The following is a 44,321-nucleotide window of genomic DNA, read 5'->3' on the forward strand; positions in this document are numbered from 1 at the left end:
GTGGCGGAATTGGCAGACGCACCAGACTTAGGATCTGGCGCCTTCGGGCGTGGGGGTTCGACTCCCTTCACCCGCATTAGTTTTATTCAGGAGACTTGCCCTGTCAACTAGCGGAAGTAGTTCAGTGGTAGAACACCACCTTGCCAAGGTGGGGGTCGCGGGTTCGAATCCCGTCTTCCGCTCCAAATATGTAAGGGGCCTTAGCTCAGCTGGGAGAGCGCCTGCCTTGCACGCAGGAGGTCAGCGGTTCGATCCCGCTAGGCTCCACCAATCATGATTTGTTGTCTTTCACAATGGGAAAGGCTTTTTTTGTGTCTTTTTTTACGTATGGCCTCCATAGCTTCTGCTGTTGTTATTCCCGGAATGTTCTGTATTTTTATTCACCATTTTGTCGAGTTGAGTCATACCGCCTCTTGTATGTAAAATAAGAGCAGACAGAGAAGAGGAGGAGTACATATGGCAGCAGATAAAATATCAATCATTGGTGTCCCGATGGATCTTGGGCAGACAAGAAGGGGCGTCGATATGGGGCCGAGTGCCATCCGTTACGCTGGAATTGTGGAACGGCTCGAGCTTCTTGATTATACGATTGAAGACAGTGGGGATATCGAGATTGGCAAACGGGAGAAAGAGCTGGAAGAACCTTTATATAATTTGAAAAATTTGAAAGCGGTATCAGAGGCGAGTGAACTGCTCGCGTCCAAAGTACATGATGTGATAAATACAGGTGCGTTCCCGCTCGTTTTAGGAGGGGATCACAGTATTGCCATCGGTACGCTTGCAGGTCTTGCAAAAAAGTATAAGAACCTGGGGGTCATCTGGTACGACGCTCACGGTGATTTGAACACAGCAGACACATCCCCTTCCGGCAACATTCATGGGATGCCGCTGGCGGCAAGCCTTGGGATCGGAGACCCGGCCCTGACCGGTATCGCCGGTATTACGCCTAAGATTAAGCCGGAGAATGTCGTCATTATTGGAGCCCGTTCTTTAGATGAGGGAGAGAGGAAGCTTATCAAGGAAAAGGGGATCCGCGTATACACGATGCATGAAGTGGATCGTATGGGAATGACGCGTATTATGGAAGAAACGATCGAGTACTTAAAGGACCGGACAGACGGGGTCCATTTATCCCTGGATCTGGACGGTCTCGATCCGCATGATGCTCCGGGTGTTGGAACACCGGTAATTGGGGGCATCAGTTACCGGGAGAGCCACCTCGCTATGGAGATGCTGGCCGAATCCGGGATGATTACATCTGCAGAGTTTGTTGAGGTGAACCCGATTCTGGATGAACGGAATAAGACCGCCTCTGTTGCAGTAGCTCTGATGGGTTCGCTGTTTGGAGAGAAGCTTTTATAAGTTGGAGGGCCGGTTCAGCCGGCCCTTTTCCGTGTCGGTTTTTCGAAAGGTGAGCATCAGTGCCTGATTTTTTCCTTCTTCCGTCAGAGCTGCATCCGCATCCTGGCCGCCAGACTCGCAATGCCGGATTACATATATTTTTTTCTCCATCTTCCGCCTCCCTTTGACTCGTACCATAATTTACTGAGCAAACGTCACATAACCTTTAAACTTCCCGTCTACAAGTTGCCATTTATTTGTTAAACTGTTTTTATGAAAAAAAAGTGAAACTTTTTGGTCTTTAGAACGTATTCCTACAGACCCGCGAGAGAGATGAGGGTAGAATAGATGGAAACTCTGGTTAAGAATAGAATAAGAGAGGTAATCAAGGGAGATCAGAATGCCTTTGCTGAGATTGTGGATCTTTATAAAGATAAGATTTATCATCTTTGCTACAGGATGCTCGGCAATGCGCATGAAGCGGAGGACATTGCCCAGGAAGCATTTATCCGGGCTTATGTGAATATTCACCGCTATGATCTTAATAAAAAGTTTTCTACCTGGCTGTACCGCATTGCGACGAATTTATCGATTGACCGGATCCGGAAGAAGAAGCCTGATTATTATCTTGACGCTGAGATTGCAGGGACAGAAGGACTTACGATGTATTCACAGGTTGCAGCGGATATTGCCCTTCCGGAAGAAGAAGTGGAGACGCTGGAACTGCAGGAAACGATTCAAAAAGAAATTTTGAAGCTTCCGGAAAAATACCGCAGTGTTATCGTATTGAAATACATTGATGAGCTGTCGATTCTGGAAATCAGCGAAATTCTTGAAATCCCTGAAGGAACGGTAAAGACAAGAATACATCGCGGCAGGGAAGCTTTGAGGAAACAGCTGAGGCATTTATAAAGAGAGGTGTACGAAAATGGCATGTTCTGAAGAAACGGTGTCATTGATGCATAAATATCTCGATTACGAGATGGAGCAGCAGGAAGAGCAAAAGTTAAGAGAGCATTTAAAAGAGTGTGGAGACTGCCATGCTCATTTTCAGGAATTGAAAAAGTCCATTGCCCTTGTTCAAAGCACGTCGCACGTTCAGGTGCCGGCTGATTTTACGGCAAAGGTCATGGCAAGGCTGCCTAAAGAAAAGAAAAGGGTTGGGGCCGGAAGATGGTTTAAGGCACATCCATTGCTGATTGCAGCTTCACTGTTTTTGATCCTGATGAGCAGCAGTCTGGTTTCGGCATGGTCAACCGACCATCAGTTCAGTGTAACGAAAAACCCGAAGCTGATTGTTCAAAATGACAAGGTAATCGTGCCGGAAGGAGAAGTGATCACAGAAGATATCACGGTCCGGAATGGCACACTCTCCATTGAAGGAAAAGTAGAAGGCGATGTCACTGTCATTAATGGGGAAGAATATACGGCTGCGGCGGGGGAAGTAACTGGGGATATTCAGGAAATTAATGAGCTGTTTGACTGGCTGTGGTATAAGATGAAATCCTTTGGTTCAGACGTTGTCGGAGTTTTTCAATAGCTAATAGAACGGAATTGAATCAGGTATACTAATTCAAAGGTCATCTTTTAGGATGGCCTTTTGGTTTCGTTATTTATGAAAAATATTTTGTGCTATAATGGGGTAGTTAGCGGCAGGTATGTGCAAAGCAATATACATACGCAAAGCGCGATAGCTTTTTTGATTGAAAATTTACTTTTTAAATGAACTGGTGGAGGAAACAGGTATGGCATTTGAAGACATAGATGTTCTTAAATACTTAGGCACTGCCATTGATATTCTCCTGGTTTGGTTCGTTATATATAAACTGATTATGGTAATTAGGGGCACAAAAGCCGTTCAGCTGCTAAAAGGAATCATTGTGATCCTTTTAGTGAAAACAATCAGCGGATTTTTAGGGCTTAATACAATCTTCTGGTTAATGGACCAAGCCATCTCCTGGGGGTTTATCGCGATTATCGTTATTTTCCAGCCTGAATTGAGAAGAGCGCTTGAGCAGCTTGGAAGGGGAAGGCTGTTCTCTAAGAGTGCCTTTCCTGAAGAGGATGAACGCGTCAAGCTGACCGATGACGTCGTAAAGGCAACCTCCTATATGGCGAAACGGCGGATCGGTGCCCTGATGACCATCGAGCGGGAAACGGGGATGGGCGATTATATCGAAACCGGCATTCCGATGAATGCAAATGTTTCGTCAGAGCTGCTTATCAATGTATTTATCCCGAACACCCCGCTTCATGACGGGGCGGTCATCATCCGCGGCAGCCAGATTGCCGCTGCCGCATGCTATCTCCCCTTATCCGAGAGTCCGCTCATCTCAAAGGAACTGGGGACCCGGCACAGGGCGGCCGTTGGCATCAGTGAAGTAACAGACAGCATCACCATTATCGTATCCGAGGAAACCGGCAGCATTTCCGTAGCACGGAATGGCGAGCTTCACCGGAACCTGGATGATGAAGGATTAAAAAACCTTCTGAGCTACAACTCCAGCCGGACCCGGTCCGACTCCTCGAACCGCTGGCAATGGAGGGGGAAAAAGAATGGATAAGCTGATGAGCAATACATGGTTTATGAGAATTATTGCTCTTCTTCTGGCACTGATGATTTATCTCTCGGTAAACACGGATACGACTCGCGATACTAATAATGAGACCGCGAGCAATGATGACCCTCCACAGAATGAAATCATTCCGAAGCCTCCTGGAACGGACAGTGGTGACTCAGCTCCGAATGAAACGTCAGCTGTCATTGAAGATGTTGAGCTTCGGGCGGAGACGGGCAATGAGAATTATGTTGTCTCTAATCTTCCTGAAACCGTGTCGGTTACAATTGCAGGGCCTCCAAGCCAGGTAACAACCGCTAAACAAAGGAAGAATGTGGAGGTATATGCGGATTTGACCGGTCTCGAACCGGGCAGGCATACCGTTGATCTGCAATACCAGAATCTTGACCGGTCCTTGAAGGTATCAATTGAACCGGCCAAGGTGGACATTGTAATCGATGAGAAGACGACTGAGGATTTTCCAGTCAAAGCATCTTTTATTAATGAAGAACAGATAGCAGAAGGATATACGGCGGGGGAGCCGGTCCTGAGCCCTAAAACAGTAAAGGTCACCGGCTCGAAAGCGGTCATCGACCAGATTTCCTATGTCAGAGCCAGAGTGAATCTGCAGGATGCCGATCAGGACATCAAGCAGGCAGCCCAGGTGATTGTCTATGATAAGGCAGGAAATATTCTTCCGGTAGAAACTTCACCGCGCAGCATTGAAGTGACCGTACCGATCAGCAGTCCAAGGAAGACGGTTCCTGTGAAGGTGAATGAAACAGGCAAACCGCCAGAGGGTGTCACCATCCGCTCGATCAGCGTGTCACCGGGCGAGGTTACCGCATACGGACCGCAGAACATTCTGGATAATTTGTCAGAGATCAGCGGACCCGATTTGGACTTGAGTCAGATTGAAGAAGACAGTGTGCTTGAATTGGGCCTTCCGCTTCCGGAAGGAGTAAGAGAGCTTTCCGAGCAGAAGGTCCAAGTAAAAATAGATATAGATAAAGAAGGGGAGAAAGTGCTGAAAGGCATTCCTATTCAAACGACTGGCCTTGAAGAAGGAAAAACGATTGAATACCTTGATCCTGAAAAGCAAGCCTTTGATATCAATGTAATGGGCCTGGAGGATGAGCTGACTAACGTTTCACCGGAAGATTTTGAGCTTCTGGTAGATGCCTCCCGACTTGAAGACGGTGAACAGAAGGTAAAGGTTGAGGTAAAGGGACCGGATGATGTGAAGTGGTCACTGCCCCAGGAAGAAGCAACAATTCGAATTTCGGCACTTCAATCTTGAGGAACAGAAAAAGGAGCGATTCTAACATGGGCAAGTATTTTGGAACAGATGGTGTAAGAGGTGTGGCAAACAGTGAACTGACGCCTGAGCTGGCATTTAAAATCGGACGGTTTGGCGGTTATGTGCTGACAAAGGATCAAGAGCGTCCAAAAGTATTGATCGGCCGTGATACACGTGTATCAGGACACATGCTTGAAGGAGCCCTTGTAGCCGGACTTCTTTCCATCGGCGCTGAAGTCATGCGCTTGGGAGTAATTTCAACACCGGGTGTTTCTTATCTGACAAAAGTACTGGGAGCACAGGCGGGTGTCATGATTTCTGCATCTCACAACCCTGTTCAGGATAATGGAATCAAATTTTTCGGTCCGGACGGGTTTAAGCTTGTAGATGAACAGGAGCTTGAAATTGAAACGCTGATGGATCAGGAAGTGGATACCCTTCCGAGGCCGGTTGGAGCAGACCTTGGACAGGTAAATGACTATTTTGAAGGCGGACAGAAATACCTTCAATTCCTGAAACAGACAGTGGACGAAGAATTTGCAGGCTTGCATGTTGCGCTTGATTGTGCACATGGCGCGACATCCTCTCTGGCCACTCACTTGTTTGCAGATCTTGAGGCGGATGTATCCACAATGGGAACATCTCCAAACGGCTTGAATATCAATGAAGGCGTCGGTTCCACACATCCTGAAGCCATGGCTGCGTTTGTTCTTGAAAAGGGAGCCGATATCGGACTTGCCTTTGACGGAGACGGTGACCGCCTGATTGCTGTTGATGAAAAAGGAAACATCGTAGATGGTGACCAGATCATGTTCATCTGTGCCAAATACTTATTTGAGCAAAATCAGCTGAACCAGAACACCGTTGTATCAACGGTCATGAGCAACCTCGGATTTTATAAAGGGATTGAGGCTGCCGGCCTGAAAAGCGTTCAGACAGCTGTAGGCGACCGCTATGTGGTGGAGGAAATGAAAAAGAACCACTATAATCTTGGCGGCGAGCAATCCGGCCATATCATTTTCCTTGATTACAATACAACTGGCGACGGGCTTCTTACAGCAATCCAGCTTGTGAATATATTGAAAGTTACAGGCAAAACCCTTTCTGAACTGGCTGGGGAGATGACAAAATTCCCGCAGCTGCTTGTCAATGTAAGGGTATCTGATAAATACCACGTTACCGATAACGCAAAAGTAAAAGCTGTCATTGAAGATGTTGAAAAAGAAATGGCAGGCAACGGAAGAATTCTCGTCCGTCCATCCGGTACTGAGCCTCTCGTGCGTGTTATGGCCGAAGCTCCAACTGAAGAGCTTTGCAGACAGTACGTGGACCGTATTGCAGCGGTGGTTAAGGAAGAAATGGGCATCGAATAATACATACGATTCCAGGGAAACAGGGAGACGCTCATTAAGCGTCTCCCTGTTTTTTTGTGGGCGGCTTTGCGGTGCCTGTCCCGCTGTGCTTTAAAGCAGCGGGGGACAGAGGCATGAAGCCTGAAACCATTGAGGGGCAATGGTTTAAAGGGAAAGGTGCCAGAGCTTTAGTACGGCAGAGAAAGTGGGGACAGGCACCGTGCCTGTCCCCACATCCTTTAAAGTACCAGGGGACAGAGACAGGATGCCGGGATCCCTTGGCGCCCAACGGCTGCCAGAGGCAGTGCCGGAGCTTTAGTGCTTTAGCAGAGTGAGGGTCAGAGACCAGTCACAGACCGGGTCACAGACCAATCCCTCACCAAATTTTTCATGTGAGTTAATGAGCATTTTACGCTGTGCTGTTGTGCCCTTGTAAAGGATAAAAGAAGTATAATACATCTATCTTTTAATCGGGAAAAGGTTAGAAAACCTGCCAAAAAGGGAAAAAGTCATCTTGCAATTACCTAAACCGTTTTGCTTCTGGCAGCATATACTAAAGGGATTCGGAGGGTAATGCGAAGCCATCAGGGAATATTAGGATTGACGGTTTTCTCCGATGTATTGTATTATAAACCTTGTGTTTCGATATCCTTAACCCGGGAAGCAAGGATAGCGGAATGCAGAGCAAGACAAAGCGCCTGAACTAAGCAGCGGACGGCCCATCGCTTAGTTGACGAGGAGGAGGTTTATCGATGAATCGGCGGATACCTCCCGGCTGTACGATAGCAGCCGCAAGTCTCTCTTTAAAACAGGAAGGCAACTTTTTGGACAAAGAGAGGGACACTAATCGTATCCTATAACAAATTATCTAACATGTGTGAGGGGACAGTCGAAGGTCCCCGTATTTTAAGGCTTTCCTGTCCCCTTCGCAGAAGCGGGAGGAAAACGATTATGTGTGGAATTGTAGGTTACATTGGACAGATTGATTCAAAGGAAATTTTGCTGAAAGGCCTTGAGAAGCTTGAGTACCGCGGATATGACTCCGCAGGGATCGCGCTTTCAGGCGCAGAAGGCGTTACGGTCTTTAAAGAAAAGGGCCGCATTGCGGATCTTCGTTCAATTGTGGATTCAAGTGTGACGGCACCGGTTGGAATCGGTCACACACGCTGGGCAACACATGGTGAGCCAAGCCGCGTAAACGCGCATCCTCACCAAAGTGCTTCTTCACGCCTTACATTGGTTCATAACGGCGTAATTGAGAACTATGTCCAGCTGAAAAAGGAATTCCTTGCAGACGTAGAGCTGCAAAGTGAAACGGATACAGAAGTTGTGGTCCAGGTGATCGAAAAAATGATGGATCAAGGTTCAACTGTGGAAGAAGCTTTCCGTCAGACCCTTTCCATCCTTAAAGGATCTTATGCGATTGGCCTTCTGGACAATCAGGATCCGGATACAATCTATGTAGCGAAAAACAAAAGCCCGCTGCTGGTCGGTCTTGGAGAAGGCTTTAACGTAATTGCGTCTGACGCAATGGCCATGCTTCAAGTTACAAACCAGTACGTAGAGCTGATGGATAAAGAAATGGTCATTGTTACCCGCGAGCAGGCGGTTATCAAAACGCTTACTGGAGAAGTGGTTGAACGTGCTCCATACACAGCAGAAATCGATGCAAGCGATATAGAAAAAGGAACATACCCTCACTACATGTTGAAAGAAACAGACGAGCAGCCGCTTGTTCTGCGCAAGATTATTCAGAAGTACCAAAACGAAGACGGCAAGCTTGTGATCGATCAGGACATCACAGATGCGATCGATCAGTCTGACCGTATTTACATCGTGGCATGCGGAACAAGCTACCATGCTGGACTTGTTGGCAAACAGTTCATCGAGCAATGGGCAAAAACACCGGTAGAGGTTCACGTAGCGAGCGAGTTCTCCTATAACATGCCTTTGCTGTCTGAAAAGCCGCTGTTCATCTTCATCTCTCAAAGCGGAGAGACTGCAGACAGCCGTGCCGTTCTTGTTCAGATTAAAGAGCTGGGCCACAAAGCCCTTACTATCACAAACGTTCCGGGATCCACGCTGTCACGTGAAGCGGATTACACGCTTCTGCTGCATGCCGGTCCTGAGATTGCAGTAGCTTCTACAAAAGCCTATACAGCACAGCTTGCTGTCCTTGCCATCACCGCAGCCGTAACAGCGGAAGTAAAAGGCCATGAGCTTGACCTTGATCTTGTAAAAGAGCTTGGAATCGCTGCAAACGCAATGGAAGCCCTTTGCGACCAGAAAGAAGAGATGGAGTACATCGCACGCGAGTACCTGTCTACAACTCGCAACGCTTTCTTCATCGGCCGTGCGGTTGACTACTATGTAGGTCTTGAAGGCGCACTGAAGCTGAAAGAAATCTCCTACATCCAGGCAGAAGGCTTTGCCGGAGGAGAGCTGAAACACGGTACGATCGCACTGATCGAGCAAGGCACACCGGTTATCGCGCTTGCTACACAGGAGCACGTAAACCTGAGCATTCGCGGTAACGTAAAGGAAGTCGCTGCCCGTGGAGCGAACCCTTGCATCATCTCTGCAAAAGGCCTGGACCAGGAAGACGACCGTTTCGTCCTTCCGGAAGTACACGAAGCCCTATCACCGCTAGCATCTGTTATCCCGCTTCAGCTGATCGCCTACTATGCAGCACTGCACAGAGGCTGTGACGTAGATAAGCCGCGTAACCTTGCTAAGAGTGTGACGGTGGAGTAAGAGAGTATTGCAGCCGAAAACATATGTTAAATGACAACAAAGTTGGTAACTTGACAACAAAGTCGGTAACTTGACAACAAAGTTGGTAACTTAACAACAAAGTTGGTAACTGCAAGGGTTAGTATAAGATGAAAAAATTTAAAAGCGGCAGTTTATGCCGCTTTTTTTTATAATGGCAAAGGGAGCAAAGGAAGTGTACATTTTGTATGTTTCTAATGTTAGAAAGTCTTTGAAAGAGTTATCTGAAAAAGATTATAACGATGCTATTTCCGCCCATAACGCCATCAGTCTCGGGGAGGCATATGCCCCGTTTATTGTTTGCTGAAACATTGACATGTGTTGAAAAACCGGTAGGGTGCTGTATATAGCTGGCTTCACAATGTAAAAAGCTACGGAAACCGTAGCTTTTATTTATATTCTAATTCGTCTTTAAATTTATATACTTGCCATTTGTAATTCATGGTAGAAATATAGTCCCGAATCACTACAAAGTCACCTGTTTTAGTTTTAATAAAGTATGTATTTTCTCCTTTATAATCTATTGAAGTAATATTATAGTCTTTAAATTCTTTTGATAAATTTGGATCTGTTATAATATTATCAGCAAATATACTACTCGTTATCTTATATGGACCGAATAATAATATCCCCATTATTAGTATTACAAAAAATGCAACTATTATTTTCATTGGTGTGATTTTCATTTTTAATCTCTCCTCTCAATGTAATCAAACAGTATAATTTATTTCCAGAATTGTCAATATCTGTTGTAGATTTGAATTGAAGTTTGATTAGAAATAGCAAGGGATTACAAGGCTATCACAAGAGATGGTGGGGAAGCTCGTGATATGTGGGAAAATAACTGGATGATTTCAGAAGATATTTATATTGAAGAACTTAGCCCTCTAGAAAGAGCTGACCTAGTAGTTAATAGAACTACATAAGACAATAATTCTAAATATAACTCCGTTCGAATGGAAGTTATATTTTTTTCTGAAAATCAACATTTAACGTTAACAAAGCCTTAAACAAAGAAAAGTATTGTTTAGTTGTCATTCTTATTAATAAGACCTTATATGCTGAAGCATTATCAGTTGTTTACTCAATTTCACGTGGTCTAAGGCTTTGAGCCATAAATTATTACAACTAGTCATGAAAGTATGATTAGGACTGATAAAGTTTAACTTATCGTAAAAAGGCTTAGAGATATGTTTTTCTCTAAGCCTTTTCTGTATACTGAATTAGCAATAGGGATTTGTTGTAAAATACTATCGATTAAAATTCAATGCTCTATAGCGAAGGGGATTAGTGGCTTTTAATAAATGTACTTAATTAAAAAATTTGGATCAGACTGATAGAAAAAAGTTACTACTGTCATACCATTAGAAAAGGTTTGAGATTGATCATCGATAATGTTCCCTACAAGGTCTTTACCTTCGGTAGCTTCAGAATGTAATCTCACCCCTGCTGGCAATACAGTTGTAAACCTAACAGTTCCCGCAGGCATATCAAAGCCTCTAAATGGAAGGGTTTGATATATGCTGAAATGATCGTCTACAGGGTCTCTATAAATAGAATACTCATAACTTAGGTGATATACATTGGGGCCAATAGGCTTTAATTTAATTGGCTGCATGTATAAACTTGCTAAGCCCAAAGCCATATCAGTTCGTATCCCTTCAGCTGATCCGTTTGCTACTTGCAGTGCATAGTCTTGCACTTCTCTTACTATGGTGGATTTTGGTATTGGCCCAAACTCAAACTTACCTTCTTTAAATATTCGTAAGTCTTCATCGGGAATTTTTTCCATACTCGGGACTAAAAATTCTTCATTCTCAGGAAATGTAGACTCTAGCTGAAAATAAGTTTCTACTCTAGCGGTATCATACACCTGGCCGTATCTAGATGTTGGCGTTACAGTTATGACTGTATCCTGCATCAAGCACTTCCAATTATCCATTAGATCTCCTCCTACCCCTCTAATACATAATACAACATATATGTAAAAATTATCTACTTTTAGTATCAATCATTTTAACTTTTAACAAAAATCACCTATACCTACGAGGTGTACATACTAGAAAGAAAAGCTTCAAAATATTTTTCGCCGTTAATTGTATTAGGTTGTTTTGATCTATTTTTTACATAATAATCCTTAGGGAGAATATTCACTAAACTATCCAAAACTTTTAAGGGCATTCATCTATCCTAGTTACCAACTTTGTTGTCACGCTCAAAAAACGTTGGTTACCGACTTAGTTTTCTGTTCAAGGAATCACACAGCGAAGCAATGCGGGTTTAAAGATAAAATAGTGACCGACTTAGTTGTCATTTAACACCTTGGTTGATTTATATATCCGGACCTAGGAAAACTCCTGGGGACAACAAAGCCACTGACACTTACGTCAGTGGCTTTCTTTTGTTATTTTGGTTTGCACCACATCTGTCCGGTTCATGTCCGGTATACAAAATAAGCTTTGAATCCTGCTGCCATGCTCTTGAGAGCAGGAGAGACAGTGGCAATGGAGAGAGTTGCAATTATTGTCAGACAAAGTGATTTGAATTTTATCCGATTACTTCTTTTCCTTTTGATTGGATAAGACGAGAGCAACGCCCGAAAGCAGAACCAGTACGACAAGAAGGGATTATGTCGGAAAACGGATCCAATAGCAGAAAACCAGAAAACACGATAAAGATAAACGCCAGGGTCCTGTTCATCTCTGGGGAATGGTCAAACTCCTATTATGAAAACAATTCGTTAAATTCATTCCATTTCCCTCTGCCGCAATACGAAATATAACTTAATTGTTAATGAGGCCTTGCGAGATAAACAGCAAAAAGAATGAGGAAGACTCCAAACACTATGAGAAACTTATATAAAAAGGTGCGTTTCCTGCGAGAAACACCAAGTACGGTAAAGAATAGGCCGAGTATGAATGACATGATCATGATATAAAATCCCATTTTATTCTTTCCTTTCTAAAATAATCATTCGTTCATGACGATTGGCTAGTCACTGGAACAACAGCAGCAGTAAATTCTTTATTCCTATCAAAAACCGATATTGCTTTATTTTCTAAGGCTCAAGGCGCGGTTGGTTCATCTGATTACATTCTCCAAGCCATTCCCCTTCATTAATGTTCAATCTTCACTTCTATATTCAAGAATATCACCAGGTTGACATTCTAAAGCCTTGCATATTGCTTCTAAAGTAGAAAACCTAATGGCTTTTGCCTTTCCGTTTTTCAGTATAGAAAGGTTAGACATTGTGATTCCAACTTTCTCCGTTAGTTCTGATACACTCATTTTTCTTTTAGCAAGCATTACATCAATGTTAATGATTATCGCCATATGACCACCTCATACCGTTAACTCATTTTCCGATTTTAGTTCAATTGCGCGTCTTAAAAGTTCTTGGAGAATGGCAGAAAAAACGGCAATCACAAGTGAAGCAAAAATGATGACCAACCCCATAAGGGCAATTCCAGGGTGCAAAGCATTAAGAACTGTCAAAATGATCATCCCTATTACATATAAAACGATAATGGCTATTGCACAATTCCTTATAGATCCGAGAGATTGTACAGATAAATCGGTAAAGGCATCCTTTCCTTTTATATAATTCAAAATTTTTAAGGCTTGGTATAAAGCCAGGAAAAATGGAATGGCTGTTAAATATAACCCCATAAGAACTGGCATTTTCAAATAAGCATATTCAGGGTACGTCACTGCAGTCTCTCTCGCCAAGTTTGGTAAGTAAAATACACATAATGAAAGGATGGTAAGACCGATGATAAAGATGGTTCCTTTCAAAAAAGTAGTTTTACGTGGTTTCACAAGTAATCCCTCCGCCATTTTTTGTTAATTATAATGTATTATTTGTTGTTTATCAATAAATATTTATTGTTTATTTTTGGTGCTAATGCAAATTCCTTTTTGGGAATTTTTTTATAACTGCGTTATCCTCTAATTCATAAAAACAACAGTTCAGGAAAATCTAACAGAAACAGGCAGAAAGAAAGGATGGGAACATGTGAAAGATACGCTTGATGCCCTTGAACAGTTTTTTCGTGAACATTTGGCGCCGCCTCATAAGATTCCTTCTGTTGAGCCTGAGGAGGAGGGGTTCCGGGCTTTGGTGGAAATCATTGAAGAGAAGGACTACATGCGGAAGTTTGCGCGGGATGAGATGGTGGGCGTGTACGATGTGAGGTTAAACAGCGAGAACGAGGTCATCTCGTACTCGAGACGGTATTTGAAGCACAGGGGAGATACGGGACAGTGGATATGAACACTGACAAAGGGCTGTACGTTTTTTGCATCACATCAGGACCGGACTTTTCCGGCAGAAGCATTTACTTCGACGGAATGGATCGCGAGCTGCTGGTTATCCCGTATAACGATTTGTTTTTGGCGGCTGCCGAGGTTCCGCTCCTGCTTCGGCCATCCAAAGAGAATCTTCTTTTGCATCAAAAGGTCATTACCTTTCTTATGGAGGAAAGAGAGGCAGTCTTTCCGTTCAGCTTCGGCCACATCGTCCAGTCTGTAAAACAGGCGGAGAGCCTCCTCAAGCGGCTTTACCCGGAGCTTCAGCACATGCTACCGTCTCTGAGAGGGAGGATCGAAGTAGGATTGAAGGTGATCGGAAAGAAGGAATGGCTCCTTCAGAAGCTGGAACAAGCAGTGCTGCCTATCCAGAGCCCTTCTTACAAGGAGCGGATTAAGCAGGGGGAGCTGGCGGAACGCTTTTTCCTATCGCTACGGAATCAATTTGCGGAAAGCATCCACCAAAAACTACATCAGGCTGCAGAAGATTCCAAACAGAATGGTATGTTAACAGAGACGATGCTGCTGAACGGCTCCTATCTTATCAAAAGAGAGCAGGAAGGCTCCTTTGATGAGCTTGTTGCAGAGCTGTACGAACGTTTCAAAGATCAGGCTGACTTTATCTACACAGGTCCGTGGCCGCCCTATAACTTCGTTCAGCTTCACCTGAAGGCAGAAAAAAGCTCATGATGTTTTTGCCGCTGAAGCTGCTGCTGCTCGCCGCTGAAAATGTGAAGGAAGAAGCAGACAAGGAGCTGTACGATATCGGGGTCATTCAAAAAAACCTGCTGCTGCTAGAGCTTAAATTTGAAAGAAATGAACTTTCTGAAGAGGAATACAGGTCGCAGTATGAGGAGTGGCTCAGAAGATATGAGTGTGTCAAAGAGATGGAAAGACGAGAGTGGGACAGGCTGCTGGATGATGGACCTGTTTAAAGTCCAGGTGCAGGATAGAATCAATATACATAGAGGGGACTGTATGCAAGATGGAGGATGAACGGGAATTCAGCAGGCGGGATTCTATACTTGAGACACTCGTCATTACAGCCAACCGGCATGACTTTAAGCTGGATTTGATCCTGACGGTCGATGGGAAGACGGTGAACGGGTGCCTGATCTCAGCTTCTGATTACCTGAAGGGATTAGGAGAACTGTTTGAACACAGAGAGGGCGAACATTCCGCCAAATTAAGCGCGCGTTTCCGTGAAGCGGGAAAAGGAGCACGCGACCACGAAACGGCTTCCTTCATTCATTTAACGAATGTCACGATCGATGGAGAAACAGCAGCCGCTTCCGCATATTGGAGAGGAAGGCTCGACCGAGTGAGCGGATTCGTCATCGGGAAGCCTGTGAAAAGAATTCAGTAGAAAGGAGGAACAGGGATGATGCTTGAAAAATGCAGGGATGGATCGAGCCTGGTAGAAGTGGTCGACCGCATATTAGATAAAGGAATCGTCATCGATGTATTTGCCCGCGTGTCCGTGCTGGGTGTAGAGTTACTTACAGTAGAGGCAAGGATTATCGTCTCGAGTATTGAGACCTGGCTGCGCTATGCAGATGCGGTCGATTTGCTGAGACACAAAGAACACGTTCACGATCCCACTCACAGAGAAGAGACCCGTGACCCCGAAGAACTTTTGGATAAGCTGGTTTTTCCGATATAAATCGCCACAGAAGGCTCTTGGAAAAAAAGGTGCCAGTCCTGGACACTTTTACCCTGTGTGTCCAGGACTGGCACGGAATTATTCATTTTGATCCGACCATGCATGCTGCTTATAGCTCTAGGCCTAGCATCTTTATTCAGCCTCCGTCAGCTTCTTCGCCGTTTCATAAAATATTTCAACTGCTTTCGCAATGTCCTTTGAATCCGACCATTCCTCGGGACAATGGCTCAGTCCATTCCTGCTCGGAATGAACAGCATGCCCACGTCAGTAAAATCGGAAAGGACCATTGCATCATGCCCTGCCCCGCTGTTTATCAGGCAGTACGGGATATCCAGTCTGCCGCTTTTTTCTTTTAAAAGAGACAGGATTTCTTTGTTCATTGCTTTTGGTTTCATGTAAAGCGGCTGTTCAACAGAAGTCTTGATTCCGCCTCCATCATAAGAGCGGATCCGCTTTTTTACTTTATTCACCACATTCAGCACATGCTCTTCTTTGCCTGAACGGATATCGACCGAGAATATCACGTTATCCGGGATCACATTGGCTCCATTCGGAAAAACATTCAGGCGCCCGACTGTAAGGACAGTGCCTTCCCCTTCAGCCAGAGCAAGCTCAGGAAGGCCTGCAAGGATGGCAGCAGCTGCCGCTAATGCATCTGAACGGCGGTCCATCGGGGTTGTCCCCGCATGGCCTGCCTGCCCATTGATCGTCACATTCAGCTGGGTCAGGCCGACAATGGCCTCTACCATACCTATTGAAATGCCTTTTTCTTCAAGGATTGGGCCTTGTTCAATATGGAGCTCCAGGAAGCTCTTAATCGTTTTTGGGTCTCTCTGCTTTGGAAGAGAAGGATCAAGGCCAATTTTCTTCATGGCGTCCTTCGCCAACACTCCATCCCGGTCTGCCAGCTGGAAGAATTCCTCCTCAGACATCAGGCCGGTGATGCCTCTTGAACCCATGAGCCCTCCGCCAAAGCGGGAGCCCTCCTCTTCCACCATTGCGATGATCTCCAGCGGGTATTTCGGTTTTATCTTATTCTCTGCAAACAGTGCAGCCACTTCGAGACCTGCCACAACGCCTGCTGGTCCGTCATAAGACCCGCCATTAGGGACAGAATCAAAATGGGAGCCGATCAGCACGCTTGGTGCATCCTTCAATGACCCCTCCAGCTTTCCAAAAATATTGCCAAAACCGTCCTCTGTGACTGTAAGTCCAACCTCTCTCATTTTTTCTTTTATATAATTGCGGGCCTGCAGGTCTTCCTGGCTATAGGTCAGCCGGGTCGTTCCCTGTTCGGGCGTAGCGGTGAACTTACTTAATGCATTTATATGGGTTTCAATCCTGGCAGCAAGCTGCTCTTTTACTATACTCATCCTATCCTTCCTTTCTTTATAAGAGACTGACAAAGAACCCTGCGAGGACGACAGAAACGATGGTGACAGTGATGAAGCCGCCGACGAGCATTGGCGGAAGCATATGGCTTGTCAGCATCTCCCTTTCCTCCTCATCTTCGGTCAGTGATTTGATGACTTCATTCGTGATGATATAATCTGCCGGGAAACCGTACAAAGCTGTCAATGATACGGCAAAGGCCATGTGTTTGCTGACACCGAGCATCTTTCCTGCAATAAAGGAGAAGATGTACATGCCGATGACGCCAATCACAATGGTGCCAACCAGCGGCCAGATGATTTGCAGCATCATCGATGGTGTTGCCTGCTTCAAACCGTCAAAGATGAACAGCATCAGGGCCATGATCGCAAATCCGAATGCGTTGGCTTTTTGCAGGACCTGCTTTTCCAGGAAGCCTGCACTTTTGGCGATAACACCAAACAGCAGGCAGATGACAAACGGGCTCACGCTGACAACAGGCGCCAGCCAGGCGGAAACCTGGTAAGCCAGAAAAGCAACGATCGCAAGGCGCAGCAGCTTGAAGAAATCAGTATTATATTTTTCCGGCATTCGCTTGAATAGCTTGAGCTCCGGCGCAGCCGTGCCAGCTTCAGAAGCGGCTGCCATTTCCGCCTTGGCCAGCTGCTGTTGCTTAAGCGCAGATCCTCCGCTTTTTCGGTAAGATTCAAGCAGCTTTTTCCCTTCCTTTTTCAGGACGATGGATGTGATCGGGTAGCCGGCAAAGCCCTGCATTACGTAAATGACAATCGCAAACACAGACAGAGAAGCAAGCCCTGCTTCCTTCGCTCCCTCAGACATGATCAAGGCAGAAACCACGCCTCCGACCAGTGGGGGAATCGCCACCACAATCGTCTGATAGCCAAAGATGAATGTTCCGACGGCGAACAGGACGGCAATGATGCCAAGGATGCCTGAGATTGCGATCACAATCGTTTTCCATTGGTTTTTCAGTTCCTGGACCGAAAGGAGCGTTCCCATATTCGTAATCAACAAATACATCATCAGTGTCGCAACAACCGGCGGCACTCCTGCCAGGGCGACGATATCCTGAGGGAAAAAAGTCCAGTAGCCTGCAAGAAACAAGACCGCACACACAAAGATGGAAGGTACCCATGCCTTCGTACGGACTGCAATAAAATCTCCGATAAATAAAATGAGAATTAGAATAACAACTGCCAGCATCTGGGACATAGGAAGCTCCCTCCTTCTATGGTTTTTTATTTCGGAATGCGAAAAAAATTGTTTAATTAGTATCATACACTAATTAGTCGGTTAATTTAAACTATTTAAAATATTTAAGTGGCCGTTAACGGGGAGAGGGATATTTGTATGGAGGCAAATGCTGTGCCTGACACTCACAATTGACACTCAGTACTAGGCACGTAAGCCTTCGATAATTTCCGGGGAAATATGACTAATTAGCACATTAACTGACAAACAAAAAAGTGCCTGCCCCGCTGCAGCGGGTGCCTGGCACCTAATATCCTATCCATCTCCCAGCCTTGTGCCCCGTCCCGTTCTTAGTGATATCCAGCTTAATACCAAAAGAACACATTAATGTACTCATGACGTCCTCTGTAAATGGTTTGGAGTACTTGATAGGGACACTGCTGCCCCCTTGGCTGTTGCTAGTCCTGGTCAACACTCGATATATTAACTCCTATAAAGTCTCTGATCCTCCCCAATCCCCCTCCGGACCTCCTCCAAAAACCGCCCTGCTGCATGCGAGAACGCTTGATGCTTCTTCCAAATGATGGCTAATCCGGCATGTAATTTAGGGCTTAAAGGTTTAAAGCAGAGGCTGCTGTCCCCGGAAGTGTTGATGAGTTTATCAATACATAGGGCATATCCCAATTCTTTTTCCACCATCCGTGCGGCGTTGTAGAGCAGATTATACGTACCGGTCAGATGTAAATCGTTCAGATCCTGTCCAAACCATCCGGAGATCTCGTTATCGACGGTGGTTTGGCGGGAAACGATTAACGGCTTATCCAGAAGATCCTCTGGCTGTATCGAAGACTTATGTGCCAGAGGACTGTCTTTGCGCATCAGTACCCCCCAGACATCTTTGGCCGGAAGGTGCAGGTAATCATATTTTTGCTTATCTGCCGGTTCAATTACAATTCCAAAATCCAATAATCCGCTGTCTATTTTTTCGGTAATGTCATCGGCATTTCCGCTGTATAGATGGAACCGGATTGCGGGATGATCTCCGAGGAGCCTTTTTAAAGCATCGCCAATGTAGTTCATGGCCTCTGTTTCCCCGCCGCCGATGTGAATTTCTCCGCTGATCGCTTCTTCGGGCCTGTTAAAGTTTGCTTCGGTTTTATCGACGAGCCTCACGATTTCTTTTGCTTTTGTAAGCAAAAACACCCCTTCTTCTGTTAACGAAATCTTTCTGTTTCCCCTGATGAATAAAGGAGTGCCCAATTGTGCTTCCAAGTCATTGATTTGCCTGGACAATGTGGGCTGTGAGAGATGCAGGTGTTTGGCTGCTGCCGAAATGCTTTGCTGATTGGCGACAGCAATAAAATAACGGAGCACTCGGATTTCCATTTTGAAACCTCCTATGCCTCTAATGTATATCAGGCTATTTGATATAGGTATTTGATATCTGTATCGTAGCATTTTATGATTTTAGTGGAAAGAGTTCAAGGAGTTGATGAAAGGAGGAGAGCATGATAAAAAACTCGAACGGTGTACTCATCTTCATCCTGGCAGTCGGGGTCTTCGGCATTATCAATACCGAGATGGGTGTCATAGGCATCCTTCCTGAACTTGCCGGCCATTTTGATGTCAATGTCTCAACAGCGGGGTTATTGGTTAGTCTTTTTGCACTGGCTATTGCTATTGCCGGACCAACTCTGCCTTTGGTGTTTTCTGGTATGAACCGGAAGCATGTGATGCTGATGGTGCTTGCTATCTTCATTATTGGCAACATCATCTCAATCTTTACACATGATTTTACGACGGCATTACTCGCACGTGTGATCCCGGCCTTTTTCCATCCGGTTTACGTTTCGATGGCATTTTCAGTTGCTGGTGCATCGGTCAGCGAAAAAGAGGCACCAAAAGCCATCTCCAAAGTATTTATTGGCGTGTCCGCAGGAATGGTCTTAGGGGTCCCGGCGGTCAGCCTGATCGCCAACACGGTTTCTCTGGAAGCGGCGATGTCCTTTTTCGCACTCGTAAATATTCTTACATTTATCGCGACCGTGTGGTTTGTGCCTTCAATGCCTGTAGAAGAGAGACGTTCCTATGGCTCCCAGTTGAGGATCCTGACACATGGTGTGACATGGCTTTCGATATTGGCCGTACTCTTTTTAAACGCAGCGGTGTTTGGAGTGTACAGTTACCTTGCTGAATATCTGGGTGCAGTGACCAACATGTCTGCTCAATTAATCAGCATCATGCTATTCCTTTATGGTTTGGCTAACATAGCAGGAAACATGATGGCGGGCAGAATACTTACAGAAAATCCAATCCGGACGGTAACGATTTTCCCTCTCGCATTACTGGCCGTTTATCTCGTTTTTTACTTTGTTGCGGAGCTTGCAATGCCTACAGCATGTATCATTTTAGCCTGGGGGATTCTCGGGGGGATCGGCGCCAATATCAATCAATATTGGATGACTTCTTCTGCTCCGCAGGCGCCGGAATTTGCGAACGGATTGTTCCTGACTTCTGTGAACTTAGGCACCACGATTGGAGCGGGGATTGCAGGGATCATCATGGCACAGATCGGAACGAGGTACATTTTGTCCGTCGGCGTTCTCTCTCTGGTGATCGGGTTTGTTTTCATTCTGCTTCGAAATTCACTGTATAAGAATCTTGAATATGGAAGAGGAGACTGAAAATGAAAAGATGGTTCCGGGCTGTATTGGCAATCGTGCTTATCTCCGTCCTTGCAGCATGCGGAGATAAGAGTGAAGGCAGAAATGAAGAGATTACGAACGAGCAAGAGAATCCATCCGGGGAGACAAGGGGGAAGAATGAGATGAATCATTCAGCAGAAAAAATAGCCGTGACGCTTGAAGGCGGGGAAATCATCATCAATGTTTATAACAATCCCACGGCGAAGGAGTTTTTGGAGCAGCTTCCTTTGACCATGACCTTTGAAGAATTTGGGGGATTCGAGAAACTAAGCTATCCGCCTGAAAAACTAACGGTGGAAGGTGCACCTTCAGGGTACACGCCTCAGCGCGGGGATTTTGCTTATTATGCTCCGTGGGGCGATGTAGCGATGTTTTATAATAAGCATAGCTACTCGGCTGGACTTGTTAAAATAGGAGAGATTGAATCAGGAGTAGAATTGCTTGAAACGATGGAGAAGGATTTTACGGTTTCAATCAAGAGAGTGGATTAGAGCGGAGAATTTTCGGTTTGCAGAGAGCTTTTGATGAAGTCGTGAAGAAAGTTCAATGAAAATAAAGCAAAGGCTCACCCTTTTAGATTATAGTTATCTAAAGGGGTGTTTTTATGGCTGAGGAATTCATTGGCTGATACCTTACCTGCGGATATGACATAAGAACCAAGTACATAAATAAGTAAAGAAAGTGTGTTTATGATGACTTTTGTTTCTTTAAATCAAGTAATGAAAGAAGAAGCCCACCGGATGATCTTAAAGAATGTAGATTTAGTGATTGGTGAGTCCTCGCAAATCGGGATCAAGATGTCCAATGAAGAAAGTGTCGTGCTGTTTGATTTGATCAAGGGGAGAATTCCTCCTTCCAGCGGCCATATCCACAGAGAGACAGAATCGATTCTTTCACACATGAAAGAGGATGGCTTATATGATTCGCTGACTGTCCAAGGGTACCTGAAATTTTTTAAGCAGCTTGCAGATTTTCCGGACCCTTTAGAGGATTCCATAGCAGCCTTTTCTCTGCTGGATGTGTGGGATACGAAAATAAAAAAATTAACAGATGATCAGAAAAGCAGGGTCAGCTTATTTCGAATGTCTATGTTTTCTCCGGATGTGCTGTTAATTGAAAATCCGTTAACTAATTTATCAGGAGAAGGAATTGATCTTTATTTAAAAGCCGTTGAACATGTCCGTTCCGGTAACACCGCCACTGTCATCACCTCCAATTCGATTGAAGATCTATTGCTGTTAAGCAGTGAGATCTACCGCTATAACCAGACAACGGGACTGGAAAAAACGGATCTTTTCGCCGAGGACCCGGATCAGATTTTTATGCAAAAGAAAGAGAGCGAACCCCTCAAGCCAAACCGTGTTTTCAAAGTAACATGCAAATTAGCAGATAAAACCATCTTTTTCAGTCCTGATGAAATCGATTATATTGAAAGCATCAACAGTGTGAGCCATATACGCGTTAATGAAGAGTACTTCCCGACAGACTTGACTATGAATGACCTCGAAGGGAAATTAATCACATTTGGTTTCTTTAGATGCCACCGCTCCTATTTAGTGAACCTGCAGCGGGTCTCAGAATTGATCAGTTATTCAAAGAACAGCTACACGCTGATTTTAAAAGGCCATCCGAATGTAAAGCTTCCTCTTTCCCGGACCCGTTTAGAAGAAATGAAGCAATTGCTCGATTTTTAGCGTACCAGTGAGGCAGAAATGAGTACATTTCAGCCTTTTTTTACTGCATTTGGGCTTTTTACAGTACGGTTCAGCGGGTTTTTACGACTTTCCCCTTACACTGCACTAAACTTTAAAACAGATGGGGAGCTTCATCAAACACCCAACTTTTTAAATAGGGGAGAGGAGTAAATGGAAGAACAAACAGTGATTCATGCTGAACAATTAACCAAACAGTTCAAAAATGAACCCGCCTTAAAAAAAATAAGTTTTTCAGTCCGTTCAGGTGAAATATTTGGATTTTTAGGTCCCTCTGGATCAGGGAAAACAACTACGATTAAAATCCTAACCGGGCAAATGGCACAAACGTCAGGAAAGGCAGCGGTATTAGGAAAGCCAATCGAACAAATCAATGAAAGCATTTATGAGCAAGTCGGCATTGTGACAGATAACAGCGGATTATATGAAAGAATGACCGTATACAGCAACTTGAAGCTTTTTGCAAAGATCCTGGGAATTGATAAAGAACGGATTGATGATCTTTTGAAAAGAGTAGGCCTGTTCGAGCACAAGAATAAAATTGCCGGTAAGCTCTCAAAGGGAATGGCGCAGCGGCTCGTTTTAGCCAGAGCTATCCTGCATCATCCCAAGGTGCTCTTTTTAGACGAGCCAACGAGCGGCTTAGATCCCAGCACAGCTGCAGCTGTTCACGAATTGCTGCTGGAACTTAAAGAAACGGGGACGGCTATTTTCCTTACGACCCATAATATGGACGAGGCGGCTAAACTATGTAATCATGTTGCTCTTCTTCATGAGGGGGTAATTGTAGAGCATGGGGCTCCTCAAGCGCTGTGCCTAAAGTACAACCGAAACAAACAGTATCAGATCCGATTGGAGGATGAGCGGGAATTTATACTGCCTCACTCTGAGGAAACAGGGGAAAAGATCCGGCAGTGGATCGCCAATGGTGAGCTTGTTACGATTCATTCCAATGAACCGACATTAGAAAAAGTGTTCCTGGAACTGACGGGGAGGGAATTGCGTTGAGGATTTCAGCAAGAAAAGTCAGAGCCATCACGGCTATGAAATTTCAGACGCTGCTGAATAATACGGGCGTCATGTTAGGGCCGATTCTCGCTTTGGGATTTGTGATCGGCATAAAGAATATTATGCCGGATGTAGATGTAGATAATAGTGGAGTATCCTTCTCAACGGATGCATTCGCCTTGAGCTTCGGGATTATTTTCAACATCGCGATAGCAGGAATCTCTATGAGCAGTGCGCCATTAGCAGAAGAAAAGGAAAAGAACACATTGAGGGTACTCATGACGTCCTCTGTAAACAGCCTGGAGTACTTGATAGGAACCCTGCTCCCCCCTTTGCTGCTGTTGATCCTGGTCAACCTGCTGATGATTCCTGTGAGCGGGTCTTCATTTGGGGAAATCCCATTTGGAACCTTCTTCATCATGACAACTGCAGCGAGCCTGATCAGCCTGATCATCGGGTATATAATTGGAATTCTCTCGAAAAATCAGGCACAGGCTTCCTTATTAGGCACGCCAATCACTTTGCTGCTGACTTCCGTACCGGCAGTGAAGCTTCTCCAGGAGGATCTGTCCGCCATATTGGATTATACGTACACAGGGGTGCTGACAAACTATGTGAACGGTATCGTCTCCGAAAACGGGTATATATGGAATGTCACCGACATCGGAGTACTCATAGGCTGGCTGGTTGCTTCTTTAGCAGTTTTTGCATACGCCTATAAGAAAAACGGACTGGATCGATAAGCAGTGTTTATTCTCCAATTAAAACCATTGGCTTTGTTAAAGCATGGTGTTGATCTTTTAACACCTGTTGATTGGAGTGGAAGGTGCGAGACTGGGAGCTTGAGAGCAGCGGGACAGGTGAGACCCCGCAGGCGCAAAGCGGCGAGGAGGCTCACCGCCCGCTCCGCGGAAAGCGAGCGCCTGCAACGGAAATCAACAGCCAAGTTTAACAGAGCTAAATCATTAAAGGAGTGGATGATTCATGTTTGGTAAAAAAACCGAAAAGCGTTTTGATGAAAAGCTGGTGCAAAATTCTCAGCACGGCCTGATTTATATTCTCGTTGACCGTCAAACAGGAGTAAACTATTTGCATACGTGGAACGCACAGGGCAGCGGACTTACCCCCTTGCTGGATGAGAAAGGTGCACCGATAGTGGAATGGATAGAGGATGCTGATAAATAAAATGGCAGGGACGGATCTTTAGGATCCGTTCTTTTTTAGTTTTCATATAGGTAGACTGGCATCATACTTTCCTAATTTATCCTCCGGCTAATTCACTCCTTTATCAGAATAAAGTCTATCTAGTGAAGTGCATCTATTCTTTCAAAACCAAGCTGATTGATCTCAGCCGAATAGGCGTCTGCAACGATTTGGGCCCCTGCACTGTTTAAATGAATTCCATCCAATGTAAAATGGAGGCCGCGCTTTTCTGATAAGCGGTCAATGCTTGCAGGCTTCTTATAAAAAAGCACATCCATCATGACCCTCATGACCTTCGTGCTGATGTAATCAGAGCAGCTGACATCGGATAAGTGCTCTTCGAAGACGGATTGAAGGTTTAGAAAATGGACATTTGGGTGCAAGCGGATGACCGATTGGATCAGGGCATTTAATTCTCTTAATTCACGATTAGAAGCATTAGTCAATTCTTCACCGATGAGCGCGGGTGTTACGGCTACTGTCTTTTTTGAAGATGCTAAAACGAGCTCCAGTGATTTTCGGTAAAATTCTCTGAACTCATCTTGATTCTCTGCCACAGGCTGTGCCTGAACGCCCAATAGTTTGGAATAAACATCATTTACTCCAATCCACAGAAAGGCAAGATCGAAATCAGAATCCAATTCAGTCTTTGAAAGCCGGGTGTATAAACTTTTGACGGACTCTCCAGGTTTCCCGAGGTTGTGAAATGTATGATGCGGAAATTTTTCTAACAGGATTTTTGCAAAAGAAATGCCGGGACGCCCCTCTGTTAAACTGTCTCCAATTAATCCGATTTTCATTTTTTATGTCCCCTTTGCTTTAATGGAATTTAAAAAGATGGTTATTGCCTGGTTAAAAAGAGGCTCAAGTGCAATCAGTTCCTGTGTGTTCGTCAGCTGGCACAGTCCGCCAAGCCATGTACCTAAAAGAACAGTCCGTTGATCATTGTTTCCGGCTGAGAATTCTCCCTTCTCTTCTCCTTCTTCAAGGATTGCACGGTATGCACCCATCGGAATAACCGCCAGCTCATACAATTGCTTCACGGATTCAGGACTTGAATCTTGGTTCGAAGCAAGCTCCTGACCTGCCTTTAGTAAAGGAGTTTGATAATTATAAAGGACGTGCAAGGCCATACCGTACATTTTCTCTGATGCTGTCCCATACTCCGCTTCCTTTACACTCCACTTGTCATACCAATCCTTCATCGTTTTTTGAGCCAGCAGTACAAAAAGCTTTTCTTTATTCTGAAAGTGATAATAGATGTGTCCTTTGCTGTAGCCTGATGCTTTTGAAATGTCTTGTACGGACGTTTGCGTATACCCCTTTTGAGAAAACAGGGTAAAGGATTGTTTCAGTATTTCACGTTTGGCAAGTTCACTGTTGTACCTTCTTTTATCCAATAGCTCTATGAACTCCTTTCTTAAATTGAACGGCTGTTCTATTTTATTATACATTTTTTAACATGGAAAAAATATCTTTTTATAGAAAGATGAAAAAAAAGGTTGGCTGCTTGAATAAAAGGAAGTGTACAGGCATATATAGTCATTGAATTTCCATATTTTTATCCAGGTATAAGCTTTGGAGGTTTGGATTTTCTTTGTTAAAGTGGAGAGAAGGATAAACGGCAGGGGAGATTTCATGAATACAATGAAAATGATAAAAACGATCCTGTTGGTTTCAATCGGATCGATTGCACTCGTTATCGGGATTGCAGGAACGTTCCTGCCGGTTCTGCCGGGCGGTCCGTTTTACCTGATTGCGGTCTTTTGCTTTGCGAGAAGCTCAAAGAGGGCAGACCGCTGGTTCAAGAACACCTGGGTCTATAAAAAATATGTCCTGGCATTCCTGCAGAAAAAAGGAATGAAGCGGGCCGAGAAAATCAGGATTAATCTGATAGCCGATGCGTGTATCCTGGCTTCCATCCTGTATGTGGACATCCTTTTTGTGCGGATTGTTCTCATCATCCTGGCTCTCTATAAACACTATTACTTTATATATAAGATTAAGACGATTCACCCGCACACTGCAGAAGAAAGTGTAGATTCCAAGAGCACAGGTACTTAATGTCGGCCTGCATCATTACAAGCAAACCTCTTTTTCCATCCGTGGATCAAGAGGTTTTTCCAATTTTTACAGGCGGTTGCTAAACTAGGGAATTCCCTTTATTATTTAGTTAAGTTCACTAAACAATAAAAAGGATGGTGCTAAGCTTGAGACTTATCATAAAAAAAGGGATTCCATCCCACCTCGTCTCAGATGCTGCAAAAATCTTTACGGAAGCTTTTGAGCGGAAGTTTGTCAGGATTATTGGAAATAAACAGAGAGCACATCAGTTATTTTTAAAAGGATTTAATCCTCAGAATGCACTATGCGCAATAACGGAAGAGGGAGAGCTTGTGGGGGTTGCCGGTTATCATATGAATGGGAAATCTCTCGCTGACCTGACCCTTAAGGATTTTATCGACGAATTCGGTCCATTTAAAGGAAGGCTTAAAGCATTTGCAGCTCATGTGCTTTTCAGCAGAAAGCCGTCTCATCCTGAAGAATTGTTAATGGATTCAATCTCGGTTTCTGCATCGTCCAGAGGAATGGGAGCAGGCACGAAGCTTTTTGCGGCACTTATCGAGCTCGCTGAAGAAGGAAACTATACTTCAATCAAACTCGATGTAATCGATGAGAATCCGCAGGCAAAAAAACTGTACAGCCGGCTTGGATTCAAAGTGGTGAAGCATCAGAAGGTTCCGGGATTCATTAATCGGCTCATTGGTGTCAGCGGAGTATCAACGATGGTGAAATCCATAAAACCCTGATCAGCCGAGTAAGCTCTCTGGAATAACCATTGACTCCACCATGTGAATCCATTAACATAAGAAAAACAATTCAATCAAGCACCTCGTATAATCTTGGAGATAAGGTCCATAAGTTTCTACCAAACTGCCGTAAATAGTTTGACTACGAGAAGAATAGAGCTATTTTTGCCAACTCTTCTCCTAAGTCCATGTGAGAGGAGTTTTTTTATGCCGATGAATCAGCTAAAACAGAGAATCGATGCCGCAGCAGGGAATGAAAAGGCAGATCTTCTCATTACAAATGCCTGGGTGGCAGATGTGTTTAATCATGAGATTGTAAAGATGGATCTCGCCATTAAGGACGGAGAGTTTATCAGCAGCACGAAGCGGGAAGCTAAGGAGATTCTTGATGCGGAAGGGATGTATCTGATTCCTTCCTTCATTGATTCGCATGTTCATATTGAATCTTCCATGGTGACGCCGGCTGAATTTGCGAAGGTTGTATTGCCTCATGGAGTGACGACGGTCATCGCGGATCCGCATGAGATTGCCAATGTGGCAGGGGCAGAGGGGATCCGTTTTATGCTGGAGCAGTCTGAGAAGCTGCTGCTGGATGTGCGGATGATGCTGCCCTCATGTGTTCCGGCAGCCGCCTTTGAGGAGAGCGGGGCGGTACTTCGCGCGGAGGACCTGGAGCCGTTCGCGGATCATCCAAATGTCCTCGGGCTTGCTGAAGTGATGGATTACCCGGCCCTGCTTAAAGGAGACGGGGATATGCTTCGGAAAATTAGCATGGCTAATAGCCGGTTGATGCCGATTGACGGGCATCTTGCAGGGCTTTCACCGGAAATGATTGACGTGTACCGGTCTGCCGGAATCCGGACAGATCATGAAGTCACCACAGCAGAAGAAGCACTGAACCGCGTGCGCAGGGGGATGTACGTCCAAATCAGGCAGGGTTCTGTCGCGCAGAACCTTCCTGCTGTTGTTGAGGCCGTGTCCAGCCGGAACGCGAGGAGGTTTATTCTCTGTACGGATGATAAGCATCTCGATGAGCTGAAGGAGGAAGGCAGTATTGACCACCTTGTCCGGCTTTGCATCAAAAGCGGGATCGAGCCGCTGACCGCGATTCAGATGGCCTCCCTGAACGCGGCTGAATGCTACGGGCTGAAGAAGAAAGGGGCCATCGCACCCGGGTTTGAAGCGGATTTTATCCTGACAGATGATCTGGAAGCTTTGCCGATCCGCCGTGTATTCCGCAAAGGAGCGGAAGCAGCGACCGGCGGAAGAATGATCAGCAGGAGCACCCTCGAGCCCATTCAAGCGGAGAAGAGTCTGAGTGACTCTGTGCATATCGGATCGTTTCCTGAAAACAGGCTTGTCCTGTCTGTTCCGGCTGACCAGGAAGTACCCGTTATCCAGCTGATCCCGAATGAGCTTGTTACGAAAAAACGAATGGAAAAAACGAACGCCTGTAACGGTGAGTTTGTGCCATGTACAAAACGGGATCATTTGAAGCTGGCAGCGGTTGAGAGACATCGAGCGTCAGGGAAGGCAGGCATAGGAATCGTCAAGGGCTTCAAATTCACAAGCGGGGCGATTGCCTGTACCATAGCCCATGACTCACACCATATTATGGCGGTGGGGACCCATGATGCAGCGATCCATGCTGCCATTATACGCCTTCAGGAATTAAAAGGAGGCATGGCCGTAGCCGGCGAAACAGGAAGGATTCTTGCAGAGCTGCCTCTCTCCATCGGCGGGCTTATGTCAGACAGGCCGTATGAGGAAGTCATTGAAAACATGGAAAAGGTGCATCATTCTTTAAAAGAAATCGGGTATCAGGAACCGTTTAATCCGTTCGTCATGCTTTCCTTCTTAGCGCTGCCTGTCATCCCGGAAATTAAACTGACGGTAAACGGTTTGTTTGACGTAAACGCATTTACTTATCTTTCTTTTTAAAGGAACTTGTTATAATGGGTGAAAAGCAGATCAGGAGGTCTTGCCGATGCACCAAGTATGCCTCAGAGTGGAAGAAGGCCATGGTTATGTACAGGGGGACCGCATTCCACTGCAGCGCAGCAAAATTCTAATTGGAAGAAAATCCGGCGGCAGCAAGCTGGACGTTCACTTTTCCAATCCATACATATCAAGAAAACATGCCGTTATTTTATGTGAAGATGGAATGTATACAATCACCAATTTAAAAAGCAAGCATGGCCTTGATGTAAATGGCTATCCGCTGGATCCGTTCCAGCAGACTGTGCTCTGTGACCAGGATGTCATTTCGCTGGCAAAAGGAGCAGTGAAACTCACCTTTATTAATCAGGCTGAAACGGAACATGAAAAAACGAGGGATCTGGTCTTGGAGCAGGAGCTGTTCAAGATCTGCAGAGAGAAGCGCCGGGTCTATATTCAAGGGGAGCCGCTGCAGCTGAACGGAAAGGATATGGAACTGCTCCTCTTACTTGATGACAACTGTGACCGGGTTGTTCTGTACGAGGAGATAAAAAAGCAAATATGGCCGGAGAGATTCACTGGCTGCCACAGCATGCCGGACATGGTCGATCAGGAGGAACTGACTGCACTCGTTTATCGCCTTAGGAAAAAGCTTGGGTCAGCAGGCGAAAAAATAATCACCGTCCCCCGGACAGGCTATATGCTGGAAAAATAGAAGGTACCGAACATTCAGTCATTTATCAGATTTTTATCATTTTTTTCTGATGGTTCTCCCATGTTAGGAAAAAGGTTCCGCTGTTACAATGGGACTGTAAAAACAAATGGGGAGGAAGAGGCAAATGAAAAAGGGAAAGAAGGTTGCCGTTCTGGCTGCATTAGCAGCAGCTTTCGCACTGACGGTTTGGGTGAAGCCGGAGGCAGAAGCACTCGCCGGCCAGGAGAAGATCAGGAAGCTTCAGGCAGAGGAATTTTTCACTTCTCATGATGGTACCTTTGTCCTTCATGATGTGAAAAAGGACCAGTCCTATGTTTACAACGAAGAGCGTGCAATGGAAAGAACGGCTCCGGAATCCACTTTCAAAGTGCCCAATGCTTTGATCGGCCTTCAAACAGGTGCAGTGGAGGATGAGTACGACATTAAATATTGGGACGGAACGGAAAGGGAAATACCTGTCTGGAACCAGGATCACACCCTTGGATCTGGAATGAGGTATTCTGTTGTCTGGTATTACCAGGCGATGGCCCGTGACATCGGGGAGCAGAGGATGAAAGAATGGATAACGAAAATTTCATACGGGAACAAGGATATCAGCGGCGGAATCGACCAGTTTTGGCTGAGCAGCACGCTTAAAATATCCCCTATGGAGCAGGTGGAATTTATGAAGGCCCTGCACAAGGAAAAGCTGCCTTTCGATAAAGATGTCATGAAGACGGTTAAACGGATGATGGTTCAGGAAGAAGGAGACCGCTATACGATTTATGCCAAAACGGGGCAGGGATCGGGAAAAGGCTGGTATACCGGAATCATTGAATCCGGAAAACGAACGTTCACGTTTGCTGCTCATATTGACGGGACATCTGCAGATGCAAAAGAGATCACAAGGAGCATTTTAACGAAACATAAGCTGATTACACAGTAATGTGCGGCAGTTAAACAAACGTTTGATTAGCTCATAAATTTTCATGAAAGAGACAAGCTATATAAGATATTCCTCACCGAATATCCGCAAGCTATCCTGATGACGAGGTGAAGAACGAATGAGTTACCGTGACCAATTAGATGAACATTCCGCACAATTTCACCACAATTGGACAAGGCCGAAGCGTTCCAAATCGCAAGTCAATGGGCACACCGAGATGTCGCAGACGAATATTATTCTGCGCAGCAACGCAAAAGCCCATCGCTGGTAATCAGCGGATGAGGAATATTCCAGGGTTCTTCCTGGAAAAGGAAGGTCCGGTTATCCGGGCCTTCCTTTTATGGAAAAAAAAACAGCCTGATATAATCAGGCTGCAGCCGAGAATCAGCCAGTGGCTGTATCGTCATCAGCAGTTAAGATTGTGCTTCTTTTGCGTTCCGGTTCTTCCTGCTTTGAGGATTGGTTATCGAGCTTTTGGTCTGTGCCTTTTGCTCTGGAAGAGGACTTAGAAGGAGCTCGTTTCGTTTGTCTTGATTTTGTACCTGCACTTGGTTTTGCTGTGCTTTTTCTCGCAGCGGCTGTCCGTTTAGAAGGAGCGCTCTTTTCCTGTCCTTGCTTCGAATCTGCCGTTTTCCCGCTGTTTTCTTCTTCTTCCTGCTTTGCACGAGCCTCTTCTTCTTCCTCTTCCTCTTCTTCCTCTTCATCGTCTTGCTGGCTGCCGTCCTCTTCTTCGTCTTCGGAATCAGACTCCTGTTCGTCTTCATTGTGCTCGGCACTTACAGGCTCTTCTTCTTCTTCCTCTTCCTCATCTTCTTGCTGATCGTCCTCGTACTGATCGTCCTCATCGTCTTCAAGATCATCCTCGTTTTGGTCCTCATTCTGATCTTGATCTTCTTCATCATACTCAGCAGACTCTCTGCCTGTATATTCTTCTTCTTCCTCATCTTCATCTTCAGGGAACTCCGTGGAGTACTTGCCCATTTTTTCATTGAGCTCTTTCATTTGTTCCTCAAGCTGTCGTTTCTGTTCTTGTAAGGCTTGGTAATCCTCATCATTGTTCTGTTCGTTCTTGCCTTTTTTCGATTTACGGCTGCTTTTCTCCTTTTGGCTGCTCTGAGTTTCATTTTCTGAACTCATTTCCTGCTCATCCGCACCCTCTGGAGTTTCCTGGCCGTTTTTCTTTTTCTTCATGAAATTGAGCTTTCCAAGAGCCTTCTTGGACTTTCCGCCAATGCCTTCGAGATTTTTTGTCACCTTGCTCATATCTGTATCAATTCCGGCATTCTTCAAAGCTTCATTTCCCATAAGGGTAAGGATCTTCCTGCTTCGTTCAGGTGTAGCAAAGTATCCTACGGTTGCACCAAGGATCCCGCCGGCTACTGTACGTTTCACTGTATTTCCTTTAAACATGTTTTTAGCTAGCTTAGACTTGTCCATTGTTTTCCGCCTCCTTTATTTAAAATGTAACTTCATCCGTGTTTGTGACGATTAAAAGGGTTTTTCCCTTATCCAATTCTTCTTCGAGCTGTTCCGCTTTTTTCGTATCAAAGCCGATTTTCTGCATCTTAACAACGAGTTTGTCATCTTTGCTTCTGAAAATGTTCTTAGTTGCTGTCCCGACCCCGGTTACCTTCACGCCGACTTTGTTGGCATCCGTTTCTTTCCGGGAGCGTCTGACATGATCGTTGTCATGAGAGAGAATATAAATATCCTCGTCACGAACCCCGTCATTGCGGATTTTATCAATTGCCTCTTTTAAATGCTCATCATTATGAAATAGCTTGAATTTTGGACCCATTAGAATCGCCTCCTGAAAAAGAGTTTCCCGAATAAGGTGAACATAAACCGATAAAGTTGTATTACCAGTACATTATTTAAGAAATGAGCGGAAAGTCCCCTGTCTTGATTGGAATGCATCTCCAATATATAGGAAAGAAAAGAAATGGAGGGGATAAAAGGGGATCAACCCACTGGTCATCCTTTTCATGCATAGCCAGGGAAGGGATGGGGGAGTTGCGGCTTGCTTAGAAGAGGGACTGGCAGCTGCCAGTCCTTTTTCAAAAAGGCTGTTTTCGTATAGATTGTTGCTTTCTTGACCATATTAATAGAATGTTGATATAATACGGTTTCGGGAGGCGTTCAGCTATGTGGTTAGACATCTATGAAGAGTTCAACGAACTATCAAAATCAGAACAAATGGCACTGTTTAATGCTATGAAGGAAGACTTGTTTCCAGATGAACCTGATAAAATTACAGAGTTGCTTAAAACCATTAGAGAAGCTCGTTTTGCTTCTGGTATAGGTTGTGTTCATTGCGGGAGTACATCGGTAAAGCGAAATGGTAAATACCGTACAAGACAACGCTATTTATGTAACGATTGCGGTAAAACATTCAATGATATGACGAACACACCATTTTCAGGTTCTCGTTACCCAGAAAAATGGGTGAAATATATTGAAATGATGGTAGAAGGATATACACTTCCTAAAATTGCTGAACGCCTTAAAATTCACATCTCTACTGCATTCTATTGGAGACACAAAATTTTGAACGCATTAGGTAGTCTTGGATTCGAACAGCTCAAAGGAATTGTTGAAAGTGACGAAACATTCTTTAAAGAGTCGATGAAAGGGGAGCGAAAAATTACCCATAGAGAACCTAAAGAACGTGGTGGTAAAGACCCAAAGAGAGGGATTTCAAACCTTAAAATCGCTGTGGTTGTAGCCCAAGACCGTAATGGTAATGCAGTAGCTCGAAAAGCTGGCACAGGGCGTGTTAGGGCGGAAGAAATAGACCTTGTGATTGGAAAGTATATAGAACCGTCTGCTTTGCTATGCACAGACACAGCAACGAATTACAAGAAATTTGCCAAAATAAAAGGCTTACAACACGAAGCTATAAACGAGAGACAAAAACAACGTGTAAAGAAGGGTATATTTCATATCCAGCACGTAAATAACTTTCATCATCGTTTAAAAGATTGGATGGACCGTTTTCAAGGTGTGGCAACTAAATACTTGGATAACTACCTTTACTGGTTTCGTTGGCTTCAATTAGGGAAGAATTTAGCATTTGAAAAACAAGTTGAGCAAATGTTTATTTCAGCCTGCCAAAAATCAAATAAAACAACGGTTCTATCATTGCGAGCAATATAAAAAGAACCACCCAAAGATGGTCCTAACGAAAAAAATTTAACGTGTATCAACTTTCTTTGAAATTAAAGATATTAGAGCCAATATTACGGTCGTAAAGAGAAAGAAGATTGTTCCCAAGAAACCCATAATTGCAAATGAAGTTCCTCTATCCATTTCATCTGGTGCTGCAAAATAATTACCTAATTGCCAGGATATTAAACAAATGACTAATAAAATGATTGAAACTGACAAAAGTTTGAATTTTTTAATCATATTTATTTCCCCCATTAATCTATTTAATTATCTAAATTATATCGCAAATAAAGATTTATACCATTATTTGTTATATTTTTCTTCAGTAAATAAAGACCTCAAAAAGCAACAAAGTTTACGAAAACAGCCTTCAAAAACGTTCAGCCTCATCCCGTTCGCAATCCGTGTAAGGACCGATATACGTTCCGGGCTTCACCGTCCGGGTCGCTTGCTTCCATTCATCTTGATCCATGCAGTATGTTTCCGCCATAACAGTGGCAGGGGTAAAGTGTAAAATATCAGATCCAAGCACAACTTCCGGGTTCAGGGAATTAAAAATGGCCAATAGGTGGGTTTGATCGGTCAATGCTTTTTCATAATGCCACCAGCCCTGGGGCACATTCACTGTCGCTTGAGGGCCGATCCTGTACTGAAGCAGCTGTTTCGTATTTGGATTCAAGATGGAAACTTCCGCTGCACCGGAGATGCAATAGACCAGCTCAGCGGCATTTTGATGGTAATGCGGCTCCACATAATTGCCGCGGCTCAAAAAAATATCAAGCAGGGAAGTCCTTACTGTGTTCAGCTGCCTGGCTCCCATGATGTTAATATAGTTGCGGCTGTCCTTACGGAAAAGAGTGCTGGCACGCGTATCAAAAGCGAATTGCGGAGAAGCGGTATGCTCATACATCGGCTGATCCCTCCAGGCTCATGCTATCTAAAAGCAGGATATGCGCCTATAGGCTGCAGGGTTCAGACGGCTTGCCGCCCGCATCAAAAGTTTTGACACCTTCCTCTGCGACAAAGTCACCTTTCTTATTGTTTGTATGAAAGCGTTTTATAAAATACACTTAAATCAAGACGTATTACAGAAAGGAAGAGCAGAATGGCTCAGAATAATATAAAAGTTGGGGTTCAAAAGTTTGGTAACTTCCTCAGCTCAATGGTTATGCCGAATATCGGTGCCTTCATTGCATGGGGATTCATTACCGCACTGTTTATTCCAACAGGGTGGCTGCCGAATGAAGCGTTAAATGAGCTTGTTGGACCAATGGTTACGTATCTTTTGCCGCTGCTGATCGGGTATACAGGCGGTAAACTCATTTACGACCAGCGGGGCGGCGTGGTCGGAGCCATCGCTACAATGGGTGTCATTGTAGGGACGGATATTCCGATGTTCCTTGGCGCGATGATTATGGGTCCGCTTGGCGGATTTGTTATTAAGAAATTTGATCAGCTGATTGAAGGGAAAATTAAAGCTGGTTTCGAAATGCTGGTCAACAACTTCTCAGCAGGGATTTTGGGAGGGCTGTTAGCCGTTCTGTCGTTCCTGGGTGTAGGACCGGCTGTTGAAACATTCACAGGCTGGCTCGTTGCTGGTGTAGACTGGATGGTAGGACTCGGAATTCTTCCTTTAACCAGCATCTTGATCGAACCTGCGAAAGTTCTGTTCCTGAATAATGCCATTAACCACGGAGTGCTTTCTCCAATAGCCCTTGAGCAGGCAAAACAGAATGGCGAGTCTGTCCTATTTCTTCTTGAAGCAAACCCTGGACCTGGCCTTGGAATTCTGCTTGCCTACATGTTCTTCGGCAAAGGCAATGCCAAGCAGTCAGCACCTGGTGCAGTCATCATTCAATTTGTCGGGGGAATTCATGAAATTTATTTCCCTTATATTCTAATGAAACCGAAGCTGATCTTTGCAGCAATATTGGGCGGAATGAGCGGTGTATTCACTCTTGTCCTTCTAGGCGGAGGATTGTCTGGTCCGGTTTCACCGGGAAGCATCATTGCCATTCTCCTTATTACTCCTAAAGACGGCGGGATGTACTTGGCGAACATTCTTGGAATCCTGATTGCTGCTGCTGTTTCCTTTGCCGTATCAGCCTTTATCCTGAAGACGAGCAAAGAGAAAGAAGCAGACCTGGAAGAAGCGGCAAACAGAATGCAGGAAATGAAAGGGAAAAAGAGCAGTGTAGCTGCTTCGTTTGCTTCCCAGACTCCAACTGGTGAATTCCCTGAGAACCCAAATAAAGTCATCTTCGCCTGTGACGCCGGAATGGGCTCCAGTGCGATGGGGGCTTCCATACTAAGGAAAAAGTTTAAAGAAGCAGGGTTGAACATCACTTCAGTCAATTCTTCGATCTCCAATCTTCCGAGTGACGCGGAAATCGTTATCACTCAGGAGGAACTGACGCCGCGGGCGAAAAACAAGGTTCCGAACGCGTATCATATTTCCGTGGACAGCTTCCTGCAAAGTCCGGAATATGATAAGCTCGTTGACCGTCTGCAAAATGCGTCTTCCGCTGAAGCTCCGGCTGAGGCTGAGGCAGCACCCGCTGCTGAGACAGCTTCCGATTCAGATGTGCTGATTAAGGAAAACATCTACTTGAATCAGAAATTTGCCGATAAAGACGAAGCGATCCGTTTCGCCGGCCGTGTGCTTGTGGACGGCGGTTATGTGGAAGAATCGTACATTGAAGCCATGATCGAACGGGATAACATGACATCCACTTATATGGGCAACGATGTAGCGATTCCTCACGGTACAGAGGATGCAAAAAAAGCGGTGATCAAATCGGGTGTGACCATCCTTCAAATTCCGGACGGCGTTGATTTTGGCGGACAGAAGGTACGACTTCTGTTCGGAATTGCCGGCAAGGACGGAACCCACCTTGAAATCCTTTCAGGCATCGCGGTCACTTGCTCTGAAATGGAGAACATCGAGAAGATGGCTTCTGCGCAAACAAAAGAAGAGCTGATGGATGTCATCGGCGGATTAAATAAATAACACTGGACCAGAAAGGCGGATTTCCGCCTTTCTATTCCTGTTTTTAGAGGAAAGGAGGAATGAAATGTTCGTCACCTCCAGAGAAAAAGCCATCATTGAGCTGATCATAAAAACATCGGGCAAGCATACAGCCCAGTCCGTTGCTGTCTACTTGAACGTCAGCATCCGGACGGTTCAGCGGGACTTAAAAAACATCGAGCAAATCCTAAAATCGTTTCAGCTGACTCTTGTTAAGACACACGATAAAGGCTTCTCCATCTCAGGCAAGAATGAAAACATCTTTAAGCTGATTCAGACGATGGCAAGCATTAAGCTCGTCGACTTATCAGCTGAAGAAAGAAAGCTGCTGATCCTGATCGGGCTTATGGAAGAAAAAGAAGCCATCAAGCTCGCTCCACTCGCCAATGATCTTGGCATCAGTGTAACGACGCTTGTCACGTATCTGGACGAGCTTTCCGGCTGGCTGAACAGCTTTGGGATCGAACTTTCCCGTAAAAAAGGGGTAGGGGTCGAGCTCGTCGCCCGCGAAGATGCGAAGCGGAGAGCCCTCGCAAGCTTTATCCTGATGTCTTTTAACGATGAGCTCATCGAAATCCTCTTCCGGAGCAGCAAAAATCAATCCGAAAAAGTACTGCATTACTTTAAAACGGAGTATTTAAAAGAGGCTGACCGGCTGCTCAGCAAGAAAAACAAAGGCTCCATCAAGCTTGCAGACAGTGCGTACATGGCCCTCGCTGTCCATTTATGCATTACGATGCAGCGCCATGAGGACGGTTTTGCCATGACAGAAACCGGACTGGATCCGCAAATAAAGGGCTACGAAGAATACGAGAACATGAAAGAGCTGAGCAAACAGCTTGAGGAGCGGCTCTCACTGACGCTGACTGAGGCGGAAATCCGCTTTCTCGCCGTCATATGGAGAGGATCAAACGTTCAGGCGGCAGGAGAAGTGTATTATGACAGTGTCGTCATCGGCCGTTCGATCAAACGGCTCATTCAAAGGGTATCCCAAAAGCTCAACATCGACCTGAATGCCGACTTTTCCCTGTTTCAGGGGCTGTTCGCCCATATGGAGCCTTCACTCTTCAGGATCAGGGAAGGACTGGCTTCCTTTAATCCGCTGACAGATGATATTAAAAAGAAGTATCCGGTTTTGTTCATGGCGGTAACGGCGAGCCTCGAAAAGGAGTTCAGCGATATCCGCTTTCCGGAGGATGAGGCTGCTTATATCGTCCTTCATTTTGGATCAGCCCTTGAGCTGCGCAAAGAGGAGATTGCTATCCGTGCACTGGTCATTTGCCCGACCGGTATTGGCACCTCCAAAATGCTCGCAAGCCGGATGAAGAAGGAAATGCCGGAAATTTCGTCGATTGAAATTACGTCATTAAAGGAAATACAGGAAGTGAATACGGCTGATTTTGATCTAATCGTCTCTACAGTAAGGCTTCCATTTTTCCAGCAGCAGTACGTGCTCGTCAATCCGCTGCTCAGTGAAGCAGATATTGAATCGATCCGGCATTTCCTCGGTGAGCAGATTGAAAGCTTTATGAAAAAGCAGCACTACGCAGAGCCGGCTCCGGGACCTGTCAGGCAGGAAACATCCATTCCGCAGAAACCGCTGGAAGATTTGCTTCAGGATATGGAAGATACACATCAAACCATTACGATGTTCCTGAAAAATCTTTCCGTAACCGACCGGAAAAATGAAGGCGGTCATAATCACCTGCTCTTGCAGATGGCAGCCGAATGTGAACAGGATGGGCTGCTTGAGCACGCGGGGGAAGCCGCAGAAAAACTGACCGAACGGGAAAGTCAGGCGGGACTTGGCATCCCGGGAACGAGCATGGCCCTTTTCCATGCCAGGCACAGCGGGGTTAAAGAATTTATCTTTCGGGTTGCACATGTCGACAGGCCTTATACGCTGAAAGGAATGGACAGGGAGGACATGCAGGTAAGGAACATCCTGCTGCTCCTCGCTCCGGAAGATGTGCGCCCAAGACAGCTTGAAATAATCAGCCTGATCAGCACAGCCATCGTAGAAAACAATGAAAACATGCTCATTTTTTCCTCATCAAACGAACAGATGATCCGCAGAAAACTCGAAGAAACATTCTACGCCTATTTGCAAAATAAACTCGTAAAGGAATGATGAAGATGAAAAGCAACGTTCATTTTGGAGCCGGAAACATCGGAAGAGGATTTATCGGAGCCTTGTTCTCCCAGTCAGGCTACCATGTCACCTTCGTAGACATTGCCGATGAGATCATTGATTTATTGAACAGCCAGAAAAGCTATAAAGTGAACACTGCTGCTGATCCTCAGGAAACAGCTGAAATCACCAGCGTGTCAGGCTTGAACAATTTGAAGCAGGAGCAGGAAGTCATTCAAGCAATCGGTGAGGCGGAATATGTGACCACAGCAATCGGCCCGGCGATCCTTCCGAGAATCGCTCCGCTTATCGCGAAGGGAATCTCCAAAAGAGTCCGTGAAAACGAAGCACCGCTATATGTGATCGCCTGTGAAAACCAGATCGGGGCGACCGATATCCTGAAAAAACATATTCTCGATCAGCTGGACGATGAGACAAAACCAATGCTCGAAGGAAAGGTGTTCTTCTTTAACTCAGCTGTCGACCGGATTGTACCGATTCAAAACAACAAGGGCTCCCTCGACGTACTCGTTGAAACGTACTATGAGTGGGTAGTGGAAACCGATCAGGAGATTCCGCATGTAGAAGGGATGACCACCGTTCCCGACCTGGCACCATTCATCGAACGGAAGCTCTTTACGGTGAACACAGGACATGCCGTCACAGCGTACTTCGGCTGGCTTGCCGGCAAGGAAACGATTGACGAAGCACTAAACGATCCGGCCATCTATGAGCAAGTGAAAAACACCTTGAAGGAAACAGGCGCCTATCTCACCCAAACATACGGACTGAATGAAGACGAGCACAATGCGTACATCGAGAAAATCATCAGCCGCTTCCAAAACCCATACCTGCATGACGGCGTGACACGGGTAGGCCGCTCCCCGATCCGCAAGCTTGGACCGGAAGACCGCCTCGTTAAACCGGCCAGAGAAGCAAGCCGTCTCGGGCTGCCGGTCGAAAACCTGGCAAAAGCCATCGCCGCTGCGCTGCTGTTCAATGTAAAGGAAGATCCGGAATCAGAAGAACTGCAGGGGATGATCCAAGAGCAAGGCTTAAGCCGCGTGCTTTCCGAAGTCAGCAAACTCGACCAGGGAAGTGAACTAACAGCGGAAATCACCGCTCAGTATGAGCAGATGAAGAAATAACAAGTAAAAAAGTGAGAAACACCCCGGGAACACCATGTTCCCGGGGTGTTTTGCATGTTTTTTGATCAATTTTTTCCGTATAGGCTGATCAGGCATGTGTTTTCAGGCAATTTTGGCGACTGATTTGGGGGAGCGGAGATTTTATTTGCGAAAAACCAGAAGATATTTGCGGAAAAATTTTTTTGTTTGCGAAAATCAGCCGGATATTTGCGAAAAAAATTTAATTTGCGAAACCCCTTAATGACAGTATTCAAATCTTCAGAAACTAACTAAAATGACAACAATCATTTACATTTTGCCAATAATCGTTTACAATCAAAAGGAATAAAAAGGGAGAAAATAACATGTTAAAAAATTCTGTAAGAGAGCTGCGTGCCCGGTGCAGGCTGACCCAGCAAGAGCTTGCCGAAAGAGCCGGAGTTTCCAGGCAGACAGTCGGGCTGATTGAAAAAGGAGACTATGCACCATCGGTTGCCCTTGCATTAAAGTTAGCCGGAATATTCAAAGTGCCTGTAGAAGAAATCTTTTTCCTGGAAGGAGGAGAGTAAACGATGCTGAAAAAAATCTTTCAGTCCCCTTTGTTCAATGCCATGCTGATTGGGATGCTGGGGCTCATTATGATTGGCAATCATTATCCTGAATGTGTTCCAGCATGGCTCGTACTTGATCCAATGGTACTTGGAATCCCCATCCTGATCCTGCTTGTATTCATTCCGTTCTATAACAAAAAACATCCTGCTGACCGGATCAAGCCGACCTTGATGCCCATGGAGTTCAGGGAAGAAGATGAAGGACAGCAGTGGATCACATTCAAGGCAACCCGTAAGGTTTACATCTTTTTTGCCTCCATCATTCCGGTAGCTATTGCAACAACGGCATATCTGAACCATCTTCCCTATCTGCCGGTGGTGCTGCTTGCGGCGATGGGTGTCACTCAGTACGTCATTTACTGGACGGAGCTGAGGAAGCATGCCTGACCGCCAGCTTCTGGTCTCTTTCTTACTCATTTGCCTGTTGCTTACCGGATTTTTTCTTTTTTTGCTATGGCAGCATAAAAAGGGAAAGATGACACAGCATCCCGTTAGGACCATCCTTGTGAAGGAATGCAAAATCTTATACTATGCCTTTTTCCGATGGAAGTGGAAGGAGAGAGGCGAGCAAATCCCCCTTCATAAAAATTCAGCATACTTCTTTCTTTTCCTCGCACTGCTGCATGAACAGATAATTGAGATGATTATCTTCCATATTTATTTAAAGTCTGAAGAGCCTTCGATTGCCAACATCTTTACTGCGCTTCATCTATACAGCATTCTTTACTTAATCGGAGACTACAACTGGGTCAGGAACAGTCCCATTCGAGTGGAGGGAGAACGGATTGAAATGAAGATCGGTGCGAGAAGAGAGCTTGTCTTCTGCACTGATGATATTGAGCGGATTCAAAAGACTTCTATCCGCTACGGTAAGAACGGAGGGATGATTCATGAAAAGCATGTATTCCATGCTACCGCCTTTCCGAGGGTATTGACTCATATTTTTGGAATCAGCGCCGAGGTGAAATATGAAATCATCTTTAAGGAACCGCTTTTCGCGGCTGGATACTTCGGCACAAAAAAACAGGTAAAAAAAGCATTTCTGTATTTAGAGCAATCCGAAAATCTTGCCGAGTTTTTAATGCAGAGAACAAAACACCCAGAGAATAAACCCCTCCCATCTTCCGCATCCTATTGAAGACCTTCATCAGATAGGGTGAGACGATGCAAAACGACTGGTTTTCTATTATCCCTTTTTTAATTGCCATCCCGATTGCCGTTAAAACGAAGCAGGTGCTGCCCGGCTTGTTTGCAGGCCTTCTCGCAGGTGCTTATTTATTGGAGCCTTCCTTCGCTGGAGGGTTAACGAAAATGATTGATCTTCTCGTGAAAGGCATTATTGATCCGGGCAATATTAAAATCTTCATGTTCCTCTATGCTTTTACAGGCCTGATTGGCATGATCAAGATTGCCGGCGGCATCAGAGGGTTCGTGGAAGCGGCATCAGCCAGGATTCAATCGAGAAAAGAAGCGCTCTTCCTCACATACATATCAACGCTTGGTACATTTGCTGCCCCAAGCTTCCGCTTCGTCACCATTGCGCCAATCATGCGTGCACTTTTGAAAAAAGTGAAAATGTCTACGCAGGAGCTCGGGTTTGTCATCGAAACGACAGCCACTCCTATCATTGTTCTCATTCCAATCGCTACAGCATTCGTCGGGTATATGACGTCTCTAGTTGACCTGGCGCTGGAAAACGAAAACATAAAAGAGGATGCCTATCAGCTGTTTCTGCAGAGCATCCCATTTAACTTCTTCTCTTATGTCCTCATCCTTGTCGGCATTTATTTCAGTTTTTTCCATCACTCCAAATCAACCGAGGAAAGCGACCCGGACAAGGTTGGTGAAAAAGAGCAGGAGGAAGAGGACTGGCATACGTGTGATCCGTCAGTCGGGAAAGACCTGCCGGAAAAACCGTGGAACCTGTTCGTCCCGCTCATTCTCGTTGTCGGCCTGACGTTCCTCTTCACATGGTGGGACGGCCATCAGAAGACAGCGGGATTTTTTGCAGCCTTCATCAAGGCAGATGTGATGACGGCAATGCTGACCGCTCTGCTTGTCGCACTCATTCTCACGTTTCTGTTCTTCCGCTTTCAAAAAATGAAAACCGGCGAGCTGCTAAACAGCTTTATCCTTGGAGGAAATGATCTCATGTCGGTCATTATCCTGCTTGCCTTTGTATGGGGGCTGTCCTCTGCCAGTGAAGAACTCGGCTTCTCCCGATTTATCACGAGCCACTCGCAATGGATTCCCGGAAACCTGCTCGTGCCAATCCTGTTTGTCTTTGGGGCCGCCGTATCCTATTTTATCGGTTCCGCCTGGGGAACATGGGGCATCCTCATGCCGCTCGGCGTTTCCATCGCCATCGCATCCGACCTGTCCCTCCCGCTCGTGATTGGAGCCGTATTCGCCAGCGGAACGTTCGGCGCCTTCGCCTCTCCGCTCAGCGATGACACGAACACAATTGCGCGGATCCTGAATCTCTCGGTAATTAAATATGCCCGTTTCAAGCTGAAGCCGGCACTGATTGCAGCGGGGATCACAGTGGTTCTGTATACGGCGGCTGCGTTCTTTTTGTAGGGAGGAGCGGCGTTGGATGGTCAGAACCAGGGGGGTGCTCTGACCCCACATTCGCTAAAGCACTAAACCTCCGTCCCCGTCATGGATAAGTGCCGGCTGGATAAGGGTTTGGAGCGTGGAAGCTTGTTCCCCCGCTCCTTTAAAGCAAGTGGGGTCAGTGCAGAACTCTGACCCCACATTCGCTAAAGCACTAAACCTCCGTCCCCGGTATGCACAAGTGCTGGCGGGACAAAGGGTTGGAGCACAGAAGCTTGTTCCCCCATTCCTTTAAGGCAGGTGGGGTCAGAGCACAAAGGTATCCAGTCTGCCCCAATTCAGAAAATGATGCGCTGCTGAAGAAGGAATCCGGCAGTTCCGCTAGAATTTTAACGGCATAACGAAAAGGAGTGAGTGCGATGCAAAACCAGACCATCACCCCGTTTTTTATGTTTTCCGGACAGGCGGAAGAAGCGATGAAGTTTTACACAGCTGTTTCAAGGGATTGGGCATCCAGAGCATCTTCCGCAATGAGGATGGAACCGTGCAGTATGCGGTTTTCGAGCTGAAGGGACAAACCTTTATCATCTCCGGCGAGAAGACCTCAACTTCTTGCGAAGTGTAAAGTGGGGGGATGAATCGCTTTTCACTTGAATGAAAGAACATCAGTTCCCTATAATAGATATAGGAGGTGAAAACGTTTGAAAACGCACAAAGCCTACAAATTCCGAATCTACCCAAACAAAGAACAGGAAATTCTCATCAACAAAACAATCGGCTGCTCGCGGTTTGTGTTCAATCATTTC

General features: G+C 45.4%; 48 protein-coding genes, 2 tRNA genes and 1 riboswitch. Of the genes, 36 read left to right on the plus strand and 14 right to left on the minus strand.

All coding sequences use genetic code 11. The features are described 5' to 3' along the window. Positions 1 to 110: 110 nt before the first annotated feature. From GKZ89_RS18415 to rocF, 3 genes are all read left to right on the plus strand, one after another. Positions 111 to 185: transfer RNA gene (locus GKZ89_RS18415), tRNA-Gly, on the plus strand. A gap of 9 nt (positions 186 to 194) precedes the next feature. Next, positions 195 to 270, plus strand: a tRNA-Ala gene (locus tag GKZ89_RS18420). A 186-nt stretch (positions 271 to 456) separates the two neighbouring features. After that, positions 457 to 1,362 carry an arginase gene (gene rocF / locus GKZ89_RS18425; RefSeq protein WP_155113871.1) on the plus strand — a complete coding sequence of 302 codons (906 nt, stop codon included), beginning with the start codon at positions 457 to 459 and terminating at the stop codon, positions 1,360 to 1,362. Here rocF and GKZ89_RS18430 read toward each other — a convergent pair. Further along, positions 1,357 to 1,512, minus strand: a complete 156-nt coding sequence (locus GKZ89_RS18430; protein ID WP_155113872.1) for a histidine phosphatase family protein — start codon at positions 1,510 to 1,512, stop codon at positions 1,357 to 1,359. The two genes, rocF and GKZ89_RS18430, sit on opposite strands and share 6 nt — an antisense overlap. A gap of 177 nt (positions 1,513 to 1,689) precedes the next feature. Between GKZ89_RS18430 and sigW the strand changes: the two genes are divergently transcribed. The 6 genes from sigW to glmS all read left to right on the plus strand — a co-directional run bounded on the left by sigW (position 1,690) and on the right by glmS (position 9,305). Beyond that, positions 1,690 to 2,253, plus strand: coding sequence for an RNA polymerase sigma factor SigW (gene sigW / locus GKZ89_RS18435; RefSeq protein ID WP_155113873.1), 564 nt, complete (start codon positions 1,690 to 1,692; stop codon positions 2,251 to 2,253). Positions 2,254 to 2,269: 16 nt separating this feature from the next. After that, positions 2,270 to 2,881, plus strand: coding sequence for an anti-sigma factor family protein (locus GKZ89_RS18440; protein ID WP_155113874.1), 612 nt, complete (start codon positions 2,270 to 2,272; stop codon positions 2,879 to 2,881). 205 nt (positions 2,882 to 3,086) lie between these two features. Further along, the gene (gene cdaA, locus GKZ89_RS18445) at positions 3,087 to 3,905 is read left to right on the plus strand and encodes a diadenylate cyclase CdaA (protein ID WP_155113875.1); all 819 of its coding nucleotides are present in this window, start codon (positions 3,087 to 3,089) and stop codon (positions 3,903 to 3,905) included. Then, a complete protein-coding gene (locus GKZ89_RS18450) occupies positions 3,898 to 5,199 on the plus strand; it encodes a CdaR family protein (RefSeq protein ID WP_155113876.1) in 1,302 nt (433 codons plus the stop codon). Before cdaA ends, GKZ89_RS18450 begins: the two co-directional genes overlap by 8 nt. 26 nt (positions 5,200 to 5,225) lie before the next feature. Next, positions 5,226 to 6,572, plus strand: coding sequence for a phosphoglucosamine mutase (gene glmM, locus GKZ89_RS18455; protein WP_155113877.1), 1,347 nt, complete (start codon positions 5,226 to 5,228; stop codon positions 6,570 to 6,572). A 930-nt stretch (positions 6,573 to 7,502) separates the two neighbouring features. Next, positions 7,503 to 9,305: a glutamine--fructose-6-phosphate transaminase (isomerizing) gene (gene glmS, locus GKZ89_RS18460; RefSeq protein WP_155113878.1), complete on the plus strand. Its 1,803-nt coding sequence runs from the start codon at positions 7,503 to 7,505 to the stop codon at positions 9,303 to 9,305. A gap of 407 nt (positions 9,306 to 9,712) precedes the next feature. On the opposite strand, the gene GKZ89_RS18465 is transcribed toward glmS, so the two are convergent. The 4 genes from GKZ89_RS18465 to GKZ89_RS18480 all read right to left on the minus strand — a co-directional run bounded on the left by GKZ89_RS18465 (position 9,713) and on the right by GKZ89_RS18480 (position 13,142). Then, the gene (locus GKZ89_RS18465) at positions 9,713 to 10,009 is read right to left on the minus strand and encodes a hypothetical protein (protein WP_155113879.1); all 297 of its coding nucleotides are present in this window, start codon (positions 10,007 to 10,009) and stop codon (positions 9,713 to 9,715) included. Positions 10,010 to 10,620: 611 nt separating this feature from the next. Further along, on the minus strand, positions 10,621 to 11,265 hold the full coding sequence (locus GKZ89_RS18470; protein ID WP_155113880.1) for a hypothetical protein: 645 nt from the start codon (positions 11,263 to 11,265) through the stop codon (positions 10,621 to 10,623). 1,181 nt (positions 11,266 to 12,446) lie between these two features. Next, positions 12,447 to 12,656, minus strand: a complete 210-nt coding sequence (locus tag GKZ89_RS18475) for a helix-turn-helix domain-containing protein (RefSeq protein WP_155113881.1) — start codon at positions 12,654 to 12,656, stop codon at positions 12,447 to 12,449. 9 nt (positions 12,657 to 12,665) lie between these two features. Next, entirely contained in the window at positions 12,666 to 13,142 is a 477-nt protein-coding gene (locus GKZ89_RS18480; protein WP_162357078.1) for a DUF2975 domain-containing protein, read from the minus strand. A gap of 196 nt (positions 13,143 to 13,338) precedes the next feature. Here GKZ89_RS18480 and GKZ89_RS18485 point away from each other — a divergent pair, with 196 nt between their 5' ends. From GKZ89_RS18485 to gvpA, 5 genes are read left to right on the plus strand one after another with little or no spacing between them, the layout of a single operon-like run. After that, positions 13,339 to 13,596 carry a gas vesicle protein GvpO gene (locus GKZ89_RS18485; RefSeq protein ID WP_162357081.1) on the plus strand — a complete coding sequence of 86 codons (258 nt, stop codon included), beginning with the start codon at positions 13,339 to 13,341 and terminating at the stop codon, positions 13,594 to 13,596. Further along, positions 13,593 to 14,321, plus strand: a complete 729-nt coding sequence (locus GKZ89_RS18490; protein WP_241680325.1) for a GvpL/GvpF family gas vesicle protein — start codon at positions 13,593 to 13,595, stop codon at positions 14,319 to 14,321. Before GKZ89_RS18485 ends, GKZ89_RS18490 begins: the two co-directional genes overlap by 4 nt. Beyond that, the gene (locus tag GKZ89_RS18495; RefSeq protein ID WP_155113884.1) at positions 14,318 to 14,566 is read left to right on the plus strand and encodes a gas vesicle protein GvpG; all 249 of its coding nucleotides are present in this window, start codon (positions 14,318 to 14,320) and stop codon (positions 14,564 to 14,566) included. Before GKZ89_RS18490 ends, GKZ89_RS18495 begins: the two co-directional genes overlap by 4 nt. Positions 14,567 to 14,616: 50 nt before the next feature. Continuing rightward, positions 14,617 to 14,997, plus strand: a complete 381-nt coding sequence (gene gvpU / locus GKZ89_RS18500; RefSeq protein ID WP_155113885.1) for a gas vesicle accessory protein GvpU — start codon at positions 14,617 to 14,619, stop codon at positions 14,995 to 14,997. 15 nt (positions 14,998 to 15,012) lie between these two features. Further along, a complete protein-coding gene (gene gvpA / locus GKZ89_RS18505; RefSeq protein WP_155113886.1) occupies positions 15,013 to 15,294 on the plus strand; it encodes a gas vesicle structural protein GvpA in 282 nt (93 codons plus the stop codon). A 132-nt stretch (positions 15,295 to 15,426) separates the two neighbouring features. On the opposite strand, the gene GKZ89_RS18510 is transcribed toward gvpA, so the two are convergent. From GKZ89_RS18510 to GKZ89_RS18520, 3 genes are all read right to left on the minus strand, one after another. Then, positions 15,427 to 16,668, minus strand: coding sequence for a Zn-dependent hydrolase (locus GKZ89_RS18510; RefSeq protein WP_155113887.1), 1,242 nt, complete (start codon positions 16,666 to 16,668; stop codon positions 15,427 to 15,429). Between the two features lie 16 nt (positions 16,669 to 16,684). After that, the gene (locus GKZ89_RS18515; protein ID WP_155113888.1) at positions 16,685 to 17,899 is read right to left on the minus strand and encodes a hypothetical protein; all 1,215 of its coding nucleotides are present in this window, start codon (positions 17,897 to 17,899) and stop codon (positions 16,685 to 16,687) included. Positions 17,900 to 18,361: 462 nt separating this feature from the next. Then, entirely contained in the window at positions 18,362 to 19,264 is a 903-nt protein-coding gene (locus tag GKZ89_RS18520; RefSeq protein WP_155113889.1) for a LysR family transcriptional regulator, read from the minus strand. A 122-nt stretch (positions 19,265 to 19,386) separates the two neighbouring features. Between GKZ89_RS18520 and GKZ89_RS18525 the strand changes: the two genes are divergently transcribed. From GKZ89_RS18525 to GKZ89_RS18550, 6 genes are all read left to right on the plus strand, one after another. Continuing rightward, a complete protein-coding gene (locus tag GKZ89_RS18525) occupies positions 19,387 to 20,562 on the plus strand; it encodes an MFS transporter (RefSeq protein ID WP_155113890.1) in 1,176 nt (391 codons plus the stop codon). Positions 20,563 to 20,564: 2 nt separating this feature from the next. Continuing rightward, positions 20,565 to 21,074 (plus strand): cyclophilin-like fold protein, encoded by a 510-nt coding sequence (locus tag GKZ89_RS18530; RefSeq protein WP_155113891.1) that lies wholly within the window; start codon positions 20,565 to 20,567, stop codon positions 21,072 to 21,074. Positions 21,075 to 21,272: 198 nt separating this feature from the next. Next, on the plus strand, positions 21,273 to 22,277 hold the full coding sequence (locus GKZ89_RS18535; RefSeq protein WP_241680322.1) for a LytTR family transcriptional regulator DNA-binding domain-containing protein: 1,005 nt from the start codon (positions 21,273 to 21,275) through the stop codon (positions 22,275 to 22,277). Between the two features lie 171 nt (positions 22,278 to 22,448). Then, positions 22,449 to 23,303, plus strand: coding sequence for an ABC transporter ATP-binding protein (locus tag GKZ89_RS18540; protein WP_155113892.1), 855 nt, complete (start codon positions 22,449 to 22,451; stop codon positions 23,301 to 23,303). Then, the gene (locus tag GKZ89_RS18545; RefSeq protein ID WP_155113893.1) at positions 23,300 to 24,046 is read left to right on the plus strand and encodes an ABC transporter permease; all 747 of its coding nucleotides are present in this window, start codon (positions 23,300 to 23,302) and stop codon (positions 24,044 to 24,046) included. The genes GKZ89_RS18540 and GKZ89_RS18545 overlap by 4 nt, the downstream gene beginning before the upstream one ends. A 241-nt stretch (positions 24,047 to 24,287) precedes the next feature. Then, on the plus strand, positions 24,288 to 24,488 hold the full coding sequence (locus tag GKZ89_RS18550) for a DUF6440 family protein (RefSeq protein ID WP_155113894.1): 201 nt from the start codon (positions 24,288 to 24,290) through the stop codon (positions 24,486 to 24,488). Between the two features lie 119 nt (positions 24,489 to 24,607). Here GKZ89_RS18550 and GKZ89_RS18555 read toward each other — a convergent pair whose 3' ends face one another. Continuing rightward, positions 24,608 to 25,306, minus strand: a complete 699-nt coding sequence (locus GKZ89_RS18555; RefSeq protein ID WP_155113895.1) for an SGNH/GDSL hydrolase family protein — start codon at positions 25,304 to 25,306, stop codon at positions 24,608 to 24,610. Between the two features lie 3 nt (positions 25,307 to 25,309). Further along, positions 25,310 to 25,906, minus strand: a complete 597-nt coding sequence (locus GKZ89_RS18560; RefSeq protein ID WP_155113896.1) for a TetR/AcrR family transcriptional regulator — start codon at positions 25,904 to 25,906, stop codon at positions 25,310 to 25,312. 238 nt (positions 25,907 to 26,144) lie between these two features. Here GKZ89_RS18560 and GKZ89_RS18565 point away from each other — a divergent pair, with 238 nt between their 5' ends. The 6 genes from GKZ89_RS18565 to GKZ89_RS18590 all read left to right on the plus strand — a co-directional run bounded on the left by GKZ89_RS18565 (position 26,145) and on the right by GKZ89_RS18590 (position 31,165). Further along, complete coding sequence (locus tag GKZ89_RS18565; protein ID WP_241680323.1) at positions 26,145 to 26,570, plus strand: YbaN family protein; 426 nt, start codon at positions 26,145 to 26,147, stop codon at positions 26,568 to 26,570. Between the two features lie 146 nt (positions 26,571 to 26,716). Continuing rightward, entirely contained in the window at positions 26,717 to 27,316 is a 600-nt protein-coding gene (locus GKZ89_RS18570; RefSeq protein ID WP_162357083.1) for a GNAT family N-acetyltransferase, read from the plus strand. 63 nt (positions 27,317 to 27,379) lie between these two features. Further along, a riboswitch (purine riboswitch) is annotated at positions 27,380 to 27,481 on the plus strand. A 42-nt stretch (positions 27,482 to 27,523) separates the two neighbouring features. Further along, a complete protein-coding gene (gene ade / locus GKZ89_RS18575; protein WP_430697634.1) occupies positions 27,524 to 29,257 on the plus strand; it encodes an adenine deaminase in 1,734 nt (577 codons plus the stop codon). 46 nt (positions 29,258 to 29,303) lie between these two features. Next, a complete protein-coding gene (locus GKZ89_RS18580; protein WP_155113898.1) occupies positions 29,304 to 29,969 on the plus strand; it encodes an FHA domain-containing protein in 666 nt (221 codons plus the stop codon). 124 nt (positions 29,970 to 30,093) lie between these two features. Then, positions 30,094 to 30,894, plus strand: a complete 801-nt coding sequence (blaOXA, locus tag GKZ89_RS18585) for a class D beta-lactamase (protein WP_155113899.1) — start codon at positions 30,094 to 30,096, stop codon at positions 30,892 to 30,894. Between the two features lie 118 nt (positions 30,895 to 31,012). Further along, a complete protein-coding gene (locus GKZ89_RS18590) occupies positions 31,013 to 31,165 on the plus strand; it encodes a YpzG family protein (RefSeq protein WP_155113900.1) in 153 nt (50 codons plus the stop codon). 113 nt (positions 31,166 to 31,278) lie between these two features. On the opposite strand, the gene gvpT is transcribed toward GKZ89_RS18590, so the two are convergent. Both gvpT and GKZ89_RS18600 read right to left on the minus strand, forming a co-directional pair. After that, a complete protein-coding gene (gene gvpT, locus GKZ89_RS21065; RefSeq protein WP_155113901.1) occupies positions 31,279 to 32,331 on the minus strand; it encodes a GvpT/GvpP family gas vesicle accessory protein in 1,053 nt (350 codons plus the stop codon). A 19-nt stretch (positions 32,332 to 32,350) separates the two neighbouring features. Continuing rightward, on the minus strand, positions 32,351 to 32,692 hold the full coding sequence (locus tag GKZ89_RS18600) for a YflT domain-containing protein (RefSeq protein ID WP_155113902.1): 342 nt from the start codon (positions 32,690 to 32,692) through the stop codon (positions 32,351 to 32,353). 347 nt (positions 32,693 to 33,039) lie between these two features. Between GKZ89_RS18600 and GKZ89_RS18605 the strand changes: the two genes are divergently transcribed. Beyond that, positions 33,040 to 34,050, plus strand: coding sequence for an IS1595 family transposase (locus tag GKZ89_RS18605; RefSeq protein ID WP_155113903.1), 1,011 nt, complete (start codon positions 33,040 to 33,042; stop codon positions 34,048 to 34,050). 36 nt (positions 34,051 to 34,086) lie between these two features. Here GKZ89_RS18605 and GKZ89_RS18610 read toward each other — a convergent pair whose 3' ends face one another. Together GKZ89_RS18610 and GKZ89_RS18615 are read right to left on the minus strand one after the other, a co-directional pair. Further along, positions 34,087 to 34,302: a hypothetical protein gene (locus tag GKZ89_RS18610; protein WP_155113904.1), complete on the minus strand. Its 216-nt coding sequence runs from the start codon at positions 34,300 to 34,302 to the stop codon at positions 34,087 to 34,089. Positions 34,303 to 34,432: 130 nt separating this feature from the next. After that, entirely contained in the window at positions 34,433 to 34,972 is a 540-nt protein-coding gene (locus tag GKZ89_RS18615; protein WP_155113905.1) for a cupin domain-containing protein, read from the minus strand. 195 nt (positions 34,973 to 35,167) lie between these two features. On the opposite strand from GKZ89_RS18615, the gene GKZ89_RS18620 reads away from it, so the two are divergent. The 9 genes from GKZ89_RS18620 to GKZ89_RS18660 form a co-directional block, all read left to right on the plus strand. Then, positions 35,168 to 37,072, plus strand: a complete 1,905-nt coding sequence (locus tag GKZ89_RS18620) for a PTS mannitol transporter subunit IICBA (protein WP_155113906.1) — start codon at positions 35,168 to 35,170, stop codon at positions 37,070 to 37,072. A 64-nt stretch (positions 37,073 to 37,136) separates the two neighbouring features. Beyond that, complete coding sequence (locus tag GKZ89_RS18625) at positions 37,137 to 39,221, plus strand: BglG family transcription antiterminator (RefSeq protein ID WP_155113907.1); 2,085 nt, start codon at positions 37,137 to 37,139, stop codon at positions 39,219 to 39,221. A 5-nt stretch (positions 39,222 to 39,226) separates the two neighbouring features. Beyond that, complete coding sequence (locus tag GKZ89_RS18630; RefSeq protein ID WP_155113908.1) at positions 39,227 to 40,369, plus strand: mannitol-1-phosphate 5-dehydrogenase; 1,143 nt, start codon at positions 39,227 to 39,229, stop codon at positions 40,367 to 40,369. Positions 40,370 to 40,713: 344 nt separating this feature from the next. Further along, complete coding sequence (locus GKZ89_RS18635; protein ID WP_155113909.1) at positions 40,714 to 40,917, plus strand: helix-turn-helix transcriptional regulator; 204 nt, start codon at positions 40,714 to 40,716, stop codon at positions 40,915 to 40,917. Between the two features lie 3 nt (positions 40,918 to 40,920). Then, positions 40,921 to 41,346 carry a hypothetical protein gene (locus tag GKZ89_RS18640; RefSeq protein ID WP_155113910.1) on the plus strand — a complete coding sequence of 142 codons (426 nt, stop codon included), beginning with the start codon at positions 40,921 to 40,923 and terminating at the stop codon, positions 41,344 to 41,346. Positions 41,347 to 41,434: 88 nt separating this feature from the next. Then, a complete protein-coding gene (locus GKZ89_RS18645; protein ID WP_155113911.1) occupies positions 41,435 to 42,097 on the plus strand; it encodes a hypothetical protein in 663 nt (220 codons plus the stop codon). 26 nt (positions 42,098 to 42,123) lie between these two features. Then, positions 42,124 to 43,539, plus strand: a complete 1,416-nt coding sequence (locus GKZ89_RS18650; RefSeq protein WP_155113912.1) for a Na+/H+ antiporter NhaC family protein — start codon at positions 42,124 to 42,126, stop codon at positions 43,537 to 43,539. A gap of 395 nt (positions 43,540 to 43,934) precedes the next feature. Next, complete coding sequence (locus tag GKZ89_RS18655; RefSeq protein WP_338324951.1) at positions 43,935 to 44,084, plus strand: VOC family protein; 150 nt, start codon at positions 43,935 to 43,937, stop codon at positions 44,082 to 44,084. A 132-nt stretch (positions 44,085 to 44,216) separates the two neighbouring features. Further along, a partial coding sequence (locus GKZ89_RS18660) for a helix-turn-helix domain-containing protein (protein WP_155111715.1) occupies positions 44,217 to 44,321 on the plus strand: 105 nt, incomplete at its 3' end.

Origin of the sequence: Metabacillus mangrovi (assembly GCF_009711125.1) — a bacterium.
Lineage (GTDB): Bacteria > Bacillota > Bacilli > Bacillales > Bacillaceae > Metabacillus_B > Metabacillus_B mangrovi.

Excerpts from the sequence above, each read along its gene's own strand:
- rocF (WP_155113871.1), top strand. The coding sequence starts at position 457 with ATGGCAGCAGATAAAATATCAATCATTGGTGTCCCGATGGATCTTGGG.
- GKZ89_RS18430 (WP_155113872.1), bottom strand. The coding sequence starts at position 1,512 with ATGGAGAAAAAAATATATGTAATCCGGCATTGCGAGTCTGGCGGCCAG.
- sigW (WP_155113873.1), top strand. The coding sequence starts at position 1,690 with ATGGAAACTCTGGTTAAGAATAGAATAAGAGAGGTAATCAAGGGAGAT.
- GKZ89_RS18440 (WP_155113874.1), top strand. The coding sequence starts at position 2,270 with ATGGCATGTTCTGAAGAAACGGTGTCATTGATGCATAAATATCTCGAT.
- cdaA (WP_155113875.1), top strand. The coding sequence starts at position 3,087 with ATGGCATTTGAAGACATAGATGTTCTTAAATACTTAGGCACTGCCATT.
- GKZ89_RS18450 (WP_155113876.1), top strand. The coding sequence starts at position 3,898 with ATGGATAAGCTGATGAGCAATACATGGTTTATGAGAATTATTGCTCTT.
- glmM (WP_155113877.1), top strand. The coding sequence starts at position 5,226 with ATGGGCAAGTATTTTGGAACAGATGGTGTAAGAGGTGTGGCAAACAGT.
- glmS (WP_155113878.1), top strand. The coding sequence starts at position 7,503 with ATGTGTGGAATTGTAGGTTACATTGGACAGATTGATTCAAAGGAAATT.
- GKZ89_RS18465 (WP_155113879.1), bottom strand. The coding sequence starts at position 10,009 with ATGAAAATCACACCAATGAAAATAATAGTTGCATTTTTTGTAATACTA.
- GKZ89_RS18470 (WP_155113880.1), bottom strand. The coding sequence starts at position 11,265 with ATGGATAATTGGAAGTGCTTGATGCAGGATACAGTCATAACTGTAACG.
- GKZ89_RS18475 (WP_155113881.1), bottom strand. The coding sequence starts at position 12,656 with ATGGCGATAATCATTAACATTGATGTAATGCTTGCTAAAAGAAAAATG.
- GKZ89_RS18490 (WP_241680325.1), top strand. The coding sequence starts at position 13,593 with ATGAACACTGACAAAGGGCTGTACGTTTTTTGCATCACATCAGGACCG.
- GKZ89_RS18495 (WP_155113884.1), top strand. The coding sequence starts at position 14,318 with ATGATGTTTTTGCCGCTGAAGCTGCTGCTGCTCGCCGCTGAAAATGTG.
- gvpU (WP_155113885.1), top strand. The coding sequence starts at position 14,617 with ATGGAGGATGAACGGGAATTCAGCAGGCGGGATTCTATACTTGAGACA.
- gvpA (WP_155113886.1), top strand. The coding sequence starts at position 15,013 with ATGATGCTTGAAAAATGCAGGGATGGATCGAGCCTGGTAGAAGTGGTC.
- GKZ89_RS18510 (WP_155113887.1), bottom strand. The coding sequence starts at position 16,668 with ATGAGTATAGTAAAAGAGCAGCTTGCTGCCAGGATTGAAACCCATATA.
- GKZ89_RS18515 (WP_155113888.1), bottom strand. The coding sequence starts at position 17,899 with ATGTCCCAGATGCTGGCAGTTGTTATTCTAATTCTCATTTTATTTATC.
- GKZ89_RS18520 (WP_155113889.1), bottom strand. The coding sequence starts at position 19,264 with ATGGAAATCCGAGTGCTCCGTTATTTTATTGCTGTCGCCAATCAGCAA.
- GKZ89_RS18525 (WP_155113890.1), top strand. The coding sequence starts at position 19,387 with ATGATAAAAAACTCGAACGGTGTACTCATCTTCATCCTGGCAGTCGGG.
- GKZ89_RS18530 (WP_155113891.1), top strand. The coding sequence starts at position 20,565 with ATGAAAAGATGGTTCCGGGCTGTATTGGCAATCGTGCTTATCTCCGTC.
- GKZ89_RS18535 (WP_241680322.1), top strand. The coding sequence starts at position 21,273 with ATGATGACTTTTGTTTCTTTAAATCAAGTAATGAAAGAAGAAGCCCAC.
- GKZ89_RS18540 (WP_155113892.1), top strand. The coding sequence starts at position 22,449 with ATGGAAGAACAAACAGTGATTCATGCTGAACAATTAACCAAACAGTTC.
- GKZ89_RS18550 (WP_155113894.1), top strand. The coding sequence starts at position 24,288 with ATGTTTGGTAAAAAAACCGAAAAGCGTTTTGATGAAAAGCTGGTGCAA.
- GKZ89_RS18555 (WP_155113895.1), bottom strand. The coding sequence starts at position 25,306 with ATGAAAATCGGATTAATTGGAGACAGTTTAACAGAGGGGCGTCCCGGC.
- GKZ89_RS18565 (WP_241680323.1), top strand. The coding sequence starts at position 26,145 with ATGAATACAATGAAAATGATAAAAACGATCCTGTTGGTTTCAATCGGA.
- ade (WP_430697634.1), top strand. The coding sequence starts at position 27,524 with ATGCCGATGAATCAGCTAAAACAGAGAATCGATGCCGCAGCAGGGAAT.
- GKZ89_RS18580 (WP_155113898.1), top strand. The coding sequence starts at position 29,304 with ATGCACCAAGTATGCCTCAGAGTGGAAGAAGGCCATGGTTATGTACAG.
- blaOXA (WP_155113899.1), top strand. The coding sequence starts at position 30,094 with ATGAAAAAGGGAAAGAAGGTTGCCGTTCTGGCTGCATTAGCAGCAGCT.
- GKZ89_RS18590 (WP_155113900.1), top strand. The coding sequence starts at position 31,013 with ATGAGTTACCGTGACCAATTAGATGAACATTCCGCACAATTTCACCAC.
- gvpT (WP_155113901.1), bottom strand. The coding sequence starts at position 32,331 with ATGGACAAGTCTAAGCTAGCTAAAAACATGTTTAAAGGAAATACAGTG.
- GKZ89_RS18600 (WP_155113902.1), bottom strand. The coding sequence starts at position 32,692 with ATGGGTCCAAAATTCAAGCTATTTCATAATGATGAGCATTTAAAAGAG.
- GKZ89_RS18605 (WP_155113903.1), top strand. The coding sequence starts at position 33,040 with ATGTGGTTAGACATCTATGAAGAGTTCAACGAACTATCAAAATCAGAA.
- GKZ89_RS18610 (WP_155113904.1), bottom strand. The coding sequence starts at position 34,302 with ATGATTAAAAAATTCAAACTTTTGTCAGTTTCAATCATTTTATTAGTC.
- GKZ89_RS18615 (WP_155113905.1), bottom strand. The coding sequence starts at position 34,972 with ATGTATGAGCATACCGCTTCTCCGCAATTCGCTTTTGATACGCGTGCC.
- GKZ89_RS18620 (WP_155113906.1), top strand. The coding sequence starts at position 35,168 with ATGGCTCAGAATAATATAAAAGTTGGGGTTCAAAAGTTTGGTAACTTC.
- GKZ89_RS18625 (WP_155113907.1), top strand. The coding sequence starts at position 37,137 with ATGTTCGTCACCTCCAGAGAAAAAGCCATCATTGAGCTGATCATAAAA.
- GKZ89_RS18630 (WP_155113908.1), top strand. The coding sequence starts at position 39,227 with ATGAAAAGCAACGTTCATTTTGGAGCCGGAAACATCGGAAGAGGATTT.
- GKZ89_RS18635 (WP_155113909.1), top strand. The coding sequence starts at position 40,714 with ATGTTAAAAAATTCTGTAAGAGAGCTGCGTGCCCGGTGCAGGCTGACC.
- GKZ89_RS18640 (WP_155113910.1), top strand. The coding sequence starts at position 40,921 with ATGCTGAAAAAAATCTTTCAGTCCCCTTTGTTCAATGCCATGCTGATT.
- GKZ89_RS18645 (WP_155113911.1), top strand. The coding sequence starts at position 41,435 with ATGACACAGCATCCCGTTAGGACCATCCTTGTGAAGGAATGCAAAATC.
- GKZ89_RS18650 (WP_155113912.1), top strand. The coding sequence starts at position 42,124 with ATGCAAAACGACTGGTTTTCTATTATCCCTTTTTTAATTGCCATCCCG.
- GKZ89_RS18655 (WP_338324951.1), top strand. The coding sequence starts at position 43,935 with ATGCAAAACCAGACCATCACCCCGTTTTTTATGTTTTCCGGACAGGCG.